Source organism: Vibrio paucivorans (assembly GCF_054053395.1).
The window spans coordinates 1,611,071-1,668,741 of sequence record NZ_CM133230.1; the positions used below are offsets into that span (position 1 = coordinate 1,611,071).

At 44.3% G+C, this 57,671-nt stretch carries 55 protein-coding genes (1 of these 55 cut by a window edge); 28 read left to right on the plus strand and 27 right to left on the minus strand.

All coding sequences use genetic code 11. From position 1 onward, the window contains the following. The 5 genes from ACXABW_RS07465 to ACXABW_RS07485 all read right to left on the minus strand — a co-directional run. Positions 1 to 386: the beginning of a hypothetical protein gene (locus tag ACXABW_RS07465; RefSeq protein WP_457524876.1), read on the minus strand. The gene continues 1,099 nt to the left of window position 1, outside the view; 386 of the gene's 1,485 nt are visible here — the first part of the coding sequence; its start codon is at positions 384 to 386; its stop codon lies off the left edge, out of view. A 63-nt stretch (positions 387 to 449) separates the two neighbouring features. Beyond that, positions 450 to 677 carry a major coat protein gene (locus ACXABW_RS07470; protein WP_457524878.1) on the minus strand — a complete coding sequence of 76 codons (228 nt, stop codon included), beginning with the start codon at positions 675 to 677 and terminating at the stop codon, positions 450 to 452. A 262-nt stretch (positions 678 to 939) separates the two neighbouring features. Then, positions 940 to 1,254 (minus strand): chemotaxis protein, encoded by a 315-nt coding sequence (locus ACXABW_RS07475; RefSeq protein WP_457524880.1) that lies wholly within the window; start codon positions 1,252 to 1,254, stop codon positions 940 to 942. Between the two features lie 68 nt (positions 1,255 to 1,322). Continuing rightward, entirely contained in the window at positions 1,323 to 3,338 is a 2,016-nt protein-coding gene (locus tag ACXABW_RS07480; protein WP_457524882.1) for a replication endonuclease, read from the minus strand. Positions 3,339 to 3,340: 2 nt separating this feature from the next. After that, positions 3,341 to 3,658, minus strand: a complete 318-nt coding sequence (locus tag ACXABW_RS07485) for a hypothetical protein (protein ID WP_457524884.1) — start codon at positions 3,656 to 3,658, stop codon at positions 3,341 to 3,343. A 169-nt stretch (positions 3,659 to 3,827) separates the two neighbouring features. Between ACXABW_RS07485 and ACXABW_RS07490 the strand changes: the two genes are divergently transcribed. After that, entirely contained in the window at positions 3,828 to 4,187 is a 360-nt protein-coding gene (locus tag ACXABW_RS07490) for a DUF3693 domain-containing protein (protein WP_457524885.1), read from the plus strand. A gap of 135 nt (positions 4,188 to 4,322) precedes the next feature. Here ACXABW_RS07490 and ACXABW_RS07495 read toward each other — a convergent pair whose 3' ends face one another. The 3 genes from ACXABW_RS07495 to ACXABW_RS07505 form a co-directional block, all read right to left on the minus strand. Then, a complete protein-coding gene (locus tag ACXABW_RS07495) occupies positions 4,323 to 6,035 on the minus strand; it encodes a response regulator (protein ID WP_457524887.1) in 1,713 nt (570 codons plus the stop codon). Between the two features lie 10 nt (positions 6,036 to 6,045). Then, a complete protein-coding gene (locus ACXABW_RS07500) occupies positions 6,046 to 7,158 on the minus strand; it encodes an FIST signal transduction protein (RefSeq protein ID WP_457524971.1) in 1,113 nt (370 codons plus the stop codon). Positions 7,159 to 7,320: 162 nt separating this feature from the next. After that, entirely contained in the window at positions 7,321 to 7,683 is a 363-nt protein-coding gene (locus tag ACXABW_RS07505; RefSeq protein WP_252030749.1) for a hypothetical protein, read from the minus strand. Between the two features lie 257 nt (positions 7,684 to 7,940). On the opposite strand from ACXABW_RS07505, the gene ccoN reads away from it, so the two are divergent. From ccoN to uspE, 10 genes are all read left to right on the plus strand, one after another. Continuing rightward, a complete protein-coding gene (gene ccoN, locus ACXABW_RS07510) occupies positions 7,941 to 9,368 on the plus strand; it encodes a cytochrome-c oxidase, cbb3-type subunit I (RefSeq protein ID WP_252030750.1) in 1,428 nt (475 codons plus the stop codon). 12 nt (positions 9,369 to 9,380) lie between these two features. Next, positions 9,381 to 10,001: a cytochrome-c oxidase, cbb3-type subunit II gene (ccoO, locus tag ACXABW_RS07515; RefSeq protein ID WP_252030752.1), complete on the plus strand. Its 621-nt coding sequence runs from the start codon at positions 9,381 to 9,383 to the stop codon at positions 9,999 to 10,001. A gap of 10 nt (positions 10,002 to 10,011) precedes the next feature. Then, entirely contained in the window at positions 10,012 to 10,185 is a 174-nt protein-coding gene (locus tag ACXABW_RS07520) for a cbb3-type cytochrome oxidase subunit 3 (RefSeq protein WP_252030753.1), read from the plus strand. Beyond that, positions 10,185 to 11,165: a cytochrome-c oxidase, cbb3-type subunit III gene (gene ccoP, locus ACXABW_RS07525; RefSeq protein WP_252030754.1), complete on the plus strand. Its 981-nt coding sequence runs from the start codon at positions 10,185 to 10,187 to the stop codon at positions 11,163 to 11,165. Before ACXABW_RS07520 ends, ccoP begins: the two co-directional genes overlap by 1 nt. Before the next feature lie 109 nt (positions 11,166 to 11,274). After that, on the plus strand, positions 11,275 to 11,754 hold the full coding sequence (locus tag ACXABW_RS07530) for a FixH family protein (protein ID WP_457524888.1): 480 nt from the start codon (positions 11,275 to 11,277) through the stop codon (positions 11,752 to 11,754). A 9-nt stretch (positions 11,755 to 11,763) separates the two neighbouring features. Beyond that, positions 11,764 to 14,136, plus strand: a complete 2,373-nt coding sequence (locus ACXABW_RS07535; RefSeq protein ID WP_457524889.1) for a heavy metal translocating P-type ATPase — start codon at positions 11,764 to 11,766, stop codon at positions 14,134 to 14,136. Then, positions 14,137 to 14,301, plus strand: coding sequence for a cbb3-type cytochrome oxidase assembly protein CcoS (gene ccoS / locus ACXABW_RS07540; protein WP_252027168.1), 165 nt, complete (start codon positions 14,137 to 14,139; stop codon positions 14,299 to 14,301). Further along, positions 14,301 to 14,975, plus strand: coding sequence for a sulfite exporter TauE/SafE family protein (locus ACXABW_RS07545; RefSeq protein WP_457524890.1), 675 nt, complete (start codon positions 14,301 to 14,303; stop codon positions 14,973 to 14,975). The genes ccoS and ACXABW_RS07545 overlap by 1 nt, the downstream gene beginning before the upstream one ends. An 88-nt stretch (positions 14,976 to 15,063) precedes the next feature. Further along, positions 15,064 to 15,813, plus strand: a complete 750-nt coding sequence (locus tag ACXABW_RS07550; protein WP_252027170.1) for an FNR family transcription factor — start codon at positions 15,064 to 15,066, stop codon at positions 15,811 to 15,813. Between the two features lie 130 nt (positions 15,814 to 15,943). Then, positions 15,944 to 16,891 carry a universal stress protein UspE gene (gene uspE, locus ACXABW_RS07555; protein ID WP_265688393.1) on the plus strand — a complete coding sequence of 316 codons (948 nt, stop codon included), beginning with the start codon at positions 15,944 to 15,946 and terminating at the stop codon, positions 16,889 to 16,891. Positions 16,892 to 16,953: 62 nt separating this feature from the next. On the opposite strand, the gene ttcA is transcribed toward uspE, so the two are convergent. Beyond that, positions 16,954 to 17,847 (minus strand): tRNA 2-thiocytidine(32) synthetase TtcA, encoded by an 894-nt coding sequence (gene ttcA, locus ACXABW_RS07560; RefSeq protein ID WP_457524892.1) that lies wholly within the window; start codon positions 17,845 to 17,847, stop codon positions 16,954 to 16,956. A 312-nt stretch (positions 17,848 to 18,159) separates the two neighbouring features. On the opposite strand from ttcA, the gene ACXABW_RS07565 reads away from it, so the two are divergent. Further along, entirely contained in the window at positions 18,160 to 19,551 is a 1,392-nt protein-coding gene (locus ACXABW_RS07565) for an MATE family efflux transporter (RefSeq protein WP_457524893.1), read from the plus strand. 56 nt (positions 19,552 to 19,607) lie between these two features. Here ACXABW_RS07565 and ACXABW_RS07570 read toward each other — a convergent pair whose 3' ends face one another. The 3 genes from ACXABW_RS07570 to ACXABW_RS07580 are packed head-to-tail and all read right to left on the minus strand — an operon-like array spanning position 19,608 to position 21,905. Next, positions 19,608 to 20,249: a DUF2987 domain-containing protein gene (locus ACXABW_RS07570; protein WP_457524973.1), complete on the minus strand. Its 642-nt coding sequence runs from the start codon at positions 20,247 to 20,249 to the stop codon at positions 19,608 to 19,610. Between the two features lie 26 nt (positions 20,250 to 20,275). Further along, on the minus strand, positions 20,276 to 21,103 hold the full coding sequence (locus ACXABW_RS07575; protein WP_457524895.1) for a glucosaminidase domain-containing protein: 828 nt from the start codon (positions 21,101 to 21,103) through the stop codon (positions 20,276 to 20,278). Continuing rightward, complete coding sequence (locus ACXABW_RS07580; protein ID WP_265688389.1) at positions 21,096 to 21,905, minus strand: DUF2189 domain-containing protein; 810 nt, start codon at positions 21,903 to 21,905, stop codon at positions 21,096 to 21,098. Before ACXABW_RS07580 ends, ACXABW_RS07575 begins: the two co-directional genes overlap by 8 nt. A 310-nt stretch (positions 21,906 to 22,215) precedes the next feature. Between ACXABW_RS07580 and potA the strand changes: the two genes are divergently transcribed. The 6 genes from potA to ACXABW_RS07610 all read left to right on the plus strand — a co-directional run bounded on the left by potA (position 22,216) and on the right by ACXABW_RS07610 (position 28,238). Then, positions 22,216 to 23,370, plus strand: a complete 1,155-nt coding sequence (gene potA, locus ACXABW_RS07585; RefSeq protein WP_286036636.1) for a spermidine/putrescine ABC transporter ATP-binding protein PotA — start codon at positions 22,216 to 22,218, stop codon at positions 23,368 to 23,370. Beyond that, on the plus strand, positions 23,354 to 24,211 hold the full coding sequence (gene potB, locus ACXABW_RS07590) for a spermidine/putrescine ABC transporter permease PotB (RefSeq protein WP_457524897.1): 858 nt from the start codon (positions 23,354 to 23,356) through the stop codon (positions 24,209 to 24,211). The genes potA and potB overlap by 17 nt, the downstream gene beginning before the upstream one ends. Then, positions 24,211 to 24,981 (plus strand): spermidine/putrescine ABC transporter permease PotC, encoded by a 771-nt coding sequence (gene potC, locus ACXABW_RS07595; protein WP_252027177.1) that lies wholly within the window; start codon positions 24,211 to 24,213, stop codon positions 24,979 to 24,981. The genes potB and potC overlap by 1 nt, the downstream gene beginning before the upstream one ends. Before the next feature lie 102 nt (positions 24,982 to 25,083). After that, entirely contained in the window at positions 25,084 to 26,118 is a 1,035-nt protein-coding gene (locus ACXABW_RS07600) for an extracellular solute-binding protein (RefSeq protein ID WP_457524899.1), read from the plus strand. Between the two features lie 209 nt (positions 26,119 to 26,327). Further along, positions 26,328 to 27,365, plus strand: coding sequence for an extracellular solute-binding protein (locus ACXABW_RS07605; protein WP_457524900.1), 1,038 nt, complete (start codon positions 26,328 to 26,330; stop codon positions 27,363 to 27,365). A gap of 81 nt (positions 27,366 to 27,446) precedes the next feature. Next, entirely contained in the window at positions 27,447 to 28,238 is a 792-nt protein-coding gene (locus ACXABW_RS07610; protein WP_457524901.1) for a GGDEF domain-containing protein, read from the plus strand. A gap of 7 nt (positions 28,239 to 28,245) precedes the next feature. Here ACXABW_RS07610 and cobB read toward each other — a convergent pair whose 3' ends face one another. The 11 genes from cobB to ACXABW_RS07665 all read right to left on the minus strand — a co-directional run bounded on the left by cobB (position 28,246) and on the right by ACXABW_RS07665 (position 39,639). After that, positions 28,246 to 28,983: a Sir2 family NAD+-dependent deacetylase gene (gene cobB, locus ACXABW_RS07615; RefSeq protein WP_457524903.1), complete on the minus strand. Its 738-nt coding sequence runs from the start codon at positions 28,981 to 28,983 to the stop codon at positions 28,246 to 28,248. A gap of 171 nt (positions 28,984 to 29,154) precedes the next feature. Beyond that, a complete protein-coding gene (locus ACXABW_RS07620; RefSeq protein WP_457524905.1) occupies positions 29,155 to 30,375 on the minus strand; it encodes an ammonium transporter in 1,221 nt (406 codons plus the stop codon). A gap of 346 nt (positions 30,376 to 30,721) precedes the next feature. Continuing rightward, on the minus strand, positions 30,722 to 31,138 hold the full coding sequence (locus tag ACXABW_RS07625; RefSeq protein WP_252027182.1) for a hypothetical protein: 417 nt from the start codon (positions 31,136 to 31,138) through the stop codon (positions 30,722 to 30,724). Beyond that, positions 31,125 to 32,171, minus strand: a complete 1,047-nt coding sequence (locus ACXABW_RS07630) for a formate dehydrogenase subunit gamma (protein WP_457524907.1) — start codon at positions 32,169 to 32,171, stop codon at positions 31,125 to 31,127. The genes ACXABW_RS07625 and ACXABW_RS07630 overlap by 14 nt, the downstream gene beginning before the upstream one ends. A gap of 14 nt (positions 32,172 to 32,185) precedes the next feature. After that, entirely contained in the window at positions 32,186 to 32,794 is a 609-nt protein-coding gene (gene fdh3B / locus ACXABW_RS07635) for a formate dehydrogenase FDH3 subunit beta (RefSeq protein WP_252027184.1), read from the minus strand. An 11-nt stretch (positions 32,795 to 32,805) separates the two neighbouring features. Then, entirely contained in the window at positions 32,806 to 35,661 is a 2,856-nt protein-coding gene (locus ACXABW_RS07640) for a formate dehydrogenase subunit alpha (protein WP_457524908.1), read from the minus strand. A 10-nt stretch (positions 35,662 to 35,671) separates the two neighbouring features. Beyond that, entirely contained in the window at positions 35,672 to 35,872 is a 201-nt protein-coding gene (locus ACXABW_RS07645; protein WP_457524975.1) for a twin-arginine translocation signal domain-containing protein, read from the minus strand. Positions 35,873 to 35,948: 76 nt separating this feature from the next. Beyond that, positions 35,949 to 36,587 carry a TorD/DmsD family molecular chaperone gene (locus tag ACXABW_RS07650; protein WP_457524909.1) on the minus strand — a complete coding sequence of 213 codons (639 nt, stop codon included), beginning with the start codon at positions 36,585 to 36,587 and terminating at the stop codon, positions 35,949 to 35,951. A gap of 9 nt (positions 36,588 to 36,596) precedes the next feature. After that, positions 36,597 to 38,258: a 4Fe-4S dicluster domain-containing protein gene (locus ACXABW_RS07655; protein ID WP_457524911.1), complete on the minus strand. Its 1,662-nt coding sequence runs from the start codon at positions 38,256 to 38,258 to the stop codon at positions 36,597 to 36,599. A gap of 288 nt (positions 38,259 to 38,546) precedes the next feature. After that, entirely contained in the window at positions 38,547 to 39,197 is a 651-nt protein-coding gene (locus tag ACXABW_RS07660) for a DUF3306 domain-containing protein (RefSeq protein ID WP_457524913.1), read from the minus strand. Further along, positions 39,187 to 39,639: a DUF3305 domain-containing protein gene (locus tag ACXABW_RS07665; protein WP_457524915.1), complete on the minus strand. Its 453-nt coding sequence runs from the start codon at positions 39,637 to 39,639 to the stop codon at positions 39,187 to 39,189. The genes ACXABW_RS07660 and ACXABW_RS07665 overlap by 11 nt, the downstream gene beginning before the upstream one ends. A gap of 309 nt (positions 39,640 to 39,948) precedes the next feature. Between ACXABW_RS07665 and fdhD the strand changes: the two genes are divergently transcribed. After that, the gene (gene fdhD, locus ACXABW_RS07670) at positions 39,949 to 40,785 is read left to right on the plus strand and encodes a formate dehydrogenase accessory sulfurtransferase FdhD (protein WP_457524916.1); all 837 of its coding nucleotides are present in this window, start codon (positions 39,949 to 39,951) and stop codon (positions 40,783 to 40,785) included. Between the two features lie 112 nt (positions 40,786 to 40,897). Then, positions 40,898 to 42,616 carry a methyl-accepting chemotaxis protein gene (locus tag ACXABW_RS07675; RefSeq protein WP_457524917.1) on the plus strand — a complete coding sequence of 573 codons (1,719 nt, stop codon included), beginning with the start codon at positions 40,898 to 40,900 and terminating at the stop codon, positions 42,614 to 42,616. A 131-nt stretch (positions 42,617 to 42,747) separates the two neighbouring features. On the opposite strand, the gene ACXABW_RS07680 is transcribed toward ACXABW_RS07675, so the two are convergent. Further along, entirely contained in the window at positions 42,748 to 43,464 is a 717-nt protein-coding gene (locus ACXABW_RS07680) for a hypothetical protein (protein WP_457524918.1), read from the minus strand. A gap of 318 nt (positions 43,465 to 43,782) precedes the next feature. Next, entirely contained in the window at positions 43,783 to 45,375 is a 1,593-nt protein-coding gene (locus ACXABW_RS07685; RefSeq protein ID WP_252027193.1) for an ABC-F family ATPase, read from the minus strand. 323 nt (positions 45,376 to 45,698) lie between these two features. Between ACXABW_RS07685 and ACXABW_RS07690 the strand changes: the two genes are divergently transcribed. After that, entirely contained in the window at positions 45,699 to 48,044 is a 2,346-nt protein-coding gene (locus tag ACXABW_RS07690; RefSeq protein ID WP_457521970.1) for an ATP-binding protein, read from the plus strand. 1 nt (position 48,045) lies between these two features. Continuing rightward, positions 48,046 to 48,924 (plus strand): mechanosensitive ion channel family protein, encoded by an 879-nt coding sequence (locus ACXABW_RS07695; RefSeq protein ID WP_457521971.1) that lies wholly within the window; start codon positions 48,046 to 48,048, stop codon positions 48,922 to 48,924. Between the two features lie 77 nt (positions 48,925 to 49,001). Here ACXABW_RS07695 and ACXABW_RS07700 read toward each other — a convergent pair whose 3' ends face one another. Both ACXABW_RS07700 and ACXABW_RS07705 read right to left on the minus strand, forming a co-directional pair. Beyond that, positions 49,002 to 51,032: a sensor histidine kinase gene (locus tag ACXABW_RS07700; protein ID WP_457521972.1), complete on the minus strand. Its 2,031-nt coding sequence runs from the start codon at positions 51,030 to 51,032 to the stop codon at positions 49,002 to 49,004. Next, entirely contained in the window at positions 51,022 to 52,473 is a 1,452-nt protein-coding gene (locus ACXABW_RS07705) for a sigma-54-dependent transcriptional regulator (RefSeq protein ID WP_457521973.1), read from the minus strand. Before ACXABW_RS07705 ends, ACXABW_RS07700 begins: the two co-directional genes overlap by 11 nt. A gap of 246 nt (positions 52,474 to 52,719) precedes the next feature. Between ACXABW_RS07705 and ACXABW_RS07710 the strand changes: the two genes are divergently transcribed. From ACXABW_RS07710 to ACXABW_RS07735, 6 genes are read left to right on the plus strand one after another with little or no spacing between them, the layout of a single operon-like run. Further along, positions 52,720 to 53,535: a substrate-binding domain-containing protein gene (locus tag ACXABW_RS07710; protein WP_457521975.1), complete on the plus strand. Its 816-nt coding sequence runs from the start codon at positions 52,720 to 52,722 to the stop codon at positions 53,533 to 53,535. A gap of 6 nt (positions 53,536 to 53,541) precedes the next feature. Continuing rightward, a complete protein-coding gene (locus tag ACXABW_RS07715) occupies positions 53,542 to 54,240 on the plus strand; it encodes an ABC transporter permease (protein ID WP_252027199.1) in 699 nt (232 codons plus the stop codon). 9 nt (positions 54,241 to 54,249) lie between these two features. Then, on the plus strand, positions 54,250 to 54,966 hold the full coding sequence (locus tag ACXABW_RS07720; RefSeq protein ID WP_457521978.1) for an energy-coupling factor ABC transporter ATP-binding protein: 717 nt from the start codon (positions 54,250 to 54,252) through the stop codon (positions 54,964 to 54,966). Beyond that, complete coding sequence (gene mobA, locus ACXABW_RS07725) at positions 54,944 to 55,531, plus strand: molybdenum cofactor guanylyltransferase MobA (RefSeq protein ID WP_457521980.1); 588 nt, start codon at positions 54,944 to 54,946, stop codon at positions 55,529 to 55,531. Before ACXABW_RS07720 ends, mobA begins: the two co-directional genes overlap by 23 nt. Positions 55,532 to 55,558: 27 nt before the next feature. Next, positions 55,559 to 57,331, plus strand: a complete 1,773-nt coding sequence (locus ACXABW_RS07730; RefSeq protein ID WP_457521981.1) for a bifunctional molybdopterin-guanine dinucleotide biosynthesis adaptor protein MobB/molybdopterin molybdotransferase MoeA — start codon at positions 55,559 to 55,561, stop codon at positions 57,329 to 57,331. A 56-nt stretch (positions 57,332 to 57,387) separates the two neighbouring features. Then, a complete protein-coding gene (locus ACXABW_RS07735; RefSeq protein ID WP_252027203.1) occupies positions 57,388 to 57,651 on the plus strand; it encodes a DUF2960 domain-containing protein in 264 nt (87 codons plus the stop codon). The last annotated feature ends 20 nt before the right edge of the window (positions 57,652 to 57,671 follow it).

Below are 57,671 nucleotides of genomic sequence, written 5' to 3' on the forward strand. Positions count from 1 at the left end.
GTGCTCGGGTCGATTTCAGAGGGAGGCTCACAGACGGCTTCACAGGTCTTTGTGTCAGGGTTTATTTCTTCACCCTCAGGGCAAGAAGCCCAAGCGTATTGAAAGATAGAAAGACCACTGTTTTTGTCAGTTGCTACACGAACATAACCACTACCCAAAAAGGCAGACGTTGCCGCGCCATAATTGGTACCAGTTCTAGGTTTAGTGATTGTGCACCCAATAAAGAAATCAATGTCTACTATCATGCCGACAGAACCACAACTCACTTCATAGGTGTTGTTTTTGGCGGTCAATTTAACGATGGAACCCGCGTAAACGGGTGAATAAGCAATCAGAAAAAGACCCACAACGGCCAATATTTGATAGATACTTTTCTTAATGCTCATTCCGTTGAACCTTACTGTGAGGGATAAACACTGGATGCCTTGACCATCCAGAGATAGAGGGGGTTAAGTTGCTTTGTTTGCACCTTTCTGGAATAGCTTCACGCCAATCCAACCCGCAACCGCGATTGGTACAATGACCCATACCGCCGCTAACGTGTCAGTGATATTGGCTTGCACCGCATCAAAGCCCGCTTGCGCTTCAGGCGTTAACGCTGCGTTCGCTACAGACATACCCACAGTCGCTGCAACACCAACTGCTACTTTTACTTTGTTCGATTTGAATAGATTCATAACCTTTATCCTTTGTTTGGTTAGTTACTTGCTGAAATCTCAGCTGCACGTTTGAATATCAAAATCTGATAGCCAGAAGTGAAGCCAAGGATAAATGCCGTCGAAAAACAGCCGACCATAAATTCAACTGACATTTATCGTTGACCTCCGATTAACCAACCGATACCCGCCAAAATCATGCAGATGCCAATGAAGAGCATCAGTTGGAAGTTTTCCAACAGGGCAATGAGTTCGCTGAATTGGGTATCGGTCATAGTGATGCCTATTTCTGATTGATTTGAGGCAGAGCAAAGAGGTGAAAACCGTTTAACGCAACGTGTTTGCCTTCATCATTACCAAAGCTGAATTCTTTATATTCAACCTCGAATTGCATACGTTGACCGATGCAGTTTTTGAGGATTTTGCCACCCTCACCATTGGCCCATAATTCAGGGCTGATTTTGACTTCAATAGTTGAAGTCGGGTTAGTCGTGATGAGCTTTAGCTTGCCAACTTGCTGAGCTTCACCCGTACCACGAGCAGGTTTTGTTTCTTGGATGATGTCCGAGTCATCTAAAATTAAGCCTTCGAGTTTCATGTTTTGTTTCCTTTCTTGACGGTTAAAAAATTAAAAGCGGGAGTTATTGACACAAGTCCAAGGGCGAATCACCGCCCTATATCCGGCGGGGCTGCGCCCACCGAATACAGGGCGTCGATATCGCCTAAAAGCATAAGAGCTTCCAACTCCTCGACGTAGGCAACGTGTTCCTCGTATTGCTGGTAACGCTCTTCAGCCATACGTTGATATTCGTTCTCAGCCTCAAGAGCATCGAAGAAGTCCACTGTGGATTTCATCATGCCTTTCTGAGCGGCTAGGAATTTCTCTTTGTTTTCGGTTTGCCAAGTACGGAAACGAGTGCAAAGAAATATACGCCTAAAGAGCAAGCCAGATACACGGCCTTGAGCCTCATCACCAAAGCGAGTAGGGGAAAACTCTCCGGACTCCAATAGTTTTTGAATTGCGTCTGGTGCGTTGTATTGCACCCTGACAGGCTGGTCATTGCGCTTAACAAACACGCCGCCCATGGCATAACAAAAGTCTTTCCAGTCGCCGACATCGGCTGCCTTGCGAATCTTTTCGAGCATGTAGTGCTCAGTTTCTGAAATGTCTGATAACACGGCGCTTTCCTCGTTAAATTCGTCTCTCAGTCTGCGCATTTCGCGCCATACCGTGACCGATGGACCACCGATAAATTGAAATTGTCTGATTTGATTAACTCGCGCCCAAGTCACTACACGCTCAGCCGCTTCGATACCGTTTAGGCGAGAGCCTTTATCGGAGTCAATATGCTGACCATCGATATTCTTGCTCAAATATTTTGAAACGTACCCGACAGCACTACCGCGTTTCGGGTCGATAACTTCCGCCTTAAAGCGGTACTCTTTAGCGCCTTTTTCGTCTGGTGAGTCTTTAAGAGCCAAACGCTCAAATTCTTTGGTGATAAATTCACGGTGATCAGACTTCATAAACAGTAAGAAGTGATGGTGCGGTGTACCGTCTTGATGTGGCTCCGCTATGCGAATACCGTAGAGTTTGATTTTGCGCTTGGCGAGTACCTTGCCGAGTTCCTGCCAAACGTTAATCAAGTGATTGTGCGCTTGTTTAGCGGTAGGTTTGCCAGCTTCAAGCCACTTCTTGTTCACTTCACCTTTTGATACAGGATGAAAGCGGCTAGGGGCGGTAGTCGTATAAAATACAGCGGAGTGTTTTTCTTCTTGCGCGATTTCCTCAAAGCCTCGCAAGCGCGTGAACATTTCACCACGGCGCAGCTCTGGATTTGATACCGACTTTTCAGCCAGCTCAGCGATAGTGAACCAGTTTTCGTTGTCGTCTACGTCGAACGCCACTGTATTTTCGAGCGCTAGCTCATTAGAAACATTACGCTCACGTTGACGAAGTACCGAAAAATCAGAGCAGTACACTTGTTTACTACGCTGAACCAATGCCAAATCACGAGCGACTTGCTCAACGGTAAATGCACATTTCTTGCGTAATTGTCTGCGCAAAAATATCTCATCACATACGCGATTAGTGAGTGAATACAGTTCACCACTAAGAGATTTTTGGGCAATCAACTCATCACGAAATGCCAAGCCCAACGAATCAAGAAGTTCACAGGCTTTAGCAAAGCGCTTGGACTCGCCCTCAATAGTAAGAAGCTGCTTTGTGAACGCTTTAGACTTGACCTTGGCAAGTTCGCGAATCTCATCATCTGACATCGCAGCGCTGTAGCCATATTGACTTAAGCGCGAGTGAGCCGCTTGAATTTGCAATTCAGCTTCACGGGCGTTTTTCTGCTCTGACACTTCGAGATAGGTACGCTTCATGTGGCGAGAAAAATCACCGTGACGACGAATGGCAGTGAATACCAAATTGCATGGATTCTCAAAAGTGATTTTCACATGGTCGCTATAGTCTAGCGCGTAGATGCTATTTTCCAATGCGTGACGACGTAAAGCTCTGTATGGGTTGTTTTTATCGCTATGGTCTACAAAATCAATCGGTTGAACTAACTGATTATCATGATGTTCTGGCAAACGTTCACGCATCGACGTTTCAACGGCCTGAAAGTCGATTTGCTCGAAAGTGTTGGTTTTGAGGTCGTGAACGAGGCGAAGCATGATTAATACATCCCAAGTTCGACAGTAGAAGAACGCTTAGAAACAGGCTTGTTAAAATCCAAATATGAATTATCTAAGTCGATATTAGTTACTACTGGTTTTAAAGCGCATTCAACCTGAAAGATGGTGTAATTCTTTTTAGCAATGTCGAGTTTCTTAATAGCATCTTGATAGCGCTTATCATCACGTAAGAGGAACAACTCAGCACCTGCGATAGACCAAGCTGTTATCACTTGACCTTTAAGACCAACCCTAGAGAAATAACGAGGGCCACAAGAAGTTTCAACGACAATTACGAATGCAGATAAACCTTTTGACACAACAACCACCTTTGACTGATTGGTTGACCACCAAGGGCGAGAGCGTCAAGGGCAAACGCCCAAGGCAGTCAAATACAAGATTTTGTAACTGTAATTACAGATTCTTGTAACTACAAGATACAAATTTCTGTAACCAATGAGCTAGAATGAAAGAAAATGAGGGTTAGCTATGTATCAATCAAAACTACTTGATGCCTATAAAAAGGCTCAAAACTACATACAAGACAAACAAATTGCGCATGACTTGAATATGCCACCGCCTAGAATCAGCGAAATGAGAAAAGGAAAGCGCTATCTATCTGATGAGGAAGCGGTTTTTCTAGCGCAAGGAGCAAATATAGACCCAGAGCTAGCAATGCTGGGCTGTCACGCAGACCGTAACGAAAATCCAAGCATAAAAGCGATGTGGGCAAACATTGCAAAAAAGTATAACGGGCTAGGTATAACAATGGCTTACGGAACTTTTATGCTGACCACGGACGGGTTTAACAAAGCAATAGAACAGTGCGCATTATGTATATTATGTTAAATGATATTAAGTAAGAACGAATAATGTCGCTATTCCTATTCCCTACACCTTTAAATCTACAATATTAAACATAATAGTAATTTACCATAAAATACCTAATAATCAGTTAGTTAATCTTCGATTCTCAACTGATTATTAGCTTACAACCATCTTTATCGCTTTATGGATTTCTTTGCTTCTTATAGGTTTAGATACAAATGCGTTCATCCCTGCGTCCAAACACTTTTGTTTATCACACTCCATAGCATGAGCCGTTAACGCGATCACGGGCGTTATATTACACAACTTATGGATGTGTCTTGTCGCGGTCACACCATCCATTATTGGCATCGACATGTCCATTAAAATTAAGTCGACACTTTTTATGTTCCCTTTAAGATAGTCGAGCGCTTCCTGGCCATTGTTTAGAGTTGTGACGTTGTAACCACTTCTTTCTAGCAGCAATTTGATAACCATCTGATTGGAATACGTATCTTCTACGACCAGAACATTCAGATTACTGCTTAACTCTATGTCAGGCGTGAATCTGATTGGAGAGCTTTCAATTGGTTTAGAGACTACAGGAAGTGAGACACTAAACTGCGAACCCTTGCCTTTCACACTCGAAACAGAAATATTACCATTCATCAATGTAGTAAGGTGTTTAGTGATAGACAAGCCCAAACCACTACCACCATACATACGTGTAATTGAGCTATCGGCCTGTTTGAAAGGTGTAAAGAGATGCTCGAGCCTATCTCGTTCGATACCAATTCCACTATCTGCGACTGAAATTCGTAAGACATCGTTGTCGAGCTTTCCTTTAATAGAGACATATCCTTGCTCTGTGAACTTCACTGCGTTACCCACTAGATTAAACACTATCTGTATGACGCGAGTCGGATCGACCCATAACATTTCCCGTTCCGAGAAACTCAAATCCACATGAAACTCTAGGCCTTTATCTCGTGCGAGTTTTGAAAAATGTTCCAACATCACACTCAATTTACTGTGTAATTCGACCCACGTTTTTTGAATTGGGAAGTTACCGGATTCAATTCTAGTCAAATCGAGAATATCGTTTATCAATACCAACAATAGCTCAGCTGAAATCTCCATTTTGTCCAGAGCTTCCAAGTGTTGAGGGGTTTGGATATCTTCCTGTAACAAGTCTATAAAGCCGAGCACTGTATTTAATGGAGTACGTAATTCATGACTCATCATGGCAAGAAAGCGAGATTTAGCTTCGTTTGCTGTCTCTGCTTTTTGCTGCGCTAACTTAAGCTCTTGTGTTCTGAGCTCGACCAGTTCCTTAAGGCTTTCTTTTTGTTCTATATCTATGATTGCTCGCTCTAGCAAAGGCCTAAAACGTGACAACGTATCGCGCGTCTCTAAACTAAACTGCCCTTTCTTCGCTCCAAGTAAAAGTATGACCGATTCAGATATCGTCGTTTTAATACCAGTGAGTAACACGCTCTGTATATGATCTCTCAAGAAGTGATTTAGTTTGCTAAAACCCTGAAGTTTATTGGGCTCAAACAGGATTGTGCATTCACCATCAAGAACGCGTTCAAATTTTGGAGACTGCTCCCATTGCGCGTTAACAAATGCAGAGTTAGAAGTAAGAAAAGTTCGATATGAATCTTCTCCCTGAGTGCGACTAAGTACCACAAAGTCAGAAAAATCTATATGCAGAGAAAGCACGCGCTTCAGTTCATGAAAGATATGGTGCTTGTTATCCGCCCCGGTAATACTCGAAATTGCATCAAGAATCGCTTGGTTCTCTGCCGCTAGTTGCTTCTCTCTTTCTTGGCTTTGTTTGAGCTCTATAAGCGCTTCAGCCAATTCTTCTTTGTCTTTCAAACGCATAAATGCACCACTAAGAATAAAATACGACTGAGGAGATCATTAAATTACCATGAGCGTTTTCCCCACCGATGAAACGGCCCTGCTCACCAAATGTGAAAGGACAGATAAAAGGGGTATCTCCTAATTCTTCTACAATCATCGATTGAACTCGGTGAATGTCTTCACCTAAATACAACATTGGGCCAGCACAGAATATACTGAGTGCACCTGCAATCTGATCGCGTCTAAGTGAGTTCCTTTGCGCTTCTTTTAGTACGCGTGTTGCTCGCCCTACTAGCTTATCTCGGTCCCCAGACATAAGTGTTACTTGATCACCTTCCGAAATATCACTGAATAGCAATAGCCCCTGCTCTTCACTAAAGCTGATCGGGTGAGACAATTTATAGTAAGGCTGTTCGTATAACGAGCCTGCAATGCGCCCTAGTGGATACTTAGTTACTAGTTCGAATACAAAGTGCTTAGGTACTTCGACACCAGCATGGTCACATACCCATTCTCGGTAGATCTGCTGCGCAGGTATATGATCAATCTCTAACAGTTCTCGTTGATTTGCACGGGTGACTGTTCCCACGAACTCGGTTGGTGAATAGCCAGCACTGAACCCGGTTGATAACGAACTGGAGGGAAAGAACACTTGCAATGCCACACCTTGTACGGTGCTTAAATCCTCATTAAATATCGACCAGTGTCCCTTAATATGATTATCTGCAGAGCTTCCACCTATAATCGGGACTTGCGTATGAAATGTATCATCAATGCATGCAATGATTTCTTCTTCGAGTCCAGGGGTCGCATGTAATAAGACAAACCCAGGTACTTCCCCTACTCGATCTGCTTTTTCAAGCGCTTTCTCTATCGCTAATTGCGTGGAGGTGGTGACATTGTCACAAGGTGCAATTGTAACGGTTGCTGTCCCATAAGAACTTACGCCGGAATCATAAATAGCCATAATTCCGATTACACAACCAAAGTGAACCCCTTTCTCAGTCATAACCCCTTTGCACGTTGATGCCCCCATAATAGGAACTCCTGGGAAATTATGACTTAATAGACTTCGTAACTTGTTTGCCGAATGATCCTGGGTGTAATAACACACTAGCGTCGTAAGGTGTTCGCGGTCTATTTCTGAAGCTAGTTCAGCAACTGCGTCAGGTTCATTGAGGGCTACGGAAATGTGGGTACTAAAGTGCATTAAAGATCACGTCGATTACTCGTACTGGTTCATAGTTTAGAAATCTATCACTTATAGTTTGTTAGCGCGAAATTTTCTTGTAAATACATTCAATTAAAACCTTATTTTGACATTGACTGCTTTGTTATCACCCAACTCAATTTGTAAAGGTAACTCCTTTAGAGCTTCTGGATAAGAAAACCTAACAACACGGTCATTTTTCTCAGTTTTCACTCTGGCATTTGAACTATTTACGCGCCATTCAGGCGGAAAATTATTGATTGATAATGTGCCACTTTCCAGACGTGCCACAATCTGATTTTCGTTTACATAAAAAATACATTCCTCTTTAAGAGAACATGTAACGATTTGTTCCTCTTGAAATGTAAAAGTTTTCCAAAAAAATGCCCCGACAAGGATCGATAACATGATGATTATTTGAACAAATCGTCCAGTTGTCAGCCGTTCTGCAGCCATGTGTTCAGTTTCTCCGTGTAACAAAGTTCAAAGTTTTGAAATAAAAGGCCAAAACCAGATGGAGTGTAAGGTTACTACTCTGTCATTGAAATGTTAATTCAAGTATAGTTGTCGGCTGAAAATGCCACTTTTATTTAAAATCGAAATGGAAATCGAATTTTCTGTAAAGATTTCAATTTTCAAGGGATTTGGGTGGCATTACGACATTTGTCGTGTTGGAAGTAAAGTGTAGTTAATTAAAAATTGGAAGCATGCAAATGAGCCAAGAAAAGCAGCTTGAACAAAACTACAACTATACGGTCGTTCGTCAGTTTACCCTCGTTACTATTTTGTGGGGAATTGTCGGTATGGCTGTTGGTGTTTTGATTGCCGCTCAATTAGTTTGGCCACAGCTAAACTTTGATACGCCGTGGTTGACGTACAGTCGCTTACGTCCTCTGCATACTAATGCGGTTATTTTTGCGTTTGGTACAAGTGCACTATTTGCAACATCTTATTATGTTGTACAGCGCACCTGTCAAACACGTTTATTTGGTGGCCCTCTTGTCGCCTTCACCTTCTGGGGATGGCAAGCGATTATTTTAGCCGCTGCAATCACACTACCATTGGGTTACACCTCTGGTAAGGAATATGCAGAGCTAGAATGGCCGATCGATATCGCTATCGCTATAGTTTGGGTCGCTTACGCTGTGGTGTTCTTTGGAACACTTATCAAGCGAAAAACCTCTCACATTTACGTAGCAAACTGGTTCTTCGGTGCCTTCATTATTACTGTTGCAGTTCTTCACATTGTAAATAGTATGGCTATCCCTGTTTCTTACGGGAAGTCTTACTCCATTTACTCAGGTGCAGTCGATGCAATGGTTCAATGGTGGTACGGTCACAACGCGGTAGGTTTCCTACTGACAGCTGGTTTCCTAGGTATGATGTACTACTTTGTACCTAAACAAGCAGAACGTCCGGTATACTCTTACCGTCTATCTATTGTCCACTTCTGGGCTTTAGTTTCTCTATATATTTGGGCTGGCCCTCACCACTTGCATTACACAGCGTTACCAGACTGGACTCAGTCTTTAGGTATGGTGATGTCTTTGGTTCTATTCGCTCCATCTTGGGGTGGTATGATCAACGGTATCATGACACTGTCTGGTGCTTGGCATAAGCTTCGCTACGACCCTATTCTACGTTTCCTAATTGTTTCTCTTTCTTTCTACGGCATGTCTACTTTTGAAGGCCCTATGATGTCGATTAAGACAGTGAACGCTCTATCTCACTACACAGACTGGACTATTGGTCACGTTCACTCTGGTGCGTTAGGTTGGGTTGCAATGGTATCTATCGGTTCGGTTTACCACTTAGTTCCACGTTTGTTCGGTCAAGAGCGTATGTACTCTGTTGGCCTAATCAACACGCACTTCTGGTTGGCAACGATTGGTACGGTTCTTTACATCGTAGCAATGTGGATTTCTGGTGTTATGCAAGGCCTAATGTGGCGTGCAGTTAACTCTGACGGCACACTAACATACAGCTTTGTTGAATCTGTACAAGCGTCTTACCCATTCTACTTTGTACGTTTCCTAGGTGGTTTCATCTTCCTAGCAGGTATGTTCCTAATGGCATACAACACGTACAAAACTGTTACAGCGCCAAAAGATAGCCTTAAAGCTATCCAGCAGCCAGCTTAAGGAGATTTAAGAATGAGTTCTAATTCGAATAATCGCCATGAAATCGTTGAACGTAACGTTGGTCTGCTAGCAATTCTGATCGTATTTGCAATCAGCTTAGGCGCACTTGTAGAAATCACGCCACTGATTTTCCAAAAACAAACGACTGAGCCTGTAGAGAACCTACGTGCTTACACAGCGTTAGAAATGGAAGGTCGTGATGTTTACATCCGTGAAGGTTGTAACGTTTGTCACAGCCAAATGATTCGCCCTTTCCGTTCGGAAACTGAACGTTACGGTCACTACTCTGTTGCAGGTGAGCACGTTTGGGAACACCCATTCCTATGGGGTTCTAAGCGTACAGGTCCAGATTTAGCACGTGTTGGCGGACGTTACTCAGATGAGTGGCACCGTGTTCACCTACTAGATCCACGTGAACTAGTACCTGAATCAAACATGCCAGCGTTCCCTTGGCTGGAAGAAAACGTATTGGATGGCAAATTGACTCAGAAGAAACTTGAGATCTTCCGTAATCAATTTGGTGTTCCATATACAGATGAACAAATCGCTAATGCGTCTAAAGATGTAGAAGGTAAAACCGAGATGGATGCCATCATCGCTTACCTTCAATCTCTTGGTCACGCAATGAAGTAAGGGGATGGTTATGGATATAGGTACTATTCACAGTATTTGGACCATCGTGTTGTTCGTTAGCTTTATCGGTGTTGTTTGGTGGGCATATGGCAAGAGCCGTAAGTCGCGCTTCGACGAGGCCGCTAATCTAGTCTTTGCTGACGAAGAACAAGCACCCTCAAAAGAAAAAGGAGTGACTAAGTAATGACTACTTTTTGGAGTCTTTGGATCATCGTAATCACCGTTGGTACATTACTTGGCTGTGCAGCAATTCTCCTTTGGTGTCTGAAAGATAAAACAGGCGTTGAAGAAGGTGCAGACATGGGCCATGAGTACGATGGTATTCGTGAGCTAAACAACCCACTACCTAAATGGTGGACGTATCTTTTCGTAAGTACATTTGTATTTGCCGCTATTTACCTAACGCTCTACCCTGGGCTAGGTAACTATAAGGGTCTATTGGGCTGGCAAAGTTCAGATCAGACAGTTCGTTCTTTAGAAGAGTCAAAAGCATCTATCGCTCGCGCTCAAGAGAACAAACAGCTGGTTCAGTATGCAAAAGAACTAGACGATGCAGATACGTACTTTGGTGAAGCATTTAAGAAGCTTGCGTACCAAGAAGATGGCGAAACACTTCGTTCTCTTCCTGAAATCGCAGAAGATTCTGAAGCAGTAAAAGTAGGTCAGCGCCTATTTTTGCAAAACTGTTCTCAGTGCCACGGTTCTGATGCTCGTGGTCAGAAAGGTTTCCCTAACCTAACTGATGATGCATGGTTATATGGCGGAGAGCCAGAAGCTATCATTACCACTGTAATGCAAGGCCGTATTGGTCAAATGCCTGCGTGGAAAGATGCGCTTGGTGAGCAAGGTGTAAAGGAAGTGGTAAGCTACACGCTAAGCCTTTCAGGCCGCTCAGTGAACGCGCGAGAAGCTGAAGCAGGTAAAGCTCGCTTCGTCGTATGTGCTGCGTGTCACGGTACAGATGGTAAGGGTAACCCTGCAGTTGGTGCTCCTGACCTAACAGACCAAGACTGGTTATTTGGCGGTTCTCGTGCAGAAGTAACAGAAACAGTAATGAACGGTCGTTCTGGTGTAATGCCGGCATGGAAGGACATCCTAGGTGAGGATAAAGTTCAACTCGTCTCTGCCTATGTCTGGAGCCTCAGTAACTCAGATAAAGAGTAACATAACAATAACAGCCCCTTTTTAAGGGGCTGTCTTTCTTTTACAGTTAAAGCCTTAAGTATTTGTAAAACATTAGTTTTATTTCATTGTATATATTGAGAATAATAATATGGAACAGCCTTGGTATAAGCAGTTTTGGCCCTGGTTTTTGCTCTTCCTAACCGTTGGTGTTTCGATGCTAACGTTGGTTCGAGTCGCGATACTTACTAACCATTCAGTTCACCTCGTTACTGAAGATTACTACAAGAAAGGTAAAGGTATTAATGTCAACATCTCAAGAGTCAACGTTACGAAAGAGTTAGGTCTTGAAGCAGAAGTCCGTTCGGACGGTAACTCAGTTGTAATTCAGTTTGATAAAGGCGAATTAGAGCACTACCCAGCGATCACCGCTATGTTTGCGCATCGTACCCTTCCAGATCATGATTTCACTAAGCTTGTTACGTCAGATGCTCGTGGTCAATATCGAATTACCCTCGATAACGAACTTCAGGGGCCATGGTTTATTGAGCTTACCCCACACGATGAACAGTGGTTAATTCAAGGCCGTGTTGAGTTTCCAACGCAGTCAGCCGTGCAACTATCAAACTAAGAAACGTCTATGTGTAAATCGTGTTATCACTGCGGTGAAGAAGTACCAGTCAACACGGACTACAATGTTGAAATCCTGGGTGAGCTAAGGGACATGTGTTGCCCAGGGTGCGAAACGGTCGCACAAACAATCGTAGAAAGTGGATTAGTCTCTTATTATCAATACCGCACGGCACCAGCAGAGAAAGCTGATTTAGTGCCTGAGCAACTTCAAGCTCTCATTCATTACGACAACGAGGAAGTCCAATCCGAATTTGTCCGCAATCAAGATGACCAAGTAGAAGTTACGCTTTCTTTAGAAGGTGTATCTTGTGCCGCATGCGCATGGTTGATAGAAAAACAAGTCGCCAGTAAGCCTGGCGTTTTGTCGATTCGCGTTAATACCACAACTAACCGAGCCATTCTGGCTTGGGATAAGAACAAAACACGCTTAAGTGAACTTCTCTCCGTTATCCACCGACTAGGATATAAAGCCGCTCCTTTTGAAGCTGACAAACAAGAAGCTGCCTATCACTACTCTATGAAGCAATACCTATATCGACTCGGTATTGCAGGCCTTGCGACTATGCAGGTCATGATGCTAGCTGTGGCTCTATATTTGGAAGTATTTGGCGATTTAGAACCTGAGTTTAAAAACTACTTTCGCTGGGTCAGCTTAATATTTGCGACGCCAGTAATGCTCTACTCTGCCCTCCCTTTCTACATTAATGCTTGGCGAAGTCTTCGAAGCCGTACGCTAGGAATGGATGTGCCCGTGTCTCTCGCAATGATATTCGCTTACTTTGCAAGTTTAGTTGCGACAGTTACTGAACAAGGCGAAGTATTCTTTGAATCTATTTCGATGTTTGCCTTTTTCTTGCTCGTTGGTCGTTTCTTGGAAATGCGTGCGAGAAGAAAAGCCGCCGCAGCGAGTGGCAACCTACTTAAATTGGTGCCTGCGATTGCAAATACCCTTGATGGCGAACAGATCGCGGTACGCTCTCTTAAAGTCGGAGATAGAATTCGAGTCTTGCCAGGCGAACACATTCCTGCTGATGGCAAAATAATCAGTGGCCGTGTTCACATCGATGAATCTATGCTGACTGGTGAGTCTGTGCCTGTTGTTAAACGGATTGGCGATGCCGTCTTTGCCGGGACCCTTAACGGTGAAGAGTCATTTGAACTCGAAGTGAGCTCAACTAAAGCAGATTCGATGATATCAAATATCGTTAGGCTTCAAGATGAAGCTCAAATGTCCAAACCTAAGATCGCTGAGATTGCGGATGTCGTTGCCCGTTATTTCGTGGCAGTCATTCTCGTGATCGCGGCATTTACGTGGTATTTCTGGCATGAGACTAGGCCAGATGACGCTTTCTGGATCATGCTGTCTGTGCTAGTCGCTACTTGTCCTTGTGCCCTTTCATTAGCCACGCCAACTGCACTAACTTGCGCCACATCACGAATGGGCAATTTCGGAATCCTGCTGCGTAAGGGGCATGTCTTTGAAACTTTGTGTAAGGTCAATCACCTTATTGTTGATAAAACCGGCACACTGACCCATGGCGATATCGAAATTTCGAACGTTGATACATTTGCAGACTTGGATGAGAAACAATGTTTAAAGCTCGCTGCAGCTCTTGAAGCGCATGCAAACCACCCAATAGCTCGTGCGTTCCGTGAGTACGATGATAAGTCGACACAATTGGAGAATGTACAAAATATCATTGGTTCTGGCCTGCAAGGCGAGTATCAAAATAAGTTGGTTAAGATTGGTAACGCTGCTTTTGCGCTCACCTCTCCAGTAAGCCCAGAAGCGAATAGTGTTTACCTATCTATTGACGGTGTTCACACAGCTACTTTTGTGTATCGAGACCCAATCCGCACAGAAAGTGAGAACTTCATTAATCAGTTCAAAGACGCAGGGATCAAAATATCGTTACTAACTGGTGACTCTGAACGCAATGCAAACTACGTCGCCGAAAGTATTGGTATCGACAATGTCATTGCCAATGCAAAGCCTAATGATAAGTTGGCTTACCTAAAATCACTCGATAGCAAAGAAGTCACCATGATGATTGGCGATGGTATCAATGATGCACCTACGCTAGCTGGCGCACACCTGTCGGTAGCAATGGGTGGCGGTACTGATGTGGCTAAAGCTTCTGCTGACATGGTTTTGCTTGGCGATAGGCTTGATCGTATTCTGCAGGCGAGAGAACTGGCGTTAAAGACACGAAAAATTATCCGTGAGAACTTGGCTTGGTCTTTAGGATATAACCTGTTGATCTTACCGCTAGCGGTTGCGGGTTTTGTTGCTCCTTATTTTGCGGTTGTAGGTATGTCTGCAAGCTCAATTATTGTAGTATCTAACTCTCTTCGCTTACTCAAAGAACAAGGAACATAAATGGAAAGCCTGTACATCCTGATACCCATTGCAATTGTACTCGTCTGTGTAGCTGTTGCGATTTTCCTTTGGGCTGTGAAAAGTGAACAATTCGAGGATCTTGAACGTCAAGGTCACAACATCTTGTTTGACGAAGACGACAAACAACCCGAGAACAAAAAGTAATGTCCGCAGATTGGCTAGCAGCATTTGGTATCGGATTAATTGGTGCTGGACATTGTGTCGGTATGTGTGGAGGGATAGCCTCAATGCTATCCCTTGGCCATGCGAAGCCCAACAAATGGACACCTTTGTTTTATAACATTGGCCGATTAACAAGCTACATGATTGCAGGTTTAGTCGTCGGTAGCGCCGTATCAACTTTAGCCCAAGTCAGCCAGTTATCCCACTCCCTCGCCTGGCTCCGCCTCTTTTCGGCTTTGTTCATGATCGCACTAGCTCTGTACATTGGCCGTTGGTGGTTTGGATTACTGCATGTCGAAAAGCTAGGTAAATCGCTTTGGAAATACCTTTCCCCTATCGGTGGTAAGTTCTTACCACTGCGTTCTCCGGCTCATGCCATTCCATTTGGTTTTATTTGGGGATGGCTTCCCTGTGGCTTGGTGTACTCGACATTGACTTGGGCAGCCGTGTCCGGAAGCGCTTTTGGTGGAGCTATGGTCATGCTTTCTTTTGGACTAGGAACACTACCAGCAATGTTGTTTGTTGGTTATGGTGCGGAAAAGATCAAGTCACTCCAACAGTCAAAGTGGTTCCGTAATATTGGTGCACTTTGTATCCTTTTGTACGGTGTTTACACCGCATTCGATTCTTTGATCATACTATCAGTAAGTTTTTAACTCGATGACTCTACATACTTTTTTTCACTACCCTTTAGGGCTAATGAGTGTTAAAATATTGATGTATATCAAATAGTGAAAGGTTGTTATGATTTCTGAAAAACCTGCTACAAAACGCATCCAATCGGGTGGTTGTGCTATCCATTGTCAAGACTGCAGTATTAGCCAACTTTGTATCCCGTTCACGCTAAATGAGTCCGAATTAGACCAGCTCGATCAAATTATCGAGCGTAAGAAACCTATTCAAAAAGGACAAGAGCTTTTTAAAGCGGGCGATGAACTCAAATCACTTTACGCTATTCGTTCTGGCACAATAAAAAGCTACACAATCACTGAACAGGGTGACGAGCAAATCACTGCGTTCCACCTTGCGGGCGATTTAGTGGGCTTCGACGCTATTACGGGTGATGCTCACCCTAGTTTTGCTCAAGCGCTTGAGACATCAATGGTCTGTGAAATCCCATACGAGATTTTGGACGACCTGTCAGGTAAAATGCCGAAGCTTCGTCAACAAATCATGCGTTTAATGAGTAACGAGATTAAAGGTGACCAGGAAATGATTCTTCTGCTTTCGAAGAAGAATGCAGAGGAGCGTTTAGCTGCTTTCCTTTACAATCTTTCAACTCGTTTTTCTCAACGAGGCTTCAGCCCACGTGAGTTCCGATTGACAATGACACGTGGTGATATTGGTAACTACCTAGGTTTAACTGTAGAAACAATCAGCCGTTTGTTAGGTCGTTTCCAGAAATCTGAAATTTTGAGTGTGAAAGGCAAATACATCACAATTTTAGACCACCCAGCACTTATGGAACTTGCTGGCGTATCTACAGAATCATAAGTAACTTCAATGATGTAGCTCTAAAATGAGCTACATCATACTTCTCCTAGTTTTCCTTTCTTTTTTCTAATACTCTCGATCTAATTACGCTACATTAGGTATATAAACTCCTCAAACCTTAGGAGATATGATGAGTATTTATAGCAAAATCCTAGTTGTCGCCGACATCAATCATGACGAGCAGCCTGCGCTTGCTCGAGCTATTCAACTTGCTCAAAAGAGTACTTCGACCAGTAAGGTCACTTTCTTCCTTTCGATCTATGATTTTTCCTATGACATGACGTCAATGCTTTCTATCGACGAAAGAGATGCGATGCGTCGTGGTGTCATCCATCAACGTGAGCAGTGGATGAGAAAAGTTGCTGAGCCTTACGTATGTGATGGTATCGAGTTTGATGTCAAAGTGGTTTGGCATAACCGTCCGTACGAAGCCATTATTGCAGAAGTGTTCGCCGGCTCTCACGATATTGTGATAAAGGGAACACGTAAACATGATGTGCTTGAATCGGTCATCTTCACACCTACAGATTGGCATTTATTACGCAAATGCCCTTCCCCAGTACTGTTGGTTAAAAACTCAGATTGGCCAGAAGATGCAAATATCATTGCGTCTGTTCATGTCGGCTCGGAAAACGACACTCATATTGATTTAAACGACCGTATGGTTGAGCAGCTAAACAGCTTGAGTTCTCGCCTCAATGCCTCGCCTTATTTAGTTAACGCCTACCCGGTTACTCCGGCGAATATTACCATCGAGCTACCTGAGTTTGACCCAACGACCTACACTGATGCCGTTCGTGGTCACCACTTAACTTCAATGAAAGCACTCAGACAGAAACATGGCTACGATGAGGAGAAGACGATTGTAGAGCAAGGTTTGCCAGAGGATGTTATCCCTGAGGTGGCAGAGAAACTCAATGCCGCAATGGTGATCTTGGGAACCACAGGCCGTACGGGGTTATCTGCAGTGTTTATTGGTAACACAGCCGAGCACGTCATTGATAAGATCAACTGTGATGTACTCGCGCTAAAACCAAATGGCTATGTCAGCCCACTCGATCCGCAAACAGCAACCTAAATCGCTGGCGAGATTAGTCGAAAAGAAAAAGGAAGATAACTTTGTTATCTTCCTTTTTAGCTTTATACGTTGGTAACGTCGATAAACAGTGATTCATCAATATTGGTTGATGATACTGTTGCCTCACTGAATTCGTATTCTTCCCTATCACCTTGCCTATCTAGTGGTAAGTTAACGAAGTCGAACAGTTCTTTATCTGCCAACTGACTCGGGCTAACGTTTTGAATCGATTTAAAAATTGCTTCAACACGCCCTGGCGTTTTCTTATCCCAATCGATAAGCATTGCTTTGATGGACTGACGCTGTAAGTTTTCTTGGGAACCACATAAATTACATGGAATGATCGGAAACGCTTTATGTTCAGCGTACTTGATGAGATCTTTTTCTCGACAATATGTTAATGGTCGAATAACTACGTTTCTGCCGTCATCAGAACGCAATTTCGGCGGCATTGCCTTTAAGCGTGAACCGTGGAACATGTTCAGAAACATAGTTTCTACAATGTCATCCATGTGATGACCTAGTGCTAACTTAGTTGCACCAATCTTTTCAGCGAATGAGTACAGTGTGCCACGACGTAGTCGAGAACACAGACCACATGTCGTTTTCCCTTCTGGAATTTTCTCACGAACAACGGAGTATGTATCTTTATCTACGATGTAGTAAGGAATGTTAAGCGTTTCAAAGTAATCAGGAAGAATGTGTTCAGGAAACCCTGGTTGCTTTTGATCTAAGTTAACCGCAACAACTTCGAACTTAATCGGAGCCGCTTTCTGTAAGTTAAGCAGAATGTCCAGCATCGCAAATGAATCTTTACCACCACTGATACACGCCATGACAACATCACCTTCTTCGATCATGTTGTATTCTGTAATGGCATTACCCACATTTCTTCTTAGACGCTTTTGAAGTTTGTTGAATTCTAGGGTTTCTTTTCTTGTATCTACTTGGTTCATCGCGAGCTCTCACATTGCCATAGATGGCAGTATGACTTCCTAACATGGTTAATTGGGGCGTGGATTATACGAGCTTTTTTCATAGGATTAAATGGCTGGGCTTGGTAATCACTCGATTATTTGCCCTACCATTGATTTGGCATAGCTCATGTAGCAGCAACTCATCTAATGAAGTAAACGATTTGTAAACAGTTAAACTAGTTGAACCTAGTTAGAAAACTTCGTATATTTCGCTTGTCCTTCGGGCACACCCTACAATGTACGTCGCCATCCCGCTTCCATTGGTACATTGATATTGGTGTTTCTATCTTCATGCAAAACACACCTACATACTTCACTCGTTTTTATAAAGAATCGGGCGCTTTACTTCATCTGTCGATCCCTATCATTTTGATGCAACTCGCGACGCAGTCCATGGGATTCGTTGATACAACAATGGCTGGTCAAGTCAGTGCGGAAGACCTCGCAGCCATCGCCCTTGGTACTAGCCTTTGGTTACCGGTTTCATTAATCCTTCGCGGTATCATTATGGCTCTAACTCCGGTTGTTGCGTATCATCGAGGAGCTCAGAAGACAGATAAAATTCGAGCAGCCGTGATTCAAATGTTGTGGCTTTCATTTTTTGTTAGCGTCTGTTTGATTGTCTACTTGGCCTCTGGAGAGTTCATTCTTACCAGTTTGGGCGTTGCTAATGAGATCATTCCTATAGCGAGTGATTACGTAGTTGCCCTCGCCTTTGGTGTTCCAGGTATTGCCTTGTTTTACACCCTCAACGGCTTTTGTGAAGGAATGAACAATACCCGCGCTCCTATGATCATTTCTGTTATCGGCTTGCTTGTTAACATTCCGGTAAATTACATTTTGATCTACGGTGAATTTGGGATGCCAGCCCTTGGTGCAGTTGGTTGTGGTTGGGCAACAAGTTTGGTTTATTGGATGATGTCTGGGTTGCTGTTTGGATACATTAAAGGCCATCATCATTATAAAAAGGTGATTCACTTTAAGCAGGCGAAACCATCTTTTTCCCAGATTATGCAGCTATTGAAACTGGGCATGCCTATCGGGTTGAACATCGCAATCTGTGGCAGTATTTTCGCGGTGATTGCGCTTTTAATTGGTAGAATCGGGGCCGAAAACGTCGCAGCTGCGCAAATCGCCCTCAACATATCCAGTATGACTTATATGATACCGATGAGCCTTTCATTTGGTATCACGATAAGAGTTGGTCACGCTCTTGGCGAACAAAAACAATCTCTTGCGTCTGAACGAAGCAAAGTCGGTGTTATTACTGCTGCACTTATGTCATTAATTTCAATCGCAGGGTTTCTACTCTTCCCTGATTGGATTATTCGCTTGTATACCACTGATCCTGCTGTGTCAGCGACCGCGGCGACCTTGTTAGTATTCACAGCTATGTACCAGTTTAGTGACGCCCTGCAAACATCAGCAAACGGTGCTTTACGTGGCTATAAAGACACTAAAGTACCCATGATTTTAGCCGTCCTCGCATACTGGGGATTAGCATTACCACTGGGTATGATACTGGGCCTAACAGACTACATCGTCCCAGCGATGGGCGAGCAAGGGTTCTGGATTGGTATTGTGACCGGTTTGTCGACAGCAGCGATTGCAATGCTGATTCGGTTAGCCTCTATCGTTAAGCGCAACCAAGATATGAGTACCCCTGCGGTGGCGACCTCTTAAGAGCAAATACAACACGAGTCATAATAAAAAGGGCCACATTCAGTGGCCCTTTTTATTTAGTTTTCTTTCGGAATATAGGGTAGAACACGAATCGTCGCTTCAGGAAGCGTCATTGTTCCGCCCTCACCTAATTCTGCTAACGCGACTTGAACTTTGCCATCAACGATTGCTTTGGTTTCGCCGCTCGAAAGTTTTATCGATGAGTTTAGGTTATCGGCAAACTCCAAAGTTACGCCAGTGACATCCGGGGTAAACCAACTCGCAAACATACCTCCTAACTGCTCAAGCATGACTTGCATTTGTGGCAGTAAGCTTTCAACTTGCTTGTAGCTGACTTCACCTTCCATCGCTTCTTTAGTCATCACAACCATAGAAAAATCACATTGCTGGTTATCTGGAGTATGCACAAAGACCAGTGGGTTCGCCGATCGAAGGTTGCTATCTAGTGGCACAATAACTTCATTTGAAGGAGATATTTTCAACTCTTCATAGTGCTCTTCTTTTTCCATCCACGCTTTTTCGATGCTACACAACTGCTGGCTTACAGGGTCAAGAAAGAAAAAGCCAACCTTAACATCATCGTGGCCTTCCTTTGCATTCTGTTTCATGTGTGTATAAAGCTTCGAATACGTGAACATGTATTCTTGGGCAGACGCCGGCATCGCAGATGCTAGACTTACCGAAGCTGCCACTAACATCGCTGGCAGCGTCTTTTTTATTATCATTATTGTTGTGTCCAATATTTGTTATTGTGGCGAATCATCGCTTGTAGGTCGTCGACATAGTCTTGTCCGCGTTCAGAGTAAGCTAATAAACCGTCTGTAAGTGCAGTTGCAGTCGCTACGCTGAGCAAGTCTTCTCCTGCTAAATGCCTTTGATAGCGTATTTCACGCAAATCGTGGTACGCAGCGTTGCGGTTTACATTCATGAAGTAACCATGAATTGACTGTTGGACCGAGTCGAATTTAGCCACTTCATGCGTCATGCCTTCGCTACGTTGTAACGGGACAAGACCACAGCCTTTAGAATAACACCACTGACCAAAGTAGTTGTTGGCCTGCTCGGCAAAACGAGAAGTTCCCCACGCCGATTCGTTTGCGGCCTGCGTGAGAACCAGAGCTTCTGGTAATACGTCAACACGGTGTAGCATCTTATCGACCCATTCACCATCGACCCCTGAAGCTGGGACGTTAACCCGATACAACTTACCTAAACGCTTTGCATAGGCGTTATCTTCGCCGTTGAGTTCATTATCTAATAGGTGCTGCTGAATTTGCTCTAACCTTTTTCGCTCTTTAAGAACTCGTTGGTTTTCTAGTTCAATACCAGGCCTTAGGGCGGAGAAAAATCGGGATTTTTTCTCATCTACACTAATAACGGGTTCTGCTTTCTTAACCACCTTTGGTTGTTCTGGCTTTTCAACCTGTTCTAATTTCTGGGCTGCTTTTTTCTTTTCGCGCTCTTCGGCATATCGTTCTTCGTAGTCTTGTGCAATATACAAACTACCACCAACAAACAGACCGGCAGCGGCGATACCAATTACTTTACGCATCGAACACCTGTGAAGATTTGTTGTTATTGTTTTGGTCATCATCGTTAGACTGATCGCTTGCGACAATCTTCAACTTAATTCCGAACATGTTGCGGTAAACAATACCTTTTACATGGAAGAAAAATGGCACGACAAAAATTAATCCGATTCCATAGAACATGGCAGCCACAACAAACATCAAAGTGACCATCAGATAAATGCCCGCCAATACCAAAATCTTCTTGTTTACGGCGCGCAGTGATAGCAGCAAAGACTGCATTGGTGGAATGCGTTTTTCACAAATCAGTAGAATTGAGTTGCTGAATGCCAAAGACAAGTACATAGAGAGGAATGGCAAAATCATACCAGCTATACCCTGGAGCATCAGGCTAAATAGCGTTGCTAAAATGACAGGGATAGTGAACTGCAGCCCTTTAGCAATATGTCTAGGTTTGGTTTGTAGCCCCGCAGCGTGGCTCATAGCCATTAGGCTCACACCCGCATAGATCGGCGCACTGACCACTTCATAACTAAAGTTAGCAACGAAAATCGCCTCTACAATTCGAGAATCAAACGCTTCAGGGTTTGTCAGGGCATCTAGAATCATCCCCGGGTTACCCAACTGCAATTTAAGAGCAATGTAGAAAATACCTAACTGTACAAATAGCAGCGCAATAATTGCTGGAGAAAAAGACAGGAAGTTTTTAATGGTGTAGCCCCAAGCCTCTTTAAATACGTCTCCGGCTTTTAGTTCGTAATCCCCGGATAAGGCTCGCTCTACACTACCGCCTAAGTTGAAATCTTTCTCGATGTCATTATTCATTATTGGGTCCAAGGTCAATCTTCTTTAGAAGAGCCCTAAGTTGTTGATAAAAAATTGGAGTCATTATACTCAATTGTCCTAAACACTAAAATCCGATTACTTATATCGGCTTGCTTTATCTCTTAGTTGGCTGATAATTAACCACTAAACTAACTTAATAAAGCGTAATTTGGGCATAAAATCAGTATGGTAAAAAATGTTTACTTTTACCTGCAAAAAATTTTCTGTTTCAAGATAAGAAAATGCTTTGAATTCACACTTTTGGTGATTATGATGCGCGCCTCAAAAGTGTATAACTACAGGTCACAATTTGGGGTACCCAAAAGACCAAGGTGGAGAAAAACAGACATTGAACGCTAAACAAAAAGCAGGACAACCTGTTATTCGATTAACAGGTATCAGTAAAAGCTTCGATGGTAAGGAAATCATCGGCAATTTGAATCTTGATGTTAACCATGGTGAATTCCTAACCATATTAGGCCCATCTGGTTGTGGTAAAACTACGGTGCTTCGAATGATCGCCGGATTTGAGTCTGCAGACAGCGGCCAAATCACCCTAGCGGATCAAGATGTTACACAGCTACCTGCTGAACAAAGGCACGTCAATACTGTTTTTCAGAGCTATGCGCTTTTCCCACATATGACCGTTTTTGAAAACGTCGCGTTTGGATTGCGCATGCAAAAAGTGCCAAACGACGAGATCGAGCCTCGTGTGATGGAAGCATTACGCATGGTACGTTTGGAAAAAATGGCGCAACGTAAACCACATCAACTTTCAGGTGGTCAACAACAGCGTATCGCGATTGCGCGAGCTGTGGTCAATAAACCAAAAGTACTACTACTTGACGAATCACTTTCTGCGTTGGACTACAAACTGCGCAAACAGATGCAAATCGAGCTTAAACAGTTGCAACGTCAGTTGGGTATTACATTCATCTTTGTAACCCACGACCAAGAAGAAGCACTGTCCATGTCAGATCGCATCATCGTAATGCGTGAAGGTGTGATCGAACAAGACGGCTCACCACGTGAAATCTACGAAGAGCCTAAAAACCTGTTTGTTGCTCGTTTCATTGGTGAAATTAACGTGTTCAATGCAACGACTATCGAACGCATTGATGAAAAACGAATTAAAGCCAGCATTGAAGGTGTTGAGTCTGTTGTATACCACGACAAGCCAGTAACAAGTGGCGATAAGCTACAAGTATTGCTTCGCCCTGAAGACTTGCGTATAGAAGAAATCAAAGAGTCTGAAGAGAAAGGCATTGTTGGTCACGTAACCGAGCGTACTTATAAAGGTATGACACTTGATTCCGTCATCGAACTTGAATCAGGTATGCGTGTGATGGTGAGCGAATTCTTCAACGAAGATGATCCTGATGTGGACCACTCTCTCGGACAAAAAGTCGCAATCACGTGGGTCGAAAGCTGGGAAGTGGTGCTAAAAGATGAGCAACAAGTTTAATCTACAAAATGCCATTATCGCGCTGATTGTCGGTTGGCTAACACTGTTCGTGTTAGTTCCAAACGTCATGATCATCGGAACAAGTTTTCTGACTCGTGACGAAGCGAACCTCATCGAGATGACGTTCACGCTTGATAATTACGCTCGATTAATGGATCCGCTCTACGCTAAGGTTCTGTGGCACTCGTTCTACATGGCTATCGTAGCGACGCTGCTGTGTTTAGTTATCGGTTACCCGTTCGCTTATATCGTTGCGAAAATGCCAGCGAAATGGCGCCCTATTATGCTGTTTTTGGTGATTGTTCCTTTTTGGACCAACTCACTTATCCGTACTTATGGGCTTAAGATCGTACTCGGTACACAAGGCGTACTTAACAAAAGCTTAATAGCATTAGACATCATCGAGAAACCGATGCGTCTTATGTACACAGAGACAGCAGTGATGATTGGTTTGGTATACATCCTACTGCCTTTCATGATTCTGCCTCTCTACTCAGCGATAGAAAAACTGGATCATACCTACATTGAAGCCGCTCGTGACTTAGGCGCGAACAAGTTACAAACACTCACTAAAGTCATTTTGCCACTGACAATGCCTGGCATCATCGGCGGTTGTTTGCTTGTGCTGCTGCCAGCGTTGGGAATGTTCTACATTTCAGATTTATTAGGCGGTGCGAAGAACCTATTGATCGGTAACGTGATTAAGAGCCAAGTACTCAATGCGCGAGATTGGCCATTTGGTGCTGCGACTAGTATTGCACTAACGGTCGCCATGGCGATCATGCTGTATGCCTACTATCGAGCTGGTAAGTTGTTGAATAAGAAAGTGGAGCTGGACTAATGGGACGTACGATTAGATTTAGCTTTATGACATTGGTCTACGCGTTTCTTTATTTGCCAATCATCGTGCTGATTGTTAACTCATTTAATGCCAACAAATTTGGTATGAAATGGGGCGGCTTTACCACGAAATGGTACGAAACATTAATTAATAACGATAGCCTAATGCAGGCTGCGTGGCACTCTTTAAACGTTGCCGTATTCTCTGCAACTGCTGCGACCATAATTGGTAGCTTAACGGCCGTTGCCCTATTCCGTTACCAATTTAAAGGTAAAGGTGCCGTAAACGGTATGCTGTTTGTTGTGATGATGTCTCCAGATATCGTAATGGCCATCTCGTTGTTAGCACTGTTTCTCGTACTGGGTGCTCAATTAGGTTTCTTTACTTTGTTGATTGCGCACATTACGTTCTGCTTACCGTTTGTGGTGGTCACGGTTTACAGCCGGCTCAATGGTTTCGACGTCAAAATGCTAGAAGCGGCAAAAGACTTAGGTGCCAGTGAATGGGTAATCTTGAAGCAGATTATTCTACCCCTTGCCAAGCCAGCGGTTGCTGCAGGTTGGCTACTAAGTTTCACCCTGTCACTTGATGATGTAATCATCAGTTCATTTGTGACTGGGCCAACATATGAAATTCTACCGTTGAAGATTTACTCAATGGTTAAGGTGGGCATTTCTCCAGAGGTGAATGCTCTTGCAACAGTGATGTTGATTGTTTCTCTTATCTTGGTCATAACGTCTCAGTTATTGGCCAGAGACAAAGTGAAGTAACGCAATAATCACTGTAATGACAAGACAGAATGGCCAAGGTCATTCTGTTTTTCTTTCTTATGCTTATAACAATAAGCAACGCTTGGTTTGGAGCTAACGTAAATGAAAAAATGGGCTACTTTATTAGCTGGTAGTGCATGTGCGCTTTCTTTGTTCTCAGGAACAGTGTCAGCGGACGAAAATAAAGAATTGGTGTTCATGAACTGGGGACCTTACATCAACAGTAACATCCTAGAACAGTTCACTGAAGAAACCGGCATCAAGGTTATCTACTCTACTTATGAGTCGAATGAAACCCTTTATGCCAAGCTAAAAACGCATAATAAGGGTTATGATCTTGTGGTTCCTTCAACGTATTTCGTCTCTAAGATGCGAGACGAAGGGATGCTACAGAAGATCGACAAATCTAAGCTAACCAATTTTAGCAACCTAGATAAAAACTATCTTGATAAGCCTTACGACCCAAACAATGACTACTCTATTCCGCATGTCGTCGCTATCACTGGCTTAGCAGTTAATACAGATATGTACGACCCAAGTGAATTTCAAAGCTGGGCTGACTTATGGAAACCTGAACTTGAAGGTCAGCTCATGCTTATGGACGACACTCGTGAAGTGTTCCATATCGCATTGAGAAAGCTTGGCTACTCAGGTAATACCACTGATGAAAAGCAGATTGATGAAGCCTATGCGGAACTGAGAAAACTTATGCCAAACGTATTGGTGTTTAACTCAGATAACCCAGGGGCACCATACATGTCTGGCGAAGTTGGCTTAGGTATGCTTTGGAACGGTTCTGCAGCCGCCGCGCAGAACGAAGGGTTACCAATCAAATTGGTTTTCCCTAAAGAAGGTGGCATTGGATGGGTAGATAACTTCGCAATCAGTTCGGGTGCACAAAACGTAGATGCTGCGCACAAGATGATCGACTTCCTACTGCGTCCAGACATCGCTGAGCAAATTTCTCGTGATACAGGCTACTTAACCGCGGTTGAAGAATCCAACGCTAAGTTCAAAGATATCGAGCCTTTGTTCCCGTCACAAGAGGATCTAGACAGAGTCGAATGGCAAGATGCCGTAGGCGACAAAACAGTGAAATACGAAGAATATTTCCTACGTTTGAAAGCTGGCCAATAACGCCATCGCAAACCATTGATACGAAAAATAGGCAGCCTCGGCTGCCTATTTTGCTATATGGCTGATATACTTAACCGTTGCGACGTTTATATTAATCTGCCCAGCTATGTGGGTCTAAGATGTTTAGGTATAGACGAATCTCACGCCTTGTTATACAAGCCTTAGTGCAATAACAAACAAGGCCCATGCAAAGTAAAAACGGAAAAGTAATGAAAAGTAAACTGTATGCTGGCGCACTTTGCGCTGCGACTCTATTCACTACCCCTGCGATGGCTGCTGATCAAGAACTCTATTTCTACAACTGGTCGGAATATATTCCTAATGAAGTACTAGAAGATTTCACTAAAGAGACTGGCATTAAAGTCATCTACTCTACTTACGAGTCTAACGAAAGCATGTACGCTAAGCTTAAGACTCAAGGTTCAGGTTACGATATAGTAGTACCGTCTACTTACTTCGTATCTAAGATGCGTAAAGAAGGCATGCTTCAAGAAATTGATAAGAGCAAGCTGACTCACTTTGCAGATCTCGATCCAAATTACCTAGACAAACCATTCGACCCTAGCAACAACTATTCTATTCCTTACATTTGGGGGGCGACTGGTATTGGTATCAACGCCGATATGCTCGACAAGTCATCCGTATCTAAATGGGATGACTTTTGGGATAGCAAGTGGGAAGGCCAGCTAATGCTAATGGACGACTCTCGCGAAGTGTTCCATATTGCACTAACTAAGCTTGGTTACTCACCAAACACGACGAACCCTGAAGAAATTAAAGCCGCTTACGAAGAACTGAAAAAACTGATGCCAAACGTATTAGTATTTAACTCAGACTTCCCAGCAAACCCTTACCTAGCTGGTGAAGTATCACTTGGTATGCTTTGGAATGGTTCGGCTTACATGGCGCGTCAAGAAGGTGCATCAATCGACATCGTATGGCCGGAGAAAGGCGCTATCTTCTGGATGGATAGCCTATCTATTCCATCTGGTGCTAAAAACGTAGAAGCGGCCCACAAGATGATCGACTTCCTACTTCGCCCAGAAAACGCGGCTAAGATTGCTTTGGAAATCGGTTACCCTACTCCAGTTAAGACAGCTTACCCATTGCTACCTAAAGAGTTCGCAAATGACCCTAGTATCTTCCCTCCTCAAGAAGTGATGGATAGCGGTACATGGCAAGACGAAGTCGGTGAAGCTAGCGCGCTTTACGAAGAATACTTCCAGAAGCTAAAAGTAGGCAATTAATTGTCTATTCTCGAGAAAGCGACCTTAGGGTCGCTTTTTTTGATCTAAACTTTGGGTATTTAGTCACTACAAGGATTGTAGATGTACCGACTTAAAGTACCGGTATACATTCTTTCATTTATGATCGTGGGTTCGATCATTTTGATGTTACTCGGGATTAGGGCTGAAGTAGATTCAAAGTACGACGTACTCTTTGAAAGTAACTCGTTAATGATCGTCACCTACATCTACTTTATCTCGCGAAAGCAAATTGGCTCCAATTGGAAAATACATTGGGGAGCGTATCTTCTTATTTTTAATAAGCTTTATGATGTAGTGACTGAAATCGCTTATCTCGACGCCCTATCCGACCGATACGAGTTTATCGATACTGTAATCGAAGACGGATTCGCTCAAGTTGCGATCTTAATGATTGCACTCGGTGTTACTGAAATAACCTCAAAGCTTCACTATCAAAGCACTATCGATGAGCTGACTGGTTTATACAATCGCAAAAAGCTCGATGCCATTAAGCTGGTGCGCTTCGATCTCATTTACTTTGATATAGATGGATTAAAAGCAATCAACGATAGCGAAGGCCACTCTGCAGGCGATTTAGTCATTGTTCGGTTCGCTCAAGCGATAAAACAATCATTAGATAACTCAGAACAAGCTTTCAGGATTGGTGGCGATGAATTTTTGGTGATTGTAAAACGAAAGCGTGCGCAGAGGTTTATTAACGCACTACGATCTGATCTTAAAACTGAAAACATCCATTATAGCTATGGTGTGGAAAGTACTTCTATCGATGAGTTTTATGAAGCTCTGGAGAGAACCGACAGAGCAATGTATGAAATGAAAAACTCTCGACGACCTGACACCGAGAGTTCCTAATTACGCTTTACGCTTGTTGCTGCGTAGGTTGCTGTAAATCCAAAAGCTCTTCAACTAACTTGGCCACCTCTATGCTGGCTTTCCCGTAGCGTTTCTCTTCAAATTCACTTTCAACGGCACTTGGTTCTAGATTGATTTCAATGGTATACGCGCCGTGCATTTTCGCATCATGAACAAAGCCTGCTGCGGGATACACTACGCCAGATGTCCCGATAGAGATAAACAAGTCGGCCTCTTCTAGCGCCGAGTAAATGTCTCCCATGCGTAGAGGCATTTCACCAAACCATACAATGTGAGGGCGCATTTGAGACGGGATCTGACAACAGTGGCACATCTCACCAGTTTCAATATCGCCCTTATTTTCAATTACTTGATTAGACTCACTGCATCGCGCTTTTAACAACTCACCATGCATGTGAATGACGTTTTCACTGCCGCCACGCTCATGAAGGTTATCGATGTTTTGAGTGATGATAGTGACTTTACCATCGAGTTCTTGTTCTAACTTACCAAGTGCTTTGTGTGCAGCATTAGGCTGGATTGATTCCAACTGAAGTTTACGGCGACGTTGATTGTAAAACTCTTGTACTAAGTCAGGGTCACGCTGAAACCCTTCCGGCGTTGCAACGTCTTCAATTCGATGATTTTCCCATAGTCCATCTTGAGCACGAAACGTCTGAATACCTGATTCAGCTGAGATCCCTGCACCACTCAATACAACAATATTACGATATGGAAATTTCATAACTAGCCCCTTCCTTTGGCGTTTTCTAAAGATTAGCATTATTGAATTAACATCAGAAGAAGTAAGGGTTAGACCATAGTCGCAAGTCATAATATTATGCGGCTATTCTGTGACATGAAACCAAAAAAGAGCAGCTAAGCTGCTCTTTATATGGAAGATATTTGAATTGGCTTAGTCTTCATTCACGGATGAGATCTTATGAATGGCTAAATCTGCTCCATTAAACTCATCTTCTTCGCTCATTCGTAATCCAGACACTTTATTCAAAATGCCATAGACGACAATAGAGCCAGCCACAGCGACAACAATGCCAGCTAGCGTACCGAGGAGCTGTACAGTCAAACTCACCCCACCGAGACCACCTAATGATGCCTGACCAAAGATACCCGCGGCGATCCCGCCCCATGCACCACACACGCCATGTAATGGCCATACACCAAGTACATCATCAATTTGGGTTTTGTTCTGTAGATAGGTAAATAAGTAAACAAATAGTGCTCCGGCGACACTACCCGTTGCCAATGCTCCTAATGGGTGCATAAGGTCTGAGCCCGCACATATCGCGACCAAACCTGCTAATGGCCCGTTGTGGATAAAGCCTGGGTCATTTTTACCAGCAACTAACGCCGCAAGAATACCCCCAACCATAGCCATTAATGAGTTCATTGCTACCAAACCACTGATGCCGTTTAGCGTCTGAGCTGACATTACATTAAATCCAAACCACCCCACACAAAGGATCCAAGCTCCTAGTGCTAAGAATGGAATGTTAGATGGTGCAAAGTTGGTATGCTTGCCTGCTCTAACTCGACCTTTTCGCATGCCTAAAAAGACGACTGCTACCAATGCAATCCATCCACCATCGCCGTGCACCACAACCGAACCCGCAAAATCATGGAACCCATAACCAAACTGAGTTTCAAACCATGCTTGAAGCCCAAAATTGCCATTCCAAATCATGCCCTCGAACAAAGGATAAACCAGACCTACGGTAAAGAATGTTGCGATAAGGATCGGGTAAAAACGGGCTCTTTCAGCAATCCCGCCAGATACAATCGCTGGTATTGCAGCGGCAAACGTCAATAAAAAAAAGAACTTCACAAGCTCATAACCATTGCCCTGGGATAGCGTTTCTGCGTCTGCAAAGAAATTAGCGCCATAAGCCACCCAGTAACCAATAAAGAAATACGCGATTGCAGATACGCCGAAGTCAGCCAAGATCTTAACCAACGCATTCACTTGGTTTTTTCGCCTTACCGTACCCACTTCAAGAAAAGCAAATCCAGCGTGCATTAGGAACACCATGATGGCGCCTAATAGCAGAAAAAGTGTATCTGAACTTTGGGTCAGGGTTTGAACCGCTCCATGGACCTGACTTACAGTTTGACTCATTGTGATTGTTCTCCATTTGTTCGTGGCGCACTTATCCTGTGCGACAGACTTTTCCCTAGTCACCAAAACAGGGAAATCCAAAATTTGAACAGTGTGGAGCAAGATACATTCCAACCCATTGATATATTAGTTAATACTCAAAATAGAATTCACTTAATAAATAAAAACAACAAGTTATCTACTAATCAAACTTCACGCGTCGGCTGTGAACAAAAGGAGTGCTGAAGAGTCATTGCACTGTTACAGGGAGAATGCCCTATAATAGGACGCACCAATATGGGGTTCGGTACTGCAGGAACAAAAAAGCCAGCACTCTAATGTGCTGGCTTTGTTAGTGTAATCGCTATTACAGATTTGGGCCTTTAGAAAAGCTAAATGGTTGGTTCTCTTTTAGCTTTTTCATACCCTGGAACATACGTACGAACCAAATAAAGATGGCAATCAGACCAAACAACATGCCCACATAAGGTATGTAGTAAGCAATGTCATCAATAATATGGTTTCGATACCAGTAGTCATTCACACCAATCAAGACACCATTAGCTGTCGCTACAGTGATGATAAGCACAACAAAGTACGTCAGATTGAGGAAAAAAGTACGAATGAGGCCGTAGTAATGAGAATCAACGACTTCTCCATCTTCGCCTTTATCTAATCGATAACCTGCATAGACAATCGCAATAACACCGGAAATCAAGCATGTAAATGGCGTTAAACAACTCAGAATGTAAGCAATCCAAATGCCCTTTTTAGGCTTGTTCATTGGCTTTAACTCCTTTCGGTTGTTCGATCGGTTCACTTATCTGCTCACCTTTTTCTTTTGCCATCACCTCTTCATACCAAATATCGTGATGTTCTTTCGCCCAAGTCTCGTCAACTTCCCCGGTAACCATGCCTTCTAGTGCCCCTTCCATACCAAACAAACCAATATAAATATGGAATACAAAGCCACAGATAAGGATCAGTGCAGCAAGCATATGAACTAAATTAGACAGCTCCATGTCGCGTCGAGTTTGACCAAAGATCGGAAAATCGAGAACCAAACCGCTTAACGAAACTACGGTGCCCACTACAATGAGCAGCCAAAACAGCGCTTTTTCACCCGCATTGGAGAACTCCGCAGAAGGATGAGACCCTTTGTGTTTACCGACCATACCTCCGAGCTTCATAAACCATGCGATGTCGACTTTCTTGAAGATTGATTTTCTCCACCACTTGATGAGAACGCACATCAATAGAACGTAGAAAATCGGGCCAATATAGTTATGGTATTGCTTGGCGAGCATAATGATGAATCCCCACAACTCGGTAGGAATATACGGTTTTAAGAAGTGTTTTCCATAAACCAACATTAAGCCGCTGAATGCCAAGGTAAGAAATGTGAACGCCATACTCCAGTGAAGAGCTCGGTCTAGCCTAGACCAACGTTTGATCTTACGACCCGTACGTGGCGCGCTTAGCATCAAAGGACCAATTGCAATATACATCAGCGTTACGAACGCAATGCTGCCGAAGATAGCGACTGCACCAGCCGGAGACATCCATTTTTCTTTCAAAATGTACCATGTCTGACCTGGTGTACTAATCAGCACTCCATGTTCTGCGGATTGAGAAGTCGTGTACCCTTCTTCTCCATCTCTGACTTGACGCCAAAAATCCGCTCCGGCCAGTTGCGCGATTTCACGCTCTGCCGTGTTAGCTTTCGTCTCAGATGCATGACTCATTGGAGACAGCATTATCAATGCTGCCATCAAAGGCAGCATGATAAGCGAGAGACGTTTAAACAATGAAAGCATACGTCTCTCCCAACTTAGCTCTTAGTCGCATCGTAAGAAAGATCGTTGCCATCAGTCCAACCTGCACCTTTCGCACCGCGCTCAACTACACGTTGACGGAATACGTCAGATACTTTGTTTGCATCACCAGCCAACAAAGCTTTGGTTGAACAGAGTGAAGCACACATAGGCAGCTTGCCTTCCGCGATACGGTTTGCACCGTATTTTTGGCGTTCTTCTTCAGAACCTGCTTCGGTTTCAGGACCGCCAGCACAGAAGGTACATTTGTCCATCTTGCCACGTTCACCAAATGCTTCCTGCTTAGGGAATTGAGGTGCACCAAATGGACAAGCAAATAGACAGTAACCACAACCGATACAAAGATCTTTGTTATGCAGTACGATGCCGTCTTCAGTACGTTCGAAACAATCTGCAGGGCAAACTGCCATACATGGCGCATCGGTACAGTGCATACAAGCAACAGAAATCGAGTTTTCACCCGGCTCACCGTCGTTAAGAGTGACAACGCGACGGCGCTGAATACCCCATTCTAATGCATCATCGTTTTCGTTCTTACAGGCAGTGACACAACCGTTACATTCGATACAACGTTTGGTGTCACATAGGAATTTCATATTAGCCATTATCCGACTCCTTACGCTTTACGAATATTACAAAGGGTGACTTTCGTTTCCTGCATTAAAGTAACAGGGTCATAGCCGTAGGTTGTCGCGGTGTTCGCCGCCTCACCTATCACGTATGGGTCAGTGCCTTCTGGATATTTCGAACGTAAATCTTCGCCTTCAAACTTACCGCCGAAGTGGAACGGAATGAATGCTAAGCCAGGTTTAACACGACGAGTGACCATCGCTTTTACCTTAATTCGGCCTTTTTCTGCACCTTCAACCCAAACTTCATCGCCGTCTTTAAAGCCAATGTCGTTGGCATCTTTCGGGTTCACTTCCACAAACATTTCTTGTTGAAGCTCGGCAAGCCATGGGTTTGAACGCGTTTCTTCACCACCACCTTCGTATTCAACCAAGCGACCAGATGTCAGGATGATTGGGTATTCACCTGACTTGTCTTCTTCTTGAATCGATTTGTATAGCGTTGGTACACGGAAGATCGCTTCTTTGTCATCCCATGTTGGATAATCAGTGACAAGGTCACGCCTTGGCGTATAAAGCGGTTCACGGTGTAGAGGCACACGGTCTGGGAACGTCCATACGATGGCACGTGCTTTTGCATTACCAAATGGGATACAGCCGTGTTTGATCGCAACACGCTGAATACCGCCAGACAAGTCTGTTTTCCAGTTCTTACCTTCCGCTGCGGCTTTTTCTTCAGCGGTTAAGTCATCCCACCACCCTAATTGTTTCAACAGCTTGTCGCTGAACTCAGGGTAACCATCTTTGATCTCGCTGCCTTTCGAGTAGCTGTCTTCTGCCAGTAGGCTCTGTCCCTCAAACTCAACACCGAAACGAGTGCGGAAGTTGCCTCCGCCTTGCGCGACAGGTTTAGAGGTATCGTACAGAATATGAGTACCAGGGTGCTTCATTTCTGGCGTACCCCAACAAGGCCAAGGCATACCATAGGTATCACCGTTTGCTGGACCGCCCTCTGCTTCAAGCGTTGTTTTGTGGAAAGTGTGCCAATTTTGTTGGTGTTCTTTCAGACGCTCTGGGCTCTGGCCTGTATAACCAATCGTCCACATACCTTTGTTAAATTCACGGGTAATGTCTTCGATTAGCGGCTGGTTGTTTTCAACACGAATGTTTTTGAACAGCTTGTCTGCATAGCCGAGCTTCTTACTCAGTAAGTACATGATTTCATGGTCTGGTTTCGAATCGAACAGCGGTTCAACGACTTTGTCACGCCACTGAATAGAACGGTTAGACGCGGTCACACTGCCGTAGGTTTCAAACTGTGTTGTTGCTGGTAGTAGGTATACGCCGTCGGTGCGATCGTTCATCACGGCTGCTACTGTTGGGTATGGGTCAACAATGACCATCATATCCAGCTTCTGCATCGCCTTTTTCATTTCTGGGCCACGAGTTTGCGAGTTTACCGCGTGTCCCCAGTAGAACATGGCGCGAATGTTTTCGCGTTGGCGGATGTTTTCTTTATCTTCAAGAACACCATCAACCCAACGAGATACAGGAATACCTGCGCTGTTCATTGGCTTTTGTCCGCCGTAGGCATTGTCGTCGAAACGGCTTTTCACCCAATCAAAATCGACATCCCACACTTTCGACCAGTGACGCCACGAACCTTCAGACAGGCCGTAGTAACCCGGAAGCGTATCAGACAGAACGCCTAAGTCTGTCGCGCCTTGTACGTTATCGTGACCACGGAAAATGTTTGCGCCACCACCTGATTTACCAATGTTACCGAGCGCGAGCTCGAGCACACAGTATGCGCGAGTATTGTTGTTACCAGTGGTGTGTTGAGTACCACCCATACACCAAACGATACAACCTGGGCGATTTTCAGACAAAAGCTTAGCGGTTTGGTAAACATCGGCTTCACTTACACCCGTGACACGCTCAACTTCTGCTGGTGTCCACTTCGCAACTTCGGCACGGATTTCATCCATACCGAAAACACGCTGACGAATAAACTCTTTATCTTCCCATTTGTTCGCAAATACATGCCATAGCACGCCCCAAATAAACGCGACGTCAGAACCTGGGCGTAAAGAAACAAAGTGATCAGATTTAGCCGCGGTTCGAGTACGGCGAGGATCCGCTACTACGATCTTACAGTTATTCTTCTCTTTAGCGATCAAGATATGCTGCATTGCAACGGGGTGCGCTTCTGCTGGGTTCGAGCCAATAAACAGCATCGACTTACAGTTGTGCATGTCATTGAACGAGTTTGTCATTGCACCGTAGCCCCAAGTGTTTGCAACACCGGCTACTGTGGTTGAGTGACAAATACGCGCTTGGTGGTCAACGTTGTTCGTGCCCCAAAGCGACGCCATCTTACGGAATGCGTAAGCTTGTTCGTTACTGTGTTTTGCACTGCCTAAGAAGTAAACTGAGTCAGGGCCAGATTCTTCACGCAACTGAAGCGCCTTATTACCGATTTCTTCTATTGCTTGTTCCCACGAAAGCTTCTTCCACTTACCGTTTTCAAGCTTCATTGGGTATTTTAGGCGGCGCTCACCATGACCATGTTCACGAAGTGCTGCACCTTTCGCACAGTGTCCACCAGCGTTAAATGGGTGATCAAATGCCGGTTCTTGACCAGTCCAAACCCCATTTTGTACTTCGGCGTAAATACCACACCCTACTGAACAGTGAGAACAGATAGTACGCTTCACTTCTGTTTTCGCGTCAGGATCGACCGATTTAGCTTGTGCTTTCTTCATCATACCCGGTGCAAACAAACCGGCACCAACCACAGCACCACCAGCAGCGAGTGAGGTATTTTTCATAAAAGATCGGCGAGAGACGCCAAGCTGATTAGTTTCTTTGCTCACACTGTCGGAGCGTTTGACAAGTTTCATCCTTTATCTCCTAAAGTGTGTCGTAGTAATCACGAATATGTTGAGTTTCGCGATAGCCAGTCTTGTTTGTTTCTTTTTTTGTTACTTCAACTGTTTCTGAAGCGGTTGCCACTTTTGTTGTACCAGCGACAACTGCACCAGCAACGGCTGCAGTCGTTAAGCCTTTGAGTAGATCCCTACGGCTTGTATTCACTTCTTTGTTATCTTTCATCATTGCTTCCTTACCTTACGGTAGATCTTTTTGGAGGCTTACTGCCCCTCTATCGATATGATCGAGTACTGCTCGATTACTCGTAATCAGTGACGTTTTTCACATCAATTTTTAATTTGTGTTTTGCGCTTTTTGTGTTCACGCTGAAGCGAACCTGCTCTAGCGTTAAGAATGCTTGGCACAACTGCGAAGCTGCGACATAAAACTTCGCGCTTTCCGCGCGGCTTAGTTGATCAGTGAATGAACTAAACCACGGCGCGATATGCTTGTTGAAAACCGCTTGTTGCAAAGCTTCTTCTTCCGTTGTGAGCATTGCCATCACTTCACACAGTGCTGCAATATGATCTTCAGGCTCTTTCACCTGATCACCACGTTCAATACCAAGCAGCTCTAAGTCGTGTCTGATATCCGCCAGCGGCTTCTCCATCATAGAGCCGGTGCGGTGCCATGAACCAAAAGGCACCACCTCGCCACGACCAATACCAATAAACAGCTCTTGGTACTCTTCTTCCAAGGCTTGCTGATCAGAATCGCTAGCCGCTCGCTGAATAGCGAGCCACGCCTTTCGCATTTCACTTTCCGCTTGTTCAACGTCCAAAGAGGTTAAAAAGCCAATCATTTCTTGCGTGGGCGCGTTACGGAAAAGCGCAGAAAGAACCAAGTAAATCTCGGTTCTTAATGTCTGTTCATGTTCTTGCTTTTGATTGTTTTCCAACACAAGCTCCTAATATTTCAATTGCTTCAATGGGTCTTGAGCCATTGAGTCAAACATGTCGATCACACGGCAGTCCTCACACATCGCAATGCGGTTAATGGCTGCTTCATCAGAGAAATGAGAGTGACCGCGTAACTTATCTTGCAGCATATCAATCATCGATTGAGGTGCAAATGGCTTGTGGCAGCGAATACATTCAGCGGCTTTTTCTTGATGAATCACCACCGCCTTTTGTCGCTCCTCTTTCACCCAATTCATTCGTGGTGTAAGGCTAAGTACGTTTTCGGGACAAGCCTTTTCACACAGCCCACATTGAACACAATCTTGCTCAACGAATTTGAGTGACGGTGAAGTGCCATCTGTATGAAGTGCGCGTGTAGGACAAACCGCCACACAACTCATGCATAATGTGCAGTCTTTGCTTTCACACGTTACATTGCCGTACGGCGCATTCGCAGGAAGCGGGACAATATTCTCAACCGGAATGCGTGACGCAGACATGGCATCTAAAGCACTGAACAAGCGCTGACGCTTATTCCCCTGCAAATCGCCAAGAGATAAGTCGAATGAGTCAGTGCATAACGTCGGTGCACCTTCACGCAGAGATTCTAGATAGAGAATATCGATTGTCTCTTTTGCAATCCCGAGTTGGCTGAGTAGCTCTTGAGCAATGCCGACTTCACTGTTAAGTACTCGAATAATGGTTTGTGGCATAAAACGAGATGCAGCAAATAGCACCTGAGTTGCGCCATTAACCAAAGCCGCAAACCAAGTATCAATTCCAATAGACGGAAGCTCTTCCACGACAACTGGAATCACGTTCTCTGGTAGCGCCTTTAATGCCATTACGTTGTATGACTCATGACGAGAGCTACAAATAAGAACGATAGGATCAACACCACCGGCTTGTTCATAGTTAGCTAACGTGCGCTCAATAAACTTTTGCGTATCGTCTGGATTAGGTAGCGCATAGTGAATGGCTTCGGTTGGACAACTGGTCGCACACGTTCCTACCCCTTGACACAAATACGGGTTTATTTCGATTTTGTGCCCCGTTCTGTCACTGCCTTCACTGGTTAACGCACCAGCTGGACAAGCATCAACACAACGCTCACAGCCTTTCACGCCACGAGAGCTGTGCGCGCACAAGTCGGTATCAAGGCGGAAAAACTTCGGCTTATCAAACGTGCCCATTAAGGTCGGAATCTCTTCCAAGGCTTCTGCAAGCTTCGGATAACCGCGCCCAACGGGGTAATATCCCGGGACAGGCACTTCCTCAGTCATGCAACTGCTTAGACATAAATCCAATACCACATCAAAGCAGTCATGATTGATCGCGACTTTAGCTAGATTGCTCGTACTGCCCTTATTTTCGATCAGCACTTCAAAGGTGCCTAAAAAGCCAGACACTTGAACTGAATTAGCGTAGTAGATTCCTGCTCGCTCACCTTTCTGCCCGTCAGTAGACAAGAGCGTTAAACTGGTTAACTCAGGAAGCTGTGCCGCAGCGCTTTCAATGATAGCCGTTGGGCCGATGATCAGCGTGTTACCACCACTTTCATAGCTTACCGTTGGTGGAATCAGATTGGTTAGCTCAACCGTATTCTCAAACGCATACAGTCTGGCTTGGCCATTTTTGGAAGTTGCTTCTTGTAGTAATTCTTTAAGCATTGCTCAGTTCCATTTGGGTATATGGATATTCTGTTCAACCTTCAGTGTAGTTAGCGTTAAGAAACTTGCTGAATAATCAAATGAGTAACGCTTGATTATTATGCACTCGATCGTGTTGCTAACTTACCTTAAAGTTGGTACTGAACAGCAATTAGCAATCTACGTGCCAAACAATATTTATCGAATATTCAATAAGATAGTGAAGAATTTAAGTATGACATGCATATTAAAAAGCCACATGAGACAAAATGTCGCAAGTGGCTTATTGGTAATTCAGTCAAAATGTACCTATTTTTCGTGTGGTATATTTTGTCCCAAACTAACGCTGTCGTGTTGGCTTGTTATACGGTCTTGAGCAAGTAAAGTGTCTGAACCCTTGGGTACTGTATTTTTACACAGTCCGTCAACCTTTCCTGTGTCACTAACGCCTTCGTCACCCTCTACAACAGGTAAATCATCAGTATCACCATGCTCGGCTGACTCCTCTTTCACCATCTTGGCTTCTTCCACTACAGCGTCTTCATTTGGTACTTGTGCACTTTCTATTGACTCTTCAGGCTTGTCTTTAACCCAGTCTCTAAGTTTATCGGCAACACCCTCAGACAAAGATTGTAAATTGCTGTAATCGTCATCGTAATCATCAAGCCCATCGCGAACGTTAAACTCCTCAGACAAAAATAGCTTTCTCAATGCCGCTTTTTTGATGCTCTCAGAAGCTTCTGATGTCAGTAGACTTGCCACAGACATTTGTTCCTCTGGTTCAGTCACCTCTGAAGCAATGGAGGAGTCTACTGGCAGTTCAACATCAGTATTTGGCTCGGCGGTATTAGGTTGCAAGCTCTCATCTTGCAGGTCGCTTTCTTCAGCAAGCTCGTTTGAACGTTCTTGAGGGTCTTCTAATTTGCGCTGAGACCAGCGACTAAAGAAATTAGTTGCCATTCGCGCGCCCAGCCCCTTTGCGTTTTTTACGCCTTACTTCTAGCAATTCGCCATGACGACCAATAAACGCTTCCATCCACGCTTGTACCGGCAAAGGCATATCGAACGACTCACCATCCATATATTGGCCAGCAACGGTTTGTGAAGCGGTGAGAAGCTGTATGATAGGCGTCTCGCCAGAATCTACATTATCCATAACTAAAAACAGCTTGGGTTGTTGGGAGCTAAGGTTAAAGCGATAGTCTGTTCGCTCGTCTCTGTGCAGTTGCAATAAACACACATCTTTAGTGTCGCTGGTTGGGGCTAAATTGAATCCCGTTAACTGCCATTGAGTTGTTACCCAAATACCTGTCTTAATTTCCTGTTCGACACGTTGAACCCCGATGTCCCAAGTAGTGTCTGTTTTCTCGTATTGTCTTTCGATTTCGTTGGTTTCAGACATAGCCCTTCCACTTTCGGTTTTCAAGACCGGTTTTCGAGACAGATTGCGACTAGGACATTCTGTCTTATTGTTTGGTCTAAAAGTTACTCTTTACTAGTACATAGCAATAACTACGCCACTGTATTAATCAATGAGAAATTCGCCTGAACCCGCTGCATCGCATGGGCTAACGGGTTTACCTCTCACTTTTATTTGATAAATTTTAGAATAGTTCGCGGTTTTCGCCGTCTAGATTATGTTGGAATAAGAATTGCTACTCGCAAATAACGAAAATCACGCCCTGCACGAATCATCAAATAGGATATGAATGTGGTAAAGCCAAATATTATCAAAACCAGTGAAAACCCTCTCCAGACAATCGAAGTCGAAGTATTTGATGAATATGGCGAAAGACTAACAAAGCAAATCGCCTGTGAACGACCATTGACAGTCATGCTCAATTGGAAAGAGATCGTCACGCTGATGACTTTAGGTTCACGCCCTGAAGCATTAGTTCTTGGCTACTTAAAAAACCAAAGCTTCCTTTCCGATCCTGAAGCCATTGAATCAGTCATTATCGATTGGGAGACACACAGTGCTGCTGTCGTTACCAAAGAAAATACCGACCATCTTGAAAAAGCGTTGAAAAAGAAAACCGTCACATCCGGCTGTGGACAAGGCACTATGTACGGGAATGTGATGAAGCAACTTGAGAACTATCAAGTGCCTCAAACGGAGATCAAACAATCTGAGATCTACGCTGCTCTTGAAGCGTTAACCCACTACAACGATACCTATAAAAAAGCGGGTGCGGTACACGGGTGTGCAATCTGCAGAGACGATGAAGTCCTTTCCTTCGTCGAAGATGTGGGTCGCCATAATGCAGTTGATACGCTGGCGGGTGAAATGTGGCTTAACCAAGAGACGGGTGAAGACAAGATTTTCTACACCACTGGCCGCTTAACTTCGGAAATGGTTATCAAGGTCGCTCAAATGGGCATTCCTGTCTTATTATCGCGATCGGGTGTCACACAAATGGGACTCGACCTCGCAAGGAAATTCGGCATAACAACCATTGCTCGAGCGAAAGGCCTTAGATTCCAAGTCTTTACCGGGGCTGAAAAGATTCAGTTCGATGTAAAAGGTGAATCTAACCAAAATCAGTAATTTGCAAAACACCTCTCATAAGCTATTAGTTTTATAACCGCTGAAATAAAAAGTTCACATAACATTCATATTCAGCGCAATTAGACGTCAATTGGCTAAATGGGAGGTGTGCATGACCCGCTCACCCGATACTCAGCGTTTCTCGCTATCTATTCGAACTAAACTCGTACTTATCAACCTAACGCTTTTGCTTGGGGTTATTCTTTACGCTTACTACGAACAAACCAGCCTCAATAAACTCGACTCGCTTGAGCACGCCGCAAACGAAAACTTAAATGCGTCGGTCGATCTCTTAATGCTCCGCCGCCATGAGAAAGACTTCTTAGCCCGCAAAGACAATAAGTACGTCTCTCGCTTCGATAGCACTTTCGAACAGCTCGATAAACGTATTGGCCAATTGGCCAATACCCTCACTCAACATGAACTCAATGTCACGCAACAAAGCGAAAAAATTTCATCAACGCTTAGCCAATATCAAAACCAGTTCCACCAATTAGCAAACCAAGTCAATTTGCTCCATGGTCCAGACTCGAGTTTAACGGCGTCATTGTCCACATCGCGAGACGAGCTCAAACAAACAGTTGCTACAGAGCAAGATTTCCTACTAAAAGTAGCGCTTTTGGAACTCATTGAATCCGATTTAAGCTACCTTGCTACCCTAACAACCGAATCTATTTCAGATTACCGCAATGCTCGTGAACAGTTCTCACTCTATAGTGGTTTACCTAAATCAGTACTTAGCGCGTTCGAGATATATCAAAGCGCGTCAGACAAGCATATTGAAGCCGTTCAAGTACTTGGGTTAACCGCCAACGAAGGGCTACGCGGAGCGTTGAGAAATAACGTGCATGTAACAGAACAAGCGATTTCCGAACTTCAGCAACATATTACGGTCGCAATACAATCTGCTTCTGCCTCAATTAAGAACCAACTGCACTTAATCGGTGGTGCTATTGTCTTGTTGCTCAGCTGCTTACTCTATCTGATCGGCAGAAGTATCTTGGGCCGCATTAAAGCAATTAATGTGTTGATGAAGCAAATTGCTAGCGGTAACGGAGACCTCACCGTTCGCATGAATGCCAAAGGCAATGACGAACTTGCACAACTGGCGAACTCTTTCGATATGTTTATCTCGTCTCTGCATGGACATATAAAAGAACTGGCTGGTGTAATGCATGTTCTTACCGAAAGCTCGTGTAGCTCAGAAAAAGCCGCTGTGCATAGTATGAAGAACGCTGAGCAGCAAAAAGTGGAATCAGAATCGGTGGCAACTGCGGTCAATGAACTGGTTATGACGACAAATGAAATAACGGCCAACATTGAGTCAGCTGCTCAGAATACCGAGCGCGTGACTGCAGAAGCGCAAAAGGCACTGGATATGACTCATGCAACTGGTGACAGAATCGATAACCTTGCGGTTAGCATTGAGGATTCACAGTCGCATATCATGGAGCTAGAAGCTCAGAGCCGGGAGATCAATCAAGTAATTTCTACCATTCAAGGTCTGACTCAGGGGATTTCAGACACCGTTTCGAAAATGCAGTCCAGCGCCGACCAAGCGAGAACAACGAATACTCATACCCATCAAGTAGTCGAAGCCATTGAAGGGATAAGTGCCCAGATCAGCGAAATATTCGATATGAACACCCAAATTGCCACCGCTTCGGAAGAGCAGTCCATGGTATCGGTAGAGATTGACCGTAATATTACGCAGATCGCTCAACTTGCTGGTGACACGTTTGAAGTAGTTTCTGGTTCTGTAAAATGTAGTGAGCAGGTGTCAGGAGTGAGCCACAAACTTGAATCCATCGTCGGACAGTTTAAATACTAGGCTCGCGTCTCCGTACACGTTAAAAAGCAAGAAAATAAAATATAAAAGGCCTCAGACACACAATCTGAGGCCTTTGTTTCAGGTTATTTACCAGTTAACTTGAAGCGAAATTACCGTTGTTCAAACGAACGCTATTCAGCTAGTGCTTCTTCGATCAATCGAGTTCGCTCGTTAGTACCGCGGTTGCGCACTTCATGCATAATGAACGTCTTAACTTCACGAGTCCAAGCCTGCCCCGACTCTGGATCATACTCATGCGGCAATTCGATACCCGCAGGGGCGTACGCGTCAATACCGAAGTCTTTCGACGTGTTAATGGTTCTTAAGCTGTGCTCATAAAATCCAACCACTAGCGTTTTGCCCAGATCACCACCAGACATTTCTACCGCCGTTTCTGCCACGCCAATGGTGCTCAAATAAGTGAGCGAGCCATCTTTTGCAATCACAGGGTTAATGGAGTGAAGATCTTTTGCTGGAATTCGATCGCCAATAGACTGAGCAATTTCCCACTGGGCGTACACAGGTTTACCGGTTTGTTCGTAAATCTCCACGACGGTATCTGCTAACGCTTCATTCATTGGACCCGGTACTTGATTACCATTTGGCATTAGACGATTGCCAAATGCATAGGCAAGGATGCTATCAGCTTGGTCTAGCGGTAGCTCTTCCCCTTTCCAAGTCAGCAGATTGTTCATGATAAATTCAGCGGTGTATTGCGCCGCTTCTTTGTTCTCTAGTTGAACTTCCAACTTTTTCACCATAGCCGCTTCTAGTTCAGCGTCAGTAAGGGCAAAAGCTGGGGCAGCAAAAACCGTAGCAAGCAAAGTAGGTAGAAGTAATTTTTTCATTATTAGTCGTTCCGATTGATTATTCGTGACGGGGTGGTCACCCTTCGAAAGTATCAATCCGTCGGACTACTTAAAAGCGGTTCAATCTGTCAAAGTTGATTTGTGTGAAATTCTGCCAACATGTGAAAACTCTGGCGCTTTACTGATTTAGACTTGATTGGAATCAATACAATCCCCCTACTGATGCCAGACACCATTTGATTGATTTTTAGAATGAGTTTGTCTTAGAAAACTCAAGACTAGAGCGCTTCAAACAACTGGAAAAACAAAAAGGTCCAGCACGATGGCTGGACCTTTTAGTAGTATCAATATAGCGAGTTAGCCGTCGATTCCGCGTGCTTTTAGGAACTCTGCGTAAGTGCCTTTAAAGTCAGTAATCTTGTTATCTTTAATTTCGATAATGCGCGTTGCTAGCGAGTCAACAAATACACGGTCGTGCGATACGAAGAACAAAGTGCCTTTGTACTGCTCTAGCGCCGTGTTTAATGACTCAATCGACTCCATATCCATGTGGTTAGTTGGTTCATCCATCAGCAACATGTTCGGTTTGTGCATCATTAGCTTACCTAAAAGCATACGACCTTGTTCACCACCTGAAAGCACTTTTACTGATTTCTTGATGTCATCTTGACCAAATAGCATGCGACCTAAGAATCCGCGAACAGTTTGCTCATCATCACCTTCTTGGCGCCATTGCCCCATCCAGTCGGTTAGATTCATGTCTTCTTCAAAATCATGAGCATGATCCTGCGCGTAGTAACCAATATTGGCATTATCAGACCACTTAAATTCACCGGTTCGTGGTGCTAGCTCACCTGCCAGTGTATTAAGTAGAGTCGTTTTGCCGACACCGTTCTCACCAATGATCGCAACACGCTCGCCAACTTCAAAAATTGCGTTGAAGTTATTGAACAAATCCTCTTCGTAACCTTGGCTTAGGTTCTCTACGATAAGTGCGTTACGGAATAGCTCTTTAGATTGTTCAAAACGAATAAACGGGTTTTGACGACTTGAAGCTTTAACTTCGTCCAACTGGATCTTATCGATTTGCTTAGCACGTGACGTTGCTTGTTTTGCTTTTGATGCATTCGCAGAGAAGCGAGCAACGAACGTTTGAAGTTCAGCAATCTGCGCTTTCTTTTTAGCGTTATCCGCAAGTAGGCGATCACGCGCTTGAGAAGCCGCTGTCATGTACTCGTCGTAGTTACCAGGGAACAGGCGAAGCTCACCGTAATCCAAGTCAGCCATGTGCGTACATACTGAGTTTAGGAAGTGACGGTCGTGCGAGATAATGATCATTGTGCAGTTACGCTGGTTTAGCGTTTCTTCCAACCAACGAATCGTGTCCATATCCAAGTTGTTGGTAGGCTCATCAAGTAGCATGATGTGTGGGTCAGCAAATAGTACCTGAGCAAGCAGAACGCGTAGTTTCCAGCCAGGAGCGACTTCACTCATTAAACCGTAGTGCTGCTCTTCTGGAATACCTACAGCAAGCAATAGTTCACCAGCTTTGGCATCTGCCATGTAGCCGTCCATCTCAGCGAACTGAACTTCAAGATCAGCCACCAGCATGCCTTCTTCTTCACTCATTTCTGGTAGAGAGTAAATACGGTCACGTTCTTGCTTTACTTCCCACAGCTCTTTGTAACCCATGATAACGGTATCAATAACCGTGTACTCTTCGTAGGCAAACTGATCCTGGTTCAGTTTAGCCACACGCTCATTAGGATCGTAGCTAACGTTACCGCCAGTCGGCTCTAGTTCACCACTTAGGATCTTCATGAACGTCGATTTACCACAGCCGTTCGCGCCGATTAAACCGTAACGGTTACCTTCGCCAAACTTTACTGAGATGTTTTCAAAGAGTGGCTTAGCGCCGAATTGCTGGGTGATATTCGCTGTGGAGATCAAAACCGTTACCTTAAATAGACAAAATCATTGTACAAAACCGCGCAACGGTACTGGTTCAGGCCCATAACTTCAAGTGTTGATTTCATTTATTCACTTCCCCGACGAGTTCCTACACCAGCAAACGTATCCACCTTTTGTGATCTAATGAGCTCAGTATCAATAATGAAACACTATTCATTAATGACATTTCATTGACATATGGAATGATGTAAGGTTTAAAGTGTTGCGCTTTGTGTATAGGTGGCAAGTTTAATATTCAGAGTTCGCATAACGCCACAAACCAACTACACTAACTCTAACCTTATAAGTTATAAGAGATTTTTATGCATTTACTCATTCGAGTAGTCATCGCTATTAGCCTTTTGGTCGCTCTTCCTGCTCAAGCACAATGGGAGTATGACTTCAAACCAGTACCAGAGGCGCAAGATATTGCGAAAGACATTGCTCAAGAGGTTTCCTCTCTGCCCGACCCGTTATTCATGAGTCCTCAAGATCGAAGTAAGGTGCGTCAGCTCCTAAATGCGGTGCTTGCCGAGCAAAAAAAGCAGATTGATATCTTCGATGAGCGTTTGAACCATTATCGTGATGATGCCAATGAGCAAACTTGGTTTGACACCGAAACCAGTTACCTGACGCTAAACAGCATCAGTTTAAGCAAGCAACGCCTTCTTGAGCTGACTTCTGCATCGAATCGCGACAAATTAACCGGTTTTGGCCCTTTTGGTGTTACCCAGTTTAAACAAGAATGGTCGCTGACAAGACTTAATGGCGAATACCTACTGTATTTTCAATTACGCAGCTTCAAGTCGCTTGTAAAAGACATCTTTATTTCGCCAATCCCTGTAATTTGGGCGGGGCTGAAGGTTTTCGTTATTTATTTGGTATTAGCCTGGTGGCTGCGAAACGCGCAAAGGATCATTACTCTTTTTCGCGAGAGCCAATTAGATAACGCAGCCCGACCGCCAATATGGATTCGTTTGATTTGGTATGTCAGTCGCGCACACCGCGCTATCGCATGGTTAATTGCCATTACGCTTTCGCTTCGGGTACTTTCAGCAATTCCAAGCCTACAGCATTTGATCTTCCTAGAAATTTTCACTTGGTGGATTTTGGGAGGCTCGATTGCGATTAGCTTTATCTTAGAGTTTACCTATCGCAATAGTCGCAGCTCTAATCCAGAAGTACTGGCACTGCGTTTATCAACGGTACGCCGCTACGTATGGAGCATCATTGTCGCAGGCGTTATTTTACAGATTTCGATGCGCACTTTAGGCAAAGGAACCATTTACTACTGGATTTATAGCGCCCTATTCTTCTGGTTTGTGCTCGTGACGATTTCAGTACTTAGAATTTGGCGCAACAAAGTGTTCGAAGTTGCCGAGAAGTTGGCCGATCGACCTGTATGGGTTAACTGGGCTATCAGCCGCAAAGACGTTTACATTGTCAGAATTGTCGGTACGGCCATCGCCGCACTATGGATTGCAGGACATACCTTTAAACACCGCATTGTCGCCATGCTGTCTCATTACACCATCTTTAGCCAAGCTCTAGCGTATTTATTCCGTATAGAGGTGGCCAAACAAACCGGTAACAAAAATGAGCAGCACAACCTGGTGCGTGTTAAAGGAGATGCCACATTCGAGTACGTACTGCCTGGCACGCACGACAGTGAGCTGTTCGACTACGCGACTGATGAATTTAAGCAACTGTCACAATACTTGCTTAGCGACAGCCCTGCTATCTGTGTGCTATCTGGAGAACGCGGTATAGGCACCACTACCATGCTCAACTCGATTCTGAACAAGGTGAAAAACGCCGAGCCGGTTTATCTAAATTGTCCTTATTCCGGATATCAGGAACTGCTGACACACCTTGCTGTCAGTCTTGGCTTAGACGAAGACGCAACAGAAATACAGATCCTCTCTTTCCTTAGAAAAAGTGATACTCGCTACCTAATTGCTGTTGATAACGCACAACGCCTTGTTAAACCTATGGTTGGCGGTTTAACTAGCCTTATTAAACTCACTAACTTATTACGCCGCTCTAAGAAGAACCACCGCGTGGTAATTGCAATCGAAAAAGCGAGTTGGCGATTTGTGGACAGAGCGCGTGGTGAACGCCTACTGTTTGATTGGGTTTCCTTCATGCCTAAGTGGAGCGAAAAGCAAATTCAGCAACTGTTGGATAGCCGCGTCAATCAAGACATTGATACCCCACTTTCATTCGATGGATTAGTGGTGCCAAAGCAGTGGGACCAAGAAGAAATCACTGAAGAAGAGCGCGCAAAGCAAGGCTTCTATCGAATTCTATGGCATTACTCAGATGGCAATCCAACCGTTGCCCTGCGCTTCTTCCGACAATCGTTGCAGCGCAACAAGGAAACCGAGCAGGTGTTTGTAAGGCTATTCCGTGCTCCAGAATCACAAGAGTTGGAGAAAATGCCAAAACCTATGCTGGCGGTTTTACGCTCTATCGTTCAACTTGAAATTGCTTCGACTGAAGAGCTATCCGAATGTACCCAGTTAAGTGTCGCCGAAGTGCTTGGTACATTACGCTACTTCCAAAGCCGTGGATTCATCGAATGGAGTGAAGACAAAGCTCGAGTATCCGATCACTGGTTCAGACACATTACCAATGTACTTGACCGTCAACACCTATTGGTGAAGTAAGATGATGAGACTATTTGTATTTCTAGTAACCCTAATCGCTAGCGGCTCTGTTTTTGCAACGGAAGAAATTGCTAACGTCGAGAACATTACTCAATTCGCTAGCTTGATCCGCTGGAGCGGCGTGTTCTTTTCTGCGATTGTGGTCGCGGCCACTTGGCTGTTACTCAAGTTCATGAACTCCATGGTGGAGAGCATTGGTAGTCAGTTTGTGCAGTACCGAATGCTGCTGCAAAAGCTTCAATCCTTCATGCAGTTCTTCATCTATATGTCAGCGGGCTTGTTGGTGTTTATGATGAGCTTTCGCATTAACGACCATATCCTTACTTTAATTGGCGGTACGCTTGCTGTATCAGTCGGCTTTGCACTCAAAGACCTTGCCGCATCCTTCATCGCGGGTATGACAGTTATGATCGACCGCCCATTCCAAGTAGGCGATCGAGTCACATTTGAAGGCAATTATGGTGACATTGTCACAATTGGGTTGCGCTCAGTCCGCATGCGCACCCTTAACGACGACATCATTACCATTCCAAACAACAAATTCCTTAATGAAGTCACCATGAGTGGTAACTATGGTGCACTGGATATGCAGGTGGTGATCCCATTCTATGTTGGAATGGAGGAAGACATTTCACTTGCCAGAGATTTAATTCAAGAGGCCGCTTCGTCCAGTCGTTATATCCACTTGCCTAAGCCTGTTGTTGTTTTGGTAAAACAGACCATCACCGATAACTATTTAGCGATTCAATTAACGTGTAAGGCATATGTAGTGGACACCGCATACGAGAAGCTATTTGAAACTGACATTACTCTGCGAGTAATGAAAGAGTTCAAAAAGCATGGCATCAACGCACCTAAAATTGCTTTAAGTTCTCAGTAAATCTTAGATACAGCAAACAAAAAGGCCTCACCTTAGGATGAGGCCTTTTTTATTGTCACGATGAGTTAGAAAAACAATTAAGAACTGGAAGAGACAAGAAGTTCTACTTCCGCTTTTTTCGGCAAGTAAACGCTAAAACAGCTGCCTTTGCCATACTCAGATGTTGCTCTGATTTCTCCCCCCGTCTGGCTCAAAATACTTTGAGAGACAGAAAGTCCCAAACCAGTGCCATCTCTTTTGGTGGTATAGAATGGGTCGAAAATACGTTTAAGTTGCTCAGGCTTAATGCCACACCCTTCATCTTGCACATGGATCACCGCGCCAATTGCCTCGCCACTTTCTATCCAGTCTTCACTCGAGATTGTTAGCCTGCCCTCGCCGTTCATCGCATGAATCGCATTCATCTGTAGGTTAACTAAGATCTGCAGTAGCTGGTGGCGATTAACCTCAACCGAGGTGTGTGCATCAAGCCTAGAAATGAATTCCAGATTGCGCTTTTTCGAGCCTGTTTTCACTAGCGTGATGCTCTCGTCAACAATCGGGTTAACATGTTGCCATGTAATTTCATCTTGCACGCCACCTTGCCTACTGTATTGCAGCAAGCTTCGAGTAATGTTTCTAATGCGATCAATCTGAGCCATGATGGCATCAATCTCTTCTTCCACTCGACTTGATTCATCGCCTAATTCAAAACGCATCAGTTCTACATTACCCAAAATCACCGCAACTGGATTATTGATTTCGTGTGCAATCCCCGCAGTCAGTTCACCTAGCGCTGCCAGTTTTTCATTGGTCACTAGCTTATTGCGGGTTTGATTTAGCAGCTTAATGTGGTGCTCTAGCTGCTCTGTTTTCTCTTTTAAACTCGCCGTTCGGTGTTGGACCTTGCATTCTAGTTCACCTGCTGCTGTTTTGATTTCTTGATTACGTTTATCAAGCAAATCAAGCATGTTATCGAACTGCTTGGCTAACTGAGCAAGCTCGTGCTTTTCATCGAGCCCTAGCTCCCCGATCCGTTGATTTTTGCCGAGTTGAACTAACTTAACAACGCGGTGGATTCGCTCGATTGGGTGAAACAAATCTCGAGAACCGCGGTAAACCATCAACCCCGACACGAGTAACAGAAATAGAGTGGTGATACTGATCTCAACAATATTCGTCAGATAAGCTTTAACGAACGGCCACATTAAATAGCCGGTGTACAACATGCCAATCACATTGTCATATTGGTCTTTTATCGGCTGATAAGCGGTGATGTACCAAGCGTCGTATACAAATGCGCGGTCAATCCATTCGTTGCCTTCAACTAAAACTTCTTGATAAACCTCTTTTGATACGCGAGTACCAATTGCTCGGCCAACTCGACCAGAGCTGTCTAAAGGTACGTTGGTACTGACGCGAAGATCATCAAGAAATACAGTGAGAGTGCCTACTGGGCGTAGGCTATCGTGCTTGCCTGGGTAGATAAGATCACGAATTTGATCGACCAGTTGGGTACTATTGTTGAGTAATATCCCGCCATCGAGAAAGCCGATAATATCGTTATACTGATTCTTTACCGGTACCACGGTGCGGCTTATCAAGCCACGCGTTTCTATCTCATCATCGCCCAATATTGGCGTTTGTGCTCGACGAGCCAAATCAGGGTCAAGCTGATTCAGTTCGTGTTCATCTAATCGGTCGAAAAAGGACTCTCGCTTTGTCAGATCCATAAACTGGAACTTCTGCTCGATAGTATCGACTCGGTGAAAACGCAGAAAGTCTAGGTCATATCGATTCTTCTGTTGAGACACCCACTTCTCAATAGAAGTCGATGGATCACCATCGACCACTTTCTTGCGAAAGTCATATGATTCCGAAAACGCTCTGACATAGTTCGCCTGCTTTTGCTGGATAAGAACGATACTGTTGTTTGCTACGCCCAAGCGCTCTGATACATCGACCAGGGCGCTATTCCATGTGTAGTGAATCGACCAATAGATAGTGATGGCTATCAAGGCGATTAGAGTCAGGAAAATCGGCGCTGACGTTAAAAATAGCAGCCGATAGCGAACCATAGATTTAAATCTATAACGCCACTTTTGCCACAGTCCATAATCACTCGGCATAACTTGGCTCCTCGCCATCCCACTCTTTGTACTTACGTTCTAACGTTTTTCTTGCCACGCCCAGCGTTCTAGAAGCCGCTGATTTATTCCCATCATGGAAGTTAACCACTTGTTGAATATGAGATTTTTCAACATCTTTAAGTGTCCAATTATTCGGATAACCTTCGCCAAAATCGACTTTGCCTTCAGGTATCGATGGTATTTCTGCACCACTGGAAACCGTCATTGAAACATGAGTTGGAGAAACTCCACCGTTCAATTCACGCCAGTAGTGCGCAGGTGGTTTCCCGAGCAAAATGCAACGCTCAATTAGGTTTTTAAGCTCTCGAATATTACCTGGCCAGTCATAATCATTCATGGCCGAGATATCCTCATGAGCCCATTTTGGATCTGGCATCGCAAGCTCAGAAGTCAGCATCTTGGTAAAGAAAGGAACCAACTCAAGCAAATCACTCTTACGCTCTTTAAGTGGGGGCACTTCGATACGAAGTACATTGAGCCGGTAGTATAAGTCCGCTCGAAAATTCCCCTTATCCACTTCCTCTTGTAGGTTGCGGTTAGTCGCTGCGACAACACGAACATCAACACTGATCTCTCTTTCTGAACCAACCGGGCGAATAGTTCGTTGTTCTAAAACACGCAACAGAGCGGATTGCATGGATAACGGCATTTCCCCTATTTCATCTAGAAACAACGTGCCACCATTAGCAACGCGAAAAAGCCCTTCACGGTTTTTCTTTGCGCCAGTGAAAGCGCCAGAAGTATGGCCAAACAGTTCACTTTCAAGTAATTCAGGTGCGATCGCACCACAGTTCACTGGCACAAATGGTCCTTTGCGTTGGCTTGCTTCATGAACACCACGAGCCACAAGCTCCTTACCCGTGCCCGATTCACCTTCCACCAAGACAGATGCTCGAGACGGCGCAAACTGAGTAATCAATTGCTTCAACTGCTTCGTTTTTTCTGATCCACCGACAATATCGGTTGTGAAATGGCGTTTAAAGTCATGTTTAAGCGCAAATTGCATGCGCTCATTCAGGCGCTTGTCCATACAACGCTGAACCGCTTGTAGCATTTGCTCTAGGTTGAATGGCTTTAAAATAAAGTCCGATGCACCAAGTTTTAAAGCCGAGATAGCCATCTCCAAATCGGCGTAACCGGTCATAAAGATCACATCACTTTTTCTTTCCGAATCATTAAATGCTTCTTCCCATTCAATACCAGAGCGACCAGGTAAATTGATGTCTAAAATAATAAGGTCATAATGACTAGAAACCCTCAGTACTTCAGCATCTTCGATACTGCCTGCCGTATCGACTTTGCTAAACCATTTACCGAGTGCCTTCTTTAAAATGGCTTGCATTCCCGCCTCATCGTCTACGACGAGCACTGAAAAAGCTTGGTATTGGAGGGCATTCTTAGAATCGATGGAAGGAGACATAATGTTCTCTTGGCTATCAAAAAATTGGGACAGAGTGTACCAACTAAATTTTTTTTAGCTTGTGCTAATGTGCGACATTTTGTCCTAACTCAAATTTTGAAGCGAATAAGTCGCTGATATATGGATCAAATTGACGGGGAAAGCCATTATTACAGTTGGCACTATGCTTGCTATACCATGTGTGCAATCCGGGTATCGATTGATACGGGCTGTCTATTGTCCATTACATAACGGAATAATAATTACATGAAAGCGACACATTTTACTTTGGCAGCAACGCTAGCCTTCGTCAGTTTCACCGCCTCTTCTTCTGAAGAGTCCCAACACGTGCGTCTTGCGACCACAACAAGTACCTACCATTCGGGGCTGCTTGACTACTTACTCCCTAAATTCGAACAAGACACCGGCTATAAAGTTGATGTTATTGCGGCAGGTACCGGTAAATCGCTTAAAATGGGTGAAAATGGCGACGTCGATTTAGTGATGACCCACGCGCCTAAAGCAGAAGCAACTTTTGTTGACAAAGGATACGGAGTATTACCCCGCAAATTGATGTACAACGATTTTGTCATCGTTGGTCCACAATCTGATCCGGCTAAAGTCTCCAATTCCCAAGATGTGGCAGAAGTATTCAAAAACATTGCTAACGCTAACGTCACGTTTGTGTCTCGTGGTGACGATTCTGGTACTCACAAAAAAGAAAAAGGCATTTGGGAACAAAGCAAAATTGAACCTAATTTTGGTGGCTATCGCTCAGTAGGCCAAGGCATGGGCCCTACGCTTAACATGGCGTCTGAGATGCAAGGCTACACCATCACCGACCGTGGTACTTGGTTGGCATACAACAATAAGCTAGACCTCTCTGTACTATTCCAAGGCGACAAGAAGCTGTTTAACCCTTACCAAGTTATCTTAGTGAACCCAGAACGCTACCCGAGCATCAATTATCAGGGTGCAAAAGTATTCAGTGATTGGCTCGTGAACCCGCGAGGCCAAGAACTTATCAACCAATTCAAACTCAATGGCAAACAACTGTTTGTTGCCAACGCAAACGAGAAATAACGCTCTATGAGCCTTTGGCAGACAACCTTAGAAGCACTCGCACTGCTGTTTAATTTCGACAAAGATCTTTGGCAGATCGTCGCGGTATCCTTTAGCGTTTCGCTATCGGCAATCTCGCTGGTCCTTCTGCCATCGATTCTTCTCTCGTTTATCCTTGCGTATACCGAGTTTCGTGGAAAATGGCTGCTTCTTTCAGTCATTAATACGTTACAAGCTATCCCAACAGTGGTGATTGGCTTACTTCTTTACATGATGCTTTCTCGCTCTGGCCCCCTTGGCGATTGGCAGATGTTGTTTACTCAGAAAGCCATGATTGTCGGCCAAATGATCATTTGTTTCCCAGTTCTTGTCTCCATGATGCACGGTGCATTGCAGTCCAGCGATCGCCGTGCCGTGGAAACATCTATCACTCTTGGGGTTTCCATTCCACGTGTTGCCGCAACCATGATATGGGAAACACGTTTTCCTCTAATGGCAGCAACCATCGCAGCATTTTCTCGTATCGTAACTGAAGTGGGCTGTTCAATGATGGTAGGTGGAAACATTATGGGCATGACACGTAACATCCCTACTGCTATCGCAATGGAAAGTCATAAAGGCGCTTTCGCACAAGGCGTAGCGTTAGGAATTGTTCTATTATCTCTTGCACTTATACTGAATTTTCTCCTTACCAGTATGAGAGGCAAAGGTTATCTTCGTACTTAAGGGCGTTGTATGACGATCAAAATTACAGCTCAACAACTGTCGATGCGTTTCAAAGAACGCGTCCTGTTCCACATTCCAGAGTTATCCATTGGTCCGAACGACGCCATCTACCTTAAAGGCGACAACGGTGTAGGGAAAACAACTCTACTCAAAATATTGTCAGGATTATTAAAGCCAACGACAGGAAAGATAGCACAGCCTACTTCAAACTGGCTCAACCGCTTTTCAATGCGCACAGGACGCAAAGATGTCATCTATCTTCATCAGTCTCCGTATCTGTTCGATGGCACTGTCTATCAAAATGTTGTGTACGGTATTCGCTACCAAAAAGAGTCAGCAAATGATAAGCGAGCTCAAGTTATCACGGCTTTGCGTATGGTAGGATTAGAAACTTTGGCAGATGAACACATATCAGTGCTATCTGGCGGAGAAAAACAGCGTGTAGCCATGGCCAGAGCTTGGATTCTCAAACCTTCGATACTATTAATGGATGAGCCAAGTGCCTCACTCGATCACGAATCAATAGATAGGTTGGTCGTAATGGCAAAAGATCTGCTAGCACGGGGCTCAAGCCTTGTAATCACGAGCCACCAAACTAACGCGCTGACCGATTTATGTAGGAAACAGTGGTGGATAAAAGACACGACACTAGTCGAATCACCACTGCTTCAAGTAATTAAAGATACTTCTCAAGAGAAAACGTATGCTACTTCCAACGCAAACTAGTTGGGTTATTTTAGCTGGAGGCCAAGCCAGCCGCATGGGTGGTCAGGATAAAGGCCTTATTGAGTTAGACGGAAAGCCACTGATCGAGCACGTTCTGGATCGGCTTTCTCCTCAAGCATCTTCCATCACTATCAATGCAAACAGAAATCAACACCGCTATATGCAGTTTGCTCCCGTTATCAGTGATACTTTCCCCGATTACCCAGGCCCGCTTGGCGGCATTCATGCAGGGTTGCTAAACAGTGAAACCGATTGGGTAGGCTTCGTACCTTGTGATAGCCCACAGATAAACACCGACTTGGTCGAGCGCTTCTGCTCTCAAGTTGAGCCTGACAGTGACATACTTGTTGCCCACGATGGTGAGTTTAAACAACCTGTTTTCACTCTTTTCCACAAACGTGTATTGCCAAAGCTAACCGCTTTTTTAGAAAGCGGCGATCGAAAAATCATCCTTTTGTATAAAGGCTGTAATACCAGCTATGTCGACTTTAGCGATTCACCTCAGTGCTTCGTCAACTTAAACACCCCGGAAGAACTTGCCCAGTTTGGCACGGTTCAATCGTAAAGAATCAAAGAGATAGTATTTGTTGCTATGAGTATTCAAACTCCTAATATCCCACTTCTTGGTTTTGCGGCCTACTCAGGTACAGGTAAAACTACCCTACTCGAAGCCTTACTTCCTAAGCTGACCGAAGCAGGGTTAAAAATCGGTGTGCTTAAACATGCTCACCATAACTTTGATGTCGATATCCCAGGGAAAGACAGTTATAGATTGCGTAAAGCCGGCGCGTCTCAGATGTTGATCTCTTCTCGAAATCGCCACGCGCTAATGACGGAAACGCCAGACTCAGAAGCAGAATTTGAATATCTTCTTACTCGTTTTGATACTCAAAAACTGGATGTCATTTTAGTTGAAGGTTGTAAGAATATTGAGTTTCCTAAAATAGAACTACACCGAGAGGAAGTTGGGAAGCCGTGGCTTTACCCAAATGATAACAACATTATCGCCATCGCCGCCGATACTTCGGTAGAAAGTGCGCTTCCCCAAATGAGTATCAACGACTTAGATGCGATTGCTCAATTCATTCTTAACTACGTTGCGAAAGGCACAACAAAAAAAGTAGCTGAAGCGGCATGTTGTGACACCTTATCCCCTGCTTTTCTATCAGTTCAGCAAGGGCAAGATAAAATTCTCGCTGAAGTTTCTGCAGTCCAGTTGGTAGAACCTAAACATATTGCTCAATCATACGGCTGTATTCTGGGACATTCTGTAGCATCGCCAGTGAACGTTCCACAGTACACGAATTCAGCAATGGATGGCTTTGCGATTCGTAGTGACGACCTAGACCGTGCAGAGTATCAAGTTGTTGCAGAGGTCTTGGCTGGATATAGCTACGACAAACCTTTAGAAAAAGGCCAAGCGGTTAAAATTATGACCGGCGCGCCGACACCAGAGAATGCTGATACCGTGGTCATGCGAGAACAAGCTAGTGCTGAAGGTGACAAGGTCACATTCGGTGACGCAGTGATTAAAGCGGGTCAAAACGTACGTCAAGCAGGTGAAGACTTGGCTCTTGGCCAAACCGTGTTTGATGTTGGCACCCGGATAGAGTCTCCTGAAATGGGCATGCTTGCCTCATTAGGCTTTGAGCATTGTGATACGATTCGCAAGTTGAAGGTTGCCGTATTTTCAACCGGAGATGAAGTACAAGCGCCGGGAACACCGATTAAGCCTAACTCTATCTTTGACTCGAACCGATTCACGATCATGGGGTTACTAGAAAAGCTAGGGTGTGAAATTTTAGATTACGGCATTATCGAAGATAACGAACAGAGAATGGTTGAAGCGCTGGAAAAAGCAGCCACTGAAGCCGACCTGATTATGACTTCTGGTGGCGTGTCTGTCGGCGATGCTGATTACATCAAACTGGCTCTAGATAGACTTGGAAAGATCGATTTTTGGCGCATCAATATGCGCCCTGGCAGGCCGTTAGCGTTTGGTAAAGTGACTGGAAAACCGTTTTTCGGCCTGCCTGGCAACCCGGTGGCTGTCATGGTGTCATTCATCAACTTCGTTGAACCTGCTATACGCAAAATGCAAGGTGAAGCGAATTGGCAACCATTGAAAGTGAAAGCGGTAGCAACAGAACCTCTGCGTTCTCGTCAAGGACGTACTGAATTTAGCCGTGGCTTATACAGTGTTGATGAACATGGTCAACTGGTCGTAAAGACAACGGGGAAACAGGGCTCCGGCATTCTCCGTTCAATGAGCGAAGCCAACTGCCTAATTGAGGTCTCCCCTGCTGTCGACACCGTTAAAGTCGGAGAAAGCGTGACAATCATTCCGCTTCAAGGCAGAATCTAGACCAATTACTAAATTCAAAGGCCAGTTCACTGGCCTTTTTCTTTGAGAAGACAAATATGGCTCGTACAATTCTTTACACGTACAAAGATGAAGAAAAGACCCTAACTTTTTCATATCAACAACATAGAAACATCCACGAAGCCGTTGCAGAGGCTGAAGGCATCGATATTTCGGACTACCTTAAAATGGAACAACAGATTGAGGCGGTTTCTGACACTAAAGCAGTACGTAATTACCGCGACAATCACTTTCGTAAGTTAGGGTTTAGTAAGATTACGCTTCAGCAGAAAGAAAACCTTGGCGTAGGTAAAAAGAAGTAATTTCTCATTCAACGAAAAAG

Bases quoted from the DNA above. Each gene is read 5' to 3' on its own strand.
- uspE (WP_265688393.1), top strand. From the start codon at position 15,944: ATGAGTATTTATAGCAAAATCCTAGTTGTCGCCGACATCAATCATGAC.
- ACXABW_RS07625 (WP_252027182.1), bottom strand. From the start codon at position 31,138: ATGAACAAGCCTAAAAAGGGCATTTGGATTGCTTACATTCTGAGTTGT.
- ACXABW_RS07605 (WP_457524900.1), top strand. From the start codon at position 26,328: ATGAAAAGTAAACTGTATGCTGGCGCACTTTGCGCTGCGACTCTATTC.
- ACXABW_RS07675 (WP_457524917.1), top strand. From the start codon at position 40,898: ATGACCCGCTCACCCGATACTCAGCGTTTCTCGCTATCTATTCGAACT.
- ACXABW_RS07600 (WP_457524899.1), top strand. From the start codon at position 25,084: ATGAAAAAATGGGCTACTTTATTAGCTGGTAGTGCATGTGCGCTTTCT.
- ACXABW_RS07535 (WP_457524889.1), top strand. From the start codon at position 11,764: ATGTGTAAATCGTGTTATCACTGCGGTGAAGAAGTACCAGTCAACACG.
- ACXABW_RS07480 (WP_457524882.1), bottom strand. From the start codon at position 3,338: ATGCTTCGCCTCGTTCACGACCTCAAAACCAACACTTTCGAGCAAATC.
- mobA (WP_457521980.1), top strand. From the start codon at position 54,944: ATGCTACTTCCAACGCAAACTAGTTGGGTTATTTTAGCTGGAGGCCAA.
- ACXABW_RS07735 (WP_252027203.1), top strand. From the start codon at position 57,388: ATGGCTCGTACAATTCTTTACACGTACAAAGATGAAGAAAAGACCCTA.
- ccoS (WP_252027168.1), top strand. From the start codon at position 14,137: ATGGAAAGCCTGTACATCCTGATACCCATTGCAATTGTACTCGTCTGT.
- ACXABW_RS07715 (WP_252027199.1), top strand. From the start codon at position 53,542: ATGAGCCTTTGGCAGACAACCTTAGAAGCACTCGCACTGCTGTTTAAT.
- ACXABW_RS07640 (WP_457524908.1), bottom strand. From the start codon at position 35,661: ATGAAACTTGTCAAACGCTCCGACAGTGTGAGCAAAGAAACTAATCAG.
- ACXABW_RS07720 (WP_457521978.1), top strand. From the start codon at position 54,250: ATGACGATCAAAATTACAGCTCAACAACTGTCGATGCGTTTCAAAGAA.
- ACXABW_RS07475 (WP_457524880.1), bottom strand. From the start codon at position 1,254: ATGAAACTCGAAGGCTTAATTTTAGATGACTCGGACATCATCCAAGAA.
- ACXABW_RS07490 (WP_457524885.1), top strand. From the start codon at position 3,828: ATGTATCAATCAAAACTACTTGATGCCTATAAAAAGGCTCAAAACTAC.
- ccoN (WP_252030750.1), top strand. From the start codon at position 7,941: ATGAGCCAAGAAAAGCAGCTTGAACAAAACTACAACTATACGGTCGTT.
- ACXABW_RS07700 (WP_457521972.1), bottom strand. From the start codon at position 51,032: ATGCCGAGTGATTATGGACTGTGGCAAAAGTGGCGTTATAGATTTAAA.
- ACXABW_RS07550 (WP_252027170.1), top strand. From the start codon at position 15,064: ATGATTTCTGAAAAACCTGCTACAAAACGCATCCAATCGGGTGGTTGT.
- ACXABW_RS07575 (WP_457524895.1), bottom strand. From the start codon at position 21,103: ATGCGTAAAGTAATTGGTATCGCCGCTGCCGGTCTGTTTGTTGGTGGT.
- cobB (WP_457524903.1), bottom strand. From the start codon at position 28,983: ATGAAATTTCCATATCGTAATATTGTTGTATTGAGTGGTGCAGGGATC.
- ACXABW_RS07505 (WP_252030749.1), bottom strand. From the start codon at position 7,683: ATGGCTGCAGAACGGCTGACAACTGGACGATTTGTTCAAATAATCATC.
- ACXABW_RS07695 (WP_457521971.1), top strand. From the start codon at position 48,046: ATGATGAGACTATTTGTATTTCTAGTAACCCTAATCGCTAGCGGCTCT.
- ACXABW_RS07580 (WP_265688389.1), bottom strand. From the start codon at position 21,905: ATGAATAATGACATCGAGAAAGATTTCAACTTAGGCGGTAGTGTAGAG.
- ACXABW_RS07610 (WP_457524901.1), top strand. From the start codon at position 27,447: ATGTACCGACTTAAAGTACCGGTATACATTCTTTCATTTATGATCGTG.
- ACXABW_RS07645 (WP_457524975.1), bottom strand. From the start codon at position 35,872: ATGAAAGATAACAAAGAAGTGAATACAAGCCGTAGGGATCTACTCAAA.
- ACXABW_RS07705 (WP_457521973.1), bottom strand. From the start codon at position 52,473: ATGTCTCCTTCCATCGATTCTAAGAATGCCCTCCAATACCAAGCTTTT.
- ACXABW_RS07680 (WP_457524918.1), bottom strand. From the start codon at position 43,464: ATGAAAAAATTACTTCTACCTACTTTGCTTGCTACGGTTTTTGCTGCC.
- ACXABW_RS07565 (WP_457524893.1), top strand. From the start codon at position 18,160: ATGCAAAACACACCTACATACTTCACTCGTTTTTATAAAGAATCGGGC.
- ccoP (WP_252030754.1), top strand. From the start codon at position 10,185: ATGACTACTTTTTGGAGTCTTTGGATCATCGTAATCACCGTTGGTACA.
- ttcA (WP_457524892.1), bottom strand. From the start codon at position 17,847: ATGAACCAAGTAGATACAAGAAAAGAAACCCTAGAATTCAACAAACTT.
- ccoO (WP_252030752.1), top strand. From the start codon at position 9,381: ATGAGTTCTAATTCGAATAATCGCCATGAAATCGTTGAACGTAACGTT.
- potB (WP_457524897.1), top strand. From the start codon at position 23,354: ATGAGCAACAAGTTTAATCTACAAAATGCCATTATCGCGCTGATTGTC.
- potC (WP_252027177.1), top strand. From the start codon at position 24,211: ATGGGACGTACGATTAGATTTAGCTTTATGACATTGGTCTACGCGTTT.
- ACXABW_RS07655 (WP_457524911.1), bottom strand. From the start codon at position 38,258: ATGCTTAAAGAATTACTACAAGAAGCAACTTCCAAAAATGGCCAAGCC.
- ACXABW_RS07530 (WP_457524888.1), top strand. From the start codon at position 11,275: ATGGAACAGCCTTGGTATAAGCAGTTTTGGCCCTGGTTTTTGCTCTTC.
- ACXABW_RS07495 (WP_457524887.1), bottom strand. From the start codon at position 6,035: ATGCGTTTGAAAGACAAAGAAGAATTGGCTGAAGCGCTTATAGAGCTC.
- ACXABW_RS07660 (WP_457524913.1), bottom strand. From the start codon at position 39,197: ATGGCAACTAATTTCTTTAGTCGCTGGTCTCAGCGCAAATTAGAAGAC.
- ACXABW_RS07520 (WP_252030753.1), top strand. From the start codon at position 10,012: ATGGATATAGGTACTATTCACAGTATTTGGACCATCGTGTTGTTCGTT.
- fdh3B (WP_252027184.1), bottom strand. From the start codon at position 32,794: ATGGCTAATATGAAATTCCTATGTGACACCAAACGTTGTATCGAATGT.
- ACXABW_RS07730 (WP_457521981.1), top strand. From the start codon at position 55,559: ATGAGTATTCAAACTCCTAATATCCCACTTCTTGGTTTTGCGGCCTAC.
- ACXABW_RS07710 (WP_457521975.1), top strand. From the start codon at position 52,720: ATGAAAGCGACACATTTTACTTTGGCAGCAACGCTAGCCTTCGTCAGT.
- ACXABW_RS07570 (WP_457524973.1), bottom strand. From the start codon at position 20,249: ATGTTAGTGGCAGCTTCGGTAAGTCTAGCATCTGCGATGCCGGCGTCT.
- ACXABW_RS07690 (WP_457521970.1), top strand. From the start codon at position 45,699: ATGCATTTACTCATTCGAGTAGTCATCGCTATTAGCCTTTTGGTCGCT.
- ACXABW_RS07665 (WP_457524915.1), bottom strand. From the start codon at position 39,639: ATGTCTGAAACCAACGAAATCGAAAGACAATACGAGAAAACAGACACT.
- ACXABW_RS07470 (WP_457524878.1), bottom strand. From the start codon at position 677: ATGAATCTATTCAAATCGAACAAAGTAAAAGTAGCAGTTGGTGTTGCA.
- ACXABW_RS07620 (WP_457524905.1), bottom strand. From the start codon at position 30,375: ATGAGTCAAACTGTAAGTCAGGTCCATGGAGCGGTTCAAACCCTGACC.
- ACXABW_RS07545 (WP_457524890.1), top strand. From the start codon at position 14,301: ATGTCCGCAGATTGGCTAGCAGCATTTGGTATCGGATTAATTGGTGCT.
- ACXABW_RS07630 (WP_457524907.1), bottom strand. From the start codon at position 32,171: ATGCTTTCATTGTTTAAACGTCTCTCGCTTATCATGCTGCCTTTGATG.